This window comes from Citrobacter sp. Ce119 (assembly GCF_030334525.1).
Lineage (GTDB): Bacteria > Pseudomonadota > Gammaproteobacteria > Enterobacterales > Enterobacteriaceae > Citrobacter > Citrobacter europaeus.
Genome location: NZ_JAOWDR010000045.1, coordinates 57,672 through 115,342 on the forward strand (window position 1 = coordinate 57,672; position 57,671 = coordinate 115,342).

The 57,671-nt window shown below is 54.4% G+C and carries 48 protein-coding genes (2 of these 48 cut by a window edge); 19 read left to right on the forward strand and 29 right to left on the reverse strand.

Annotated features, from left to right (window positions below; translation table 11 throughout):
* From hslR to pckA, 3 genes are all read left to right on the forward strand, one after another.
* Positions 1 to 190, forward strand: the end of a protein-coding gene (hslR, locus tag OGV80_RS06890) for a ribosome-associated heat shock protein Hsp15 (protein ID WP_019078146.1). It extends 212 nt beyond the left edge of the window; only the last 190 of its 402 coding nucleotides appear in the window; the start codon falls outside the window, past its left edge; its stop codon occupies positions 188 to 190.
* Positions 191 to 214: 24 nt separating this feature from the next.
* A complete protein-coding gene (gene hslO / locus OGV80_RS06895) occupies positions 215 to 1,093 on the forward strand; it encodes an Hsp33 family molecular chaperone HslO (protein ID WP_016157640.1) in 879 nt (292 codons plus the stop codon).
* Between the two features lie 577 nt (positions 1,094 to 1,670).
* The gene (gene pckA / locus OGV80_RS06900; protein ID WP_043018578.1) at positions 1,671 to 3,293 is read left to right on the forward strand and encodes a phosphoenolpyruvate carboxykinase (ATP); all 1,623 of its coding nucleotides are present in this window, start codon (positions 1,671 to 1,673) and stop codon (positions 3,291 to 3,293) included.
* A gap of 74 nt (positions 3,294 to 3,367) precedes the next feature.
* On the opposite strand, the gene envZ is transcribed toward pckA, so the two are convergent.
* Positions 3,368 to 4,720, reverse strand: a complete 1,353-nt coding sequence (envZ, locus tag OGV80_RS06905) for a two-component system sensor histidine kinase EnvZ (RefSeq protein ID WP_043018579.1) — start codon at positions 4,718 to 4,720, stop codon at positions 3,368 to 3,370.
* On the reverse strand, positions 4,717 to 5,436 hold the full coding sequence (gene ompR / locus OGV80_RS06910; RefSeq protein WP_001157751.1) for an osmolarity response regulator transcription factor OmpR: 720 nt from the start codon (positions 5,434 to 5,436) through the stop codon (positions 4,717 to 4,719). Before ompR ends, envZ begins: the two co-directional genes overlap by 4 nt.
* Before the next feature lie 225 nt (positions 5,437 to 5,661).
* Between ompR and greB the strand changes: the two genes are divergently transcribed.
* From greB to OGV80_RS06940, 6 genes are all read left to right on the forward strand, one after another.
* On the forward strand, positions 5,662 to 6,135 hold the full coding sequence (gene greB, locus OGV80_RS06915) for a transcription elongation factor GreB (RefSeq protein WP_016154802.1): 474 nt from the start codon (positions 5,662 to 5,664) through the stop codon (positions 6,133 to 6,135).
* 98 nt (positions 6,136 to 6,233) lie between these two features.
* Positions 6,234 to 8,567 carry a Tex family protein gene (locus tag OGV80_RS06920; RefSeq protein ID WP_087051945.1) on the forward strand — a complete coding sequence of 778 codons (2,334 nt, stop codon included), beginning with the start codon at positions 6,234 to 6,236 and terminating at the stop codon, positions 8,565 to 8,567.
* A 432-nt stretch (positions 8,568 to 8,999) separates the two neighbouring features.
* Entirely contained in the window at positions 9,000 to 9,227 is a 228-nt protein-coding gene (gene feoA / locus OGV80_RS06925; protein ID WP_003023519.1) for a ferrous iron transporter A, read from the forward strand.
* A gap of 18 nt (positions 9,228 to 9,245) precedes the next feature.
* Positions 9,246 to 11,564, forward strand: a complete 2,319-nt coding sequence (gene feoB, locus OGV80_RS06930; protein ID WP_043018581.1) for a Fe(2+) transporter permease subunit FeoB — start codon at positions 9,246 to 9,248, stop codon at positions 11,562 to 11,564.
* Positions 11,565 to 11,575: 11 nt separating this feature from the next.
* A complete protein-coding gene (gene feoC, locus OGV80_RS06935) occupies positions 11,576 to 11,812 on the forward strand; it encodes a [Fe-S]-dependent transcriptional repressor FeoC (protein ID WP_047408167.1) in 237 nt (78 codons plus the stop codon).
* A gap of 239 nt (positions 11,813 to 12,051) precedes the next feature.
* The gene (locus OGV80_RS06940; RefSeq protein ID WP_087051944.1) at positions 12,052 to 13,014 is read left to right on the forward strand and encodes an Rpn family recombination-promoting nuclease/putative transposase; all 963 of its coding nucleotides are present in this window, start codon (positions 12,052 to 12,054) and stop codon (positions 13,012 to 13,014) included.
* 44 nt (positions 13,015 to 13,058) lie between these two features.
* Here the strand turns inward: OGV80_RS06940 and bioH are convergent, their stop codons facing one another.
* Positions 13,059 to 13,829 carry a pimeloyl-ACP methyl ester esterase BioH gene (bioH, locus tag OGV80_RS06945; protein WP_087051943.1) on the reverse strand — a complete coding sequence of 257 codons (771 nt, stop codon included), beginning with the start codon at positions 13,827 to 13,829 and terminating at the stop codon, positions 13,059 to 13,061.
* A gap of 37 nt (positions 13,830 to 13,866) precedes the next feature.
* Between bioH and gntX the strand changes: the two genes are divergently transcribed.
* From gntX to gntT, 3 genes are all read left to right on the forward strand, one after another.
* Positions 13,867 to 14,550, forward strand: coding sequence for a DNA utilization protein GntX (gene gntX, locus OGV80_RS06950; protein ID WP_043018585.1), 684 nt, complete (start codon positions 13,867 to 13,869; stop codon positions 14,548 to 14,550).
* A 58-nt stretch (positions 14,551 to 14,608) separates the two neighbouring features.
* Positions 14,609 to 15,184 (forward strand): Fe-S biogenesis protein NfuA, encoded by a 576-nt coding sequence (gene nfuA / locus OGV80_RS06955; RefSeq protein ID WP_003023509.1) that lies wholly within the window; start codon positions 14,609 to 14,611, stop codon positions 15,182 to 15,184.
* A 373-nt stretch (positions 15,185 to 15,557) separates the two neighbouring features.
* Entirely contained in the window at positions 15,558 to 16,874 is a 1,317-nt protein-coding gene (gntT, locus tag OGV80_RS06960) for a gluconate transporter (RefSeq protein WP_003023507.1), read from the forward strand.
* 89 nt (positions 16,875 to 16,963) lie between these two features.
* On the opposite strand, the gene malQ is transcribed toward gntT, so the two are convergent.
* Both malQ and malP read right to left on the reverse strand, forming a co-directional pair.
* Positions 16,964 to 19,051: a 4-alpha-glucanotransferase gene (gene malQ / locus OGV80_RS06965; RefSeq protein WP_047408156.1), complete on the reverse strand. Its 2,088-nt coding sequence runs from the start codon at positions 19,049 to 19,051 to the stop codon at positions 16,964 to 16,966.
* Between the two features lie 9 nt (positions 19,052 to 19,060).
* On the reverse strand, positions 19,061 to 21,454 hold the full coding sequence (malP, locus tag OGV80_RS06970) for a maltodextrin phosphorylase (RefSeq protein WP_087050804.1): 2,394 nt from the start codon (positions 21,452 to 21,454) through the stop codon (positions 19,061 to 19,063).
* A gap of 618 nt (positions 21,455 to 22,072) precedes the next feature.
* On the opposite strand from malP, the gene malT reads away from it, so the two are divergent.
* Entirely contained in the window at positions 22,073 to 24,778 is a 2,706-nt protein-coding gene (gene malT / locus OGV80_RS06975; RefSeq protein WP_043018588.1) for an HTH-type transcriptional regulator MalT, read from the forward strand.
* 37 nt (positions 24,779 to 24,815) lie between these two features.
* On the opposite strand, the gene OGV80_RS06980 is transcribed toward malT, so the two are convergent.
* The 3 genes from OGV80_RS06980 to glpE form a co-directional block, all read right to left on the reverse strand.
* On the reverse strand, positions 24,816 to 25,574 hold the full coding sequence (locus tag OGV80_RS06980; protein WP_003023499.1) for a DeoR/GlpR family transcriptional regulator: 759 nt from the start codon (positions 25,572 to 25,574) through the stop codon (positions 24,816 to 24,818).
* 15 nt (positions 25,575 to 25,589) lie between these two features.
* Positions 25,590 to 26,420, reverse strand: a complete 831-nt coding sequence (gene glpG / locus OGV80_RS06985) for a rhomboid family intramembrane serine protease GlpG (protein WP_043018837.1) — start codon at positions 26,418 to 26,420, stop codon at positions 25,590 to 25,592.
* Positions 26,421 to 26,590: 170 nt separating this feature from the next.
* Complete coding sequence (gene glpE / locus OGV80_RS06990) at positions 26,591 to 26,917, reverse strand: thiosulfate sulfurtransferase GlpE (protein ID WP_003827629.1); 327 nt, start codon at positions 26,915 to 26,917, stop codon at positions 26,591 to 26,593.
* A 198-nt stretch (positions 26,918 to 27,115) separates the two neighbouring features.
* Here glpE and glpD point away from each other — a divergent pair, with 198 nt between their 5' ends.
* A complete protein-coding gene (glpD, locus tag OGV80_RS06995) occupies positions 27,116 to 28,624 on the forward strand; it encodes a glycerol-3-phosphate dehydrogenase (RefSeq protein WP_047408149.1) in 1,509 nt (502 codons plus the stop codon).
* A gap of 142 nt (positions 28,625 to 28,766) precedes the next feature.
* Here glpD and glgP read toward each other — a convergent pair whose 3' ends face one another.
* The 6 genes from glgP to asd all read right to left on the reverse strand — a co-directional run bounded on the left by glgP (position 28,767) and on the right by asd (position 39,515).
* The gene (glgP, locus tag OGV80_RS07000; RefSeq protein WP_043018590.1) at positions 28,767 to 31,214 is read right to left on the reverse strand and encodes a glycogen phosphorylase; all 2,448 of its coding nucleotides are present in this window, start codon (positions 31,212 to 31,214) and stop codon (positions 28,767 to 28,769) included.
* A 19-nt stretch (positions 31,215 to 31,233) separates the two neighbouring features.
* Positions 31,234 to 32,667 (reverse strand): glycogen synthase GlgA, encoded by a 1,434-nt coding sequence (gene glgA / locus OGV80_RS07005; protein ID WP_047408145.1) that lies wholly within the window; start codon positions 32,665 to 32,667, stop codon positions 31,234 to 31,236.
* Positions 32,667 to 33,962, reverse strand: coding sequence for a glucose-1-phosphate adenylyltransferase (glgC, locus tag OGV80_RS07010; protein ID WP_286514270.1), 1,296 nt, complete (start codon positions 33,960 to 33,962; stop codon positions 32,667 to 32,669). The genes glgA and glgC overlap by 1 nt, the downstream gene beginning before the upstream one ends.
* Positions 33,963 to 33,975: 13 nt before the next feature.
* Positions 33,976 to 35,952 carry a glycogen debranching protein GlgX gene (gene glgX, locus OGV80_RS07015; RefSeq protein WP_286514272.1) on the reverse strand — a complete coding sequence of 659 codons (1,977 nt, stop codon included), beginning with the start codon at positions 35,950 to 35,952 and terminating at the stop codon, positions 33,976 to 33,978.
* Complete coding sequence (gene glgB, locus OGV80_RS07020) at positions 35,952 to 38,135, reverse strand: 1,4-alpha-glucan branching enzyme (protein WP_087051941.1); 2,184 nt, start codon at positions 38,133 to 38,135, stop codon at positions 35,952 to 35,954. Before glgB ends, glgX begins: the two co-directional genes overlap by 1 nt.
* Positions 38,136 to 38,408: 273 nt before the next feature.
* Positions 38,409 to 39,515: an aspartate-semialdehyde dehydrogenase gene (asd, locus tag OGV80_RS07025; RefSeq protein ID WP_043018595.1), complete on the reverse strand. Its 1,107-nt coding sequence runs from the start codon at positions 39,513 to 39,515 to the stop codon at positions 38,409 to 38,411.
* A gap of 190 nt (positions 39,516 to 39,705) precedes the next feature.
* On the opposite strand from asd, the gene yhgN reads away from it, so the two are divergent.
* Together yhgN and OGV80_RS07035 are read left to right on the forward strand one after the other, a co-directional pair.
* Positions 39,706 to 40,299 carry an NAAT family transporter YhgN gene (gene yhgN, locus OGV80_RS07030; protein ID WP_003023480.1) on the forward strand — a complete coding sequence of 198 codons (594 nt, stop codon included), beginning with the start codon at positions 39,706 to 39,708 and terminating at the stop codon, positions 40,297 to 40,299.
* 456 nt (positions 40,300 to 40,755) lie between these two features.
* Positions 40,756 to 41,202: a hypothetical protein gene (locus tag OGV80_RS07035; RefSeq protein WP_286514276.1), complete on the forward strand. Its 447-nt coding sequence runs from the start codon at positions 40,756 to 40,758 to the stop codon at positions 41,200 to 41,202.
* 94 nt (positions 41,203 to 41,296) lie between these two features.
* Here the strand turns inward: OGV80_RS07035 and gntU are convergent, their stop codons facing one another.
* From gntU to OGV80_RS07060, 5 genes are all read right to left on the reverse strand, one after another.
* A complete protein-coding gene (gene gntU / locus OGV80_RS07040; RefSeq protein ID WP_047408130.1) occupies positions 41,297 to 42,637 on the reverse strand; it encodes a gluconate transporter in 1,341 nt (446 codons plus the stop codon).
* Complete coding sequence (gene gntK / locus OGV80_RS07045; RefSeq protein ID WP_003023475.1) at positions 42,637 to 43,167, reverse strand: gluconokinase; 531 nt, start codon at positions 43,165 to 43,167, stop codon at positions 42,637 to 42,639. The genes gntU and gntK overlap by 1 nt, the downstream gene beginning before the upstream one ends.
* Positions 43,168 to 43,308: 141 nt before the next feature.
* Complete coding sequence (gene gntR / locus OGV80_RS07050; RefSeq protein ID WP_016157654.1) at positions 43,309 to 44,304, reverse strand: gluconate operon transcriptional repressor GntR; 996 nt, start codon at positions 44,302 to 44,304, stop codon at positions 43,309 to 43,311.
* Positions 44,305 to 44,433: 129 nt separating this feature from the next.
* Entirely contained in the window at positions 44,434 to 45,129 is a 696-nt protein-coding gene (yhhW, locus tag OGV80_RS07055) for a quercetin 2,3-dioxygenase (RefSeq protein WP_003023472.1), read from the reverse strand.
* A 123-nt stretch (positions 45,130 to 45,252) separates the two neighbouring features.
* Positions 45,253 to 46,290, reverse strand: a complete 1,038-nt coding sequence (locus tag OGV80_RS07060) for an oxidoreductase (protein WP_149280747.1) — start codon at positions 46,288 to 46,290, stop codon at positions 45,253 to 45,255.
* A gap of 416 nt (positions 46,291 to 46,706) precedes the next feature.
* On the opposite strand from OGV80_RS07060, the gene yhhY reads away from it, so the two are divergent.
* Both yhhY and OGV80_RS07070 read left to right on the forward strand, forming a co-directional pair.
* Positions 46,707 to 47,195, forward strand: a complete 489-nt coding sequence (yhhY, locus tag OGV80_RS07065) for an N-acetyltransferase (protein ID WP_019078130.1) — start codon at positions 46,707 to 46,709, stop codon at positions 47,193 to 47,195.
* Positions 47,196 to 47,241: 46 nt separating this feature from the next.
* The gene (locus tag OGV80_RS07070) at positions 47,242 to 48,126 is read left to right on the forward strand and encodes a hypothetical protein (RefSeq protein ID WP_043018599.1); all 885 of its coding nucleotides are present in this window, start codon (positions 47,242 to 47,244) and stop codon (positions 48,124 to 48,126) included.
* Positions 48,127 to 48,173: 47 nt separating this feature from the next.
* Here the strand turns inward: OGV80_RS07070 and ggt are convergent, their stop codons facing one another.
* On the reverse strand, positions 48,174 to 49,919 hold the full coding sequence (gene ggt / locus OGV80_RS07075; protein ID WP_286514283.1) for a gamma-glutamyltransferase: 1,746 nt from the start codon (positions 49,917 to 49,919) through the stop codon (positions 48,174 to 48,176).
* Positions 49,920 to 50,037: 118 nt separating this feature from the next.
* On the opposite strand from ggt, the gene OGV80_RS07080 reads away from it, so the two are divergent.
* A complete protein-coding gene (locus OGV80_RS07080) occupies positions 50,038 to 50,478 on the forward strand; it encodes a DUF2756 family protein (protein WP_043018601.1) in 441 nt (146 codons plus the stop codon).
* Here OGV80_RS07080 and ugpQ read toward each other — a convergent pair.
* The 9 genes from ugpQ to livM all read right to left on the reverse strand — a co-directional run.
* The gene (ugpQ, locus tag OGV80_RS07085) at positions 50,475 to 51,218 is read right to left on the reverse strand and encodes a glycerophosphodiester phosphodiesterase (protein WP_080626003.1); all 744 of its coding nucleotides are present in this window, start codon (positions 51,216 to 51,218) and stop codon (positions 50,475 to 50,477) included. The two genes, OGV80_RS07080 and ugpQ, sit on opposite strands and share 4 nt — an antisense overlap.
* Positions 51,215 to 52,285, reverse strand: coding sequence for a sn-glycerol-3-phosphate import ATP-binding protein UgpC (locus OGV80_RS07090; protein WP_087051938.1), 1,071 nt, complete (start codon positions 52,283 to 52,285; stop codon positions 51,215 to 51,217). The genes ugpQ and OGV80_RS07090 overlap by 4 nt, the downstream gene beginning before the upstream one ends.
* A gap of 1 nt (position 52,286) precedes the next feature.
* Positions 52,287 to 53,132: a sn-glycerol-3-phosphate ABC transporter permease UgpE gene (gene ugpE, locus OGV80_RS07095; protein ID WP_286514288.1), complete on the reverse strand. Its 846-nt coding sequence runs from the start codon at positions 53,130 to 53,132 to the stop codon at positions 52,287 to 52,289.
* Positions 53,129 to 54,016: a sn-glycerol-3-phosphate ABC transporter permease UgpA gene (gene ugpA, locus OGV80_RS07100; RefSeq protein WP_043018604.1), complete on the reverse strand. Its 888-nt coding sequence runs from the start codon at positions 54,014 to 54,016 to the stop codon at positions 53,129 to 53,131. The genes ugpE and ugpA overlap by 4 nt, the downstream gene beginning before the upstream one ends.
* 102 nt (positions 54,017 to 54,118) lie before the next feature.
* A complete protein-coding gene (ugpB, locus tag OGV80_RS07105; protein WP_043018605.1) occupies positions 54,119 to 55,435 on the reverse strand; it encodes a sn-glycerol-3-phosphate ABC transporter substrate-binding protein UgpB in 1,317 nt (438 codons plus the stop codon).
* Positions 55,436 to 55,683: 248 nt separating this feature from the next.
* Positions 55,684 to 55,965, reverse strand: coding sequence for a hypothetical protein (locus tag OGV80_RS07110; RefSeq protein ID WP_075145532.1), 282 nt, complete (start codon positions 55,963 to 55,965; stop codon positions 55,684 to 55,686).
* Positions 55,966 to 56,066: 101 nt separating this feature from the next.
* Positions 56,067 to 56,780, reverse strand: coding sequence for a high-affinity branched-chain amino acid ABC transporter ATP-binding protein LivF (livF, locus tag OGV80_RS07115; RefSeq protein ID WP_087050797.1), 714 nt, complete (start codon positions 56,778 to 56,780; stop codon positions 56,067 to 56,069).
* Positions 56,781 to 56,797: 17 nt separating this feature from the next.
* Positions 56,798 to 57,565 carry a high-affinity branched-chain amino acid ABC transporter ATP-binding protein LivG gene (gene livG / locus OGV80_RS07120; RefSeq protein ID WP_003827578.1) on the reverse strand — a complete coding sequence of 256 codons (768 nt, stop codon included), beginning with the start codon at positions 57,563 to 57,565 and terminating at the stop codon, positions 56,798 to 56,800.
* Positions 57,562 to 57,671 carry the final stretch of a branched chain amino acid ABC transporter permease LivM gene (livM, locus tag OGV80_RS07125; protein ID WP_043018609.1) on the reverse strand. Its footprint extends 1,168 nt past the window's final position, so only the last 110 of its 1,278 coding nucleotides appear in the window; the start codon falls outside the window, past its right edge — the gene reads right to left on this strand; its stop codon occupies positions 57,562 to 57,564. Before livM ends, livG begins: the two co-directional genes overlap by 4 nt.

Genomic DNA, 57,671 nt, shown 5'->3' on the forward strand with positions numbered 1-57,671 from the left:
TACCGAGCAGCGTCGCCCGGCCACGGAAGCCGTTACGCTGTATGAAGAAACCGCGGAAAGCGTGGAAAAACGCGAAAAAGTGGCGCTGGCGCGTAAACTTAACGCGTTAACCATGCCGCACCCGGACAGGCGACCGGACAAGAAAGAGCGCCGCGACCTGTTACGATTTAAACATGGCGACAGTGAGTGACTGTCACCTGCAAGAGAGATGATTATGCCGCAACATGACCAATTACATCGTTATCTGTTTGAAAACTTTGCCGTGCGCGGCGAGCTGGTGACCGTTTCGGAAACTCTGCAACAGATCCTCGAAAATCATACTTACCCGCAGCCGGTCAAAAACGTGCTGGCTGAACTGCTGGTCGCCACCAGCCTGCTCACCGCCACGCTGAAGTTTGCCGGTGATATCACCGTGCAGCTGCAGGGTGATGGTCCGCTGAGCCTGGCCGTCATTAACGGCAACAACAATCAGCAGATGCGCGGCGTGGCCCGCATGCAGGGTGATATTCCTGAAGGCGCGGATCTGAAAACGCTGGTAGGCAACGGTTACCTGGTGATCACCATTACCCCGGAAGAAGGCGAACGCTATCAGGGCGTGGTCGGTCTGGAAGGTGACACGCTGGCCGCCTGTCTGGAAGATTACTTCATGCGTTCTGAACAGCTGCCGACACGCCTGTTTATCCGTACTGGCGACGTCGATGGCAAACCTGCTGCTGGCGGAATGCTGCTGCAGGTAATGCCGGCGCAAAACGCGCAGGCAGATGATTTCGATCACCTGACCGCCCTGACCGAAACCATTAAAACCGAAGAGCTGTTGACGCTGCCGGCCAACGAAGTGTTGTGGCGCTTGTACCACGAAGAAGAGGTCACCCTCTATGATCCGCAGGACGTTGAGTTCAAATGCACCTGTTCACGCGAACGCTGCGCTGGTGCACTGAAAACGCTGCCGGACGAAGAAGTGGACAGCATTCTGGCGGAAGAAGGCGAGATCGATATGCACTGCGATTATTGCGGTAGCCACTATCTGTTTAACGCCATGGACATTGCTGAGATCCGCAGCAATGCATCCCCGGCAGACCCGCAGGTACATTAAATCACGAGCCCGGTAGTTTGCTCTACCGGGCTAAATTCCGCTTACTCTGCGTAATACTGCATCTTTATCCGTGCGCCGTGAATGACAATATACGCCACGCTCTGAACGCTGAATCCAGTTGCTCATTCGCCCCCGTCTGCCGCAGACCAATAGATCTCATGCTCCAGTAAGTGATTCGTGAACGTTCAACACTATGCATGTCGTCATCCAGCATCACGAGAAAGCCTCATAATCGCATCAACTTCACAATTTTGAGCATTGATGGACCGAATTCAGACCACCGCCACGGGAAGTGAATCGATATTGTTTATGTATGAGTTACGTTATTTTCTTACGTGAATGCGATTACACTCACAAGATTCCCGCCAAAAACACTCTCTATTAACGTTTTAAGAACATTTTCCACAACAAAAAAGGGTTTCCTGCCATAATATCCGCCTCTTTGTGACAGGAGTCGCAGCGCATTCGGTTACCCGTGATTTTCCCGGATGCGTAAATCTATGAGCCTTGTCGCGGTTAGCAATCCCTAAAAAACCTTACTATTCCAGGTAATACATATTGGCTAAGGAGCAGTGAAATGCGTGTGAACACCAGTTTAACCCCGCAAGATCTCAAGGCTTATGGTATCAATGACGTTCAGGATATCGTTTACAATCCAGACTACGACACACTTTTCCAGGAGGAACTTGATCCTTCCCTGCAAGGTTATGAGCGTGGCGTGTTAACGAACCTGGGCGCCGTTGCAGTTGATACCGGTATCTTTACCGGACGTTCGCCAAAGGATAAGTACATTGTCCGTGACGACACCACGCGCGACACGCTCTGGTGGTCAGACAAAGGTAAAGGTAAGAACGACAACAAACCGCTCTCCCAGGAAACCTGGCAGCATCTGAAAGGATTAGTCACCCAGCAGCTTTCAGGCAAGCGTCTGTTTATCATTGATGCTTTCTGCGGCGCTAACGCCGATACCCGCCTTTCCGTACGCTTCATTACCGAAGTTGCCTGGCAGGCGCATTTTGTCAAAAACATGTTCATCCGCCCAAGCGAGGAAGAGCTGGTTGATTTCAAACCTGATTTCATCGTGATGAACGGCGCTAAATGTACCAACCCACAGTGGAAAGAGCAGGGTCTGAACTCCGAAAACTTCGTAGCTTTCAACCTGACTGAGCGTATCCAACTGATTGGCGGAACCTGGTACGGCGGCGAAATGAAGAAAGGTATGTTCTCCGTAATGAACTACCTGCTGCCGCTGAAGGGCATTGCCTCCATGCACTGCTCGGCAAACGTCGGGGAAAAAGGTGATGTGGCGGTCTTCTTTGGCCTGTCCGGCACCGGTAAAACCACGCTGTCCACTGACCCGAAACGCCGCCTGATTGGCGATGACGAACACGGCTGGGATGACGACGGCGTGTTTAACTTCGAGGGTGGTTGCTACGCGAAGACCATCAAACTGTCTAAAGACGCCGAGCCGGAAATCTACAACGCGATCCGTCGTGATGCGCTGCTGGAAAACGTCACCGTGCGCGAAGATGGTTCCATCGATTTCGATGACGGTTCCAAAACTGAAAACACCCGTGTGTCCTACCCGATTTATCACATCGAAAACATCGTTAAGCCGGTGTCGAAAGCGGGCCACGCGACCAAAGTTATCTTCCTGACCGCCGACGCGTTTGGCGTGCTGCCGCCGGTTTCTCGCCTGACGGCAGACCAAACCCAGTACCACTTCCTGTCTGGCTTCACCGCCAAACTGGCCGGTACCGAACGTGGCGTCACCGAACCAACCCCAACCTTCTCTGCCTGCTTCGGCGCAGCATTCCTGTCGCTGCACCCAACGCAGTACGCAGAAGTGCTGGTGAAACGCATGCAGGCGGCAGGTGCGCAGGCATATCTGGTTAACACTGGCTGGAACGGTACCGGCAAGCGTATCTCTATCAAAGATACCCGCGCGATCATCGACGCCATCCTGAACGGTTCGCTGGATGACGCGGAAACGTTCCGTCTGCCGATGTTTGACCTCGCTATCCCTACCGAGCTGCCGGGCGTAGACACTCGCATTCTCGATCCGCGTAATACCTACGCGTCTCCGGAGCAGTGGCAGGAAAAAGCCAATGCACTGGCGAAACTGTTTATCGAGAACTTCGAGAAATACACCGACACCCCTGCGGGTGAAGCGCTGGTTAGCGCCGGACCGAAGCTGTAACGAAAAGTGCCGGATGGCGGTTTCGCCTTATCCGGCCTACAGCAACAAAAAGGGAGGCATTTCGCCTCCCTTTGTTATGCGTCTTTCGTGTTGCCCGGCGCGCGAGTGAAGGGCACCGGAAGCCAGGCGCGAATCGACAACCCTCCTCGCTCGCTGGTACCAATTTCCAGCATACCGTTATGGTTATCGATAATACGCTGCACAATCGCCAGACCCAGCCCTGTGCCGCTGGTACTACGCGCGCTGTCGCCGCGGACAAACGGCTGGAACAGATGCTTACGCTGCTCAGGCTTGATGCCCGGACCATCATCCTCTACCTGGAACCAGGCGCGATGCGTCTCCGTACCGCTGCTGACTTTAATCCAGCCGTTGCCGTAGCGGGCGGCGTTAACCACCATATTGGCAACCGCACGCTTGATCGACAGCGGGTGCATCTTCACCTGAATGCTGCCAGGCAGCAGCGCAGTTTCGATTTCACGTTCATAGCCGCTTTCCGCCGCGACCACTTCGCCTAACACCGAATTCAGATCCGCCATCTCCATCGGCATCTCCTGACCGGTACGCAGGTAGTCGATGAACTGCTCGATAATGGCGTTACACTCTTCGATGTCCTTATTGATGGATTCCGCGAGATAACCGTCCTCTTCGCCCATCATTTCGGTCGCCAGACGAATACGCGTCAGCGGAGTACGTAAATCGTGGCTCACACCCGCCATTAACAGCGTACGGTCATCGGCCAGTTGCTTCACACCTGCGGCCATATGGTTAAAGGCTCGGGTTACGGAGCGCACCTCTGAAGCGCCATACTCACGCAACGGCGGCGGAATGATGCCTTTCCCCACCTGCAGCGCCGCATGCTCCAGATCCACCAACGGTCGGTTCTGGATACGAATAAACAGCCATGCCCCACCGATAGCCAGCAGCATAATCGCCAGCGTATAGCGGAACAGCGGTGAGAAATCGCCCTGGTGGATTTCGGTCAGCGGTACGCGTACCCAGATATTGGGCGACAGCCAGGTTTTCAGCCAGACGACCGGCGAGCTTTTGTTCACCTCAACGCGGACTTCCGTTGGGCCACCCAGTTGCTGCGCCATCTGATGACTTAAGAATTCATAGTGTTGCGCCCAACGCAGTCCGGCCTCTTCAGCGGCCTCGTTGGAATAGAGGGAAATACCCAGCTCACGGTAAATTTCCCGGCGGAATGCGGGCGGCACCACCAGTTGCGTACCGTCCTCCAGCTGCAGTTTATCGGTCATCAGCATACGAACTTCGTAGGCCAGGACCTTATTAAACTGCTGGAGGCTCGGCAGAATCGCGAAGTTCAGCACTACCAGGTAAGTCGTCACCAGGCTGGCAAACAGCAAGGTGACGATGAGCAATAACGTGCGGGCAAACGAACTTCGTGGCGAGAAGCGCATTCGCCTCATGCTTTAGAACCGTCCGGAACAAAGACGTAGCCCAGACCCCATACGGTCTGAATGTAGCGCGGATGCGCCGGATCTTCTTCCACCATACGACGCAGACGGGAGATTTGGACGTCGATAGAACGCTCCATCGCCGAGTATTCACGGCCACGGGCCAGGTTCATCAGCTTGTCGCGGGACAACGGTTCACGCGGGTGACTTACCAGCGCTTTCAGTACCGCGAATTCCCCGCTGGTGAGCGGCATTGGCTCATCTTCGCGGAACATTTCACGCGTACCGAGGTTCAGTTTGAACTTACCAAACGCAATGACCGCTTCTTCCTGAGAAGGCGCGCCCGGCAGTTCGTTCGCCTGACGACGCAGTACAGCGCGAATACGCGCCAGCAGTTCACGCGGGTTAAACGGTTTCGGGATGTAATCGTCAGCGCCGATTTCCAGCCCTACGATACGGTCAACTTCTTCACCCTTCGCGGTGACCATAATGATCGGCATCGGGTTGCTCTGGCTGCGCAGGCGACGGCAAATAGACAGACCATCTTCTCCCGGCAGCATTAGATCCAGCACCATCAGGTGGAAGGACTCACGGGTCAGCAGACGATCCATCTGCTCAGCGTTTGCGACGCTTCGAACCTGGAAGCCCTGCTCGGTCAGATAACGCTCCAGAAGCGCACGCAAGCGCATGTCGTCATCGACCACCAGAATCTTATAGTTCTCTTGCATTGTTATTACTCCCAAAGGTTCGCAACAATTAAGTGTATATTCTTAAGAAAGCTAACGTGAGTCACCAGCGAATTCTGGTATGAATTCCAGGCTAAATTGTTACAAAGCATATTAAACAGCAGCTTAAGTATACAATGTTTCTCGCAATACATTATTTATTCTGTTGATATGCTCACGTAATACCAATTGTGCGCATCATCACAGAGTCGAAGGTAAAACAATAAGATGAAAACGCCCCTGATAACCCGTGAAGGGTATGAAAAACTTAAACAAGAGCTGAATTATCTCTGGCGTGAAGAGCGCCCGGAAGTCACCAAAAAAGTTACCTGGGCCGCAAGTCTGGGTGACCGCAGCGAAAATGCCGACTACCAGTATAATAAAAAGCGCCTGCGTGAGATCGACCGCCGCGTCCGTTATTTGACCAAGTGCATGGAGAATCTGAAAATCGTCGATTACTCCCCCCAGCAGGAGGGCAAAGTCTTCTTTGGCGCATGGGTTGAGATCGAAAATGACGATGGCGACATCCGCAAATTCCGCATTGTCGGCTACGATGAGATATTCGGTCGTAAAGATTACATCTCTATCGACTCGCCGATGGCGCGGGCGCTGCTGAAAAAAGAGGTCGGCGATCTCGCGATAGTAAACACTCCCGGCGGTGAAGCCAGCTGGTACGTGAACGAGATTGAATACGTGAAGTGAGACCGGAACAATCCGAAGCCCCCGTAGATGACTGGCATTTTTGCCAGTCAATCCGTATAACTATCCCCTGATTTTTTATCCTATAGACGAAGCTATCCATGATGAATGATTCTTTCTGCCGCATTATCGCAGGTGAAATTCAGGCTCGTGCTGAACAGGTAGAAGCTGCCGTTCGCCTGCTTGATGAAGGGAACACCGTGCCGTTTATCGCACGTTATCGTAAGGAAATCACCGGCGGTCTGGACGATACGCAACTGCGTAATCTGGAGACCCGTCTGGGATATCTGCGTGAACTGGAAGACCGCCGTCAGGCAATCCTGAAATCTATCGGCGAGCAAGGCAAACTGACCGAGGATCTGGCGAACGCGATCAACGGCACGTTAAGTAAGACCGAACTCGAAGATCTCTATCTGCCGTACAAACCTAAGCGCCGCACCCGTGGGCAGATCGCTATTGAGGCCGGACTGGAGCCACTGGCAGACCTGCTGTGGAACGAACCATCCCACGACCCGGAAACGGAAGCCGCAAAATATCTCAATGCCGAAAACGGCGTGGCGGATACCAAAGCCGCCCTCGACGGCGCCCGCTACATTCTGATGGAGCGCTTCGCCGAAGACGCCGCGCTGCTGGCGAAAGTCCGTGATTATCTGTGGAAAAACGCCCACCTGGTCGCCACCGTGGTCAGCGGTAAAGAAGAGGAAGGCGCTAAGTTCCGCGACTACTTCGATCACCACGAGCCTATCTCCACCGTGCCATCCCACCGTGCCCTGGCCATGTTCCGTGGTCGTAATGAAGGTGTGTTGCAGCTTTCACTGAACGCCGATCCGCAATTCGATGAGCCGCCAAAAGAGAGCCACGGCGAGCAGATTATCCAGGATCACCTGGGACTGCGCCTGAACAATGCACCTGCCGACAGCTGGCGTAAAGGCGTGGTTAGCTGGACGTGGCGCATCAAAGTGCTGATGCACCTTGAAACCGAGCTGATGGGTACCGTGCGCGAACGTGCGGAAGATGAAGCGATCAACGTCTTTGCCCGTAACCTGCATGACCTGCTGATGGCCGCCCCGGCCGGACTGCGCGCCACCATGGGGCTCGATCCTGGTCTGCGTACCGGTGTAAAAGTGGCGGTAGTTGACGGTACCGGCAAGCTGGTCGCGACCGATACCATTTATCCGCATACCGGCCAGGCCGCCAAAGCCGCCGTTGCCGTTGCGGCGTTATGCGAAAAATATAACGTTGAGCTGGTGGCGATTGGTAACGGTACGGCGTCGCGCGAAACCGAGCGTTTCTTCCTCGACGTACAGAAGCAATTCCCGCAAGTGACGGCACAGAAAGTGATCGTCAGTGAAGCTGGGGCATCGGTTTACTCTGCTTCCGAGCTGGCGGCGTTGGAGTTCCCGGACCTCGACGTTTCGCTACGCGGTGCGGTGTCTATCGCCCGTCGTCTGCAGGATCCGCTGGCTGAGCTGGTGAAAATCGATCCGAAATCTATCGGTGTGGGCCAGTATCAGCACGACGTTAGCCAGACGCAGCTGGCGCGTAAGCTGGATGCGGTAGTGGAAGACTGTGTGAACGCCGTCGGCGTCGATCTGAATACCGCCTCCGTACCACTGCTGACCCGCGTTGCCGGCCTGACGCGCATGATGGCGCAAAACATCGTCGCCTGGCGCGATGAGAACGGTCAGTTCCAGAACCGTCAGCAACTGCTAAAAGTCAGCCGTCTGGGGCCTAAAGCCTTTGAACAGTGCGCGGGCTTCCTGCGTATCAACCACGGCGATAACCCGCTGGATGCCTCTACCGTTCACCCGGAAGCTTATCCGATTGTGGAACGCATTCTGGCCGCCACCGAGCAATCGCTGCGCGATCTGATGGGCAACAGCAGCGAACTGCGCAATCTGAAAGCCGCCGATTTTACCGACGAACGCTTCGGGGTGCCGACCGTCACCGACATCATCAAAGAGCTGGAAAAACCGGGCCGTGACCCACGTCCTGAATTTAAAACCGCGCAGTTTGCTGATGGCGTCGAAACCATGAACGATCTGCTGCCGGGAATGATTCTGGAAGGGGCTGTCACCAACGTCACCAATTTCGGCGCGTTTGTTGATATTGGCGTGCATCAGGATGGTCTGGTGCATATCTCTTCGCTGTCGAATAAGTTCGTCGAAGATCCACACACCGTGGTGAAAGCGGGCGACATTGTGAAGGTGAAAGTGCTGGAAGTGGACCTGCAGCGTAAGCGTATCGCGCTGACCATGCGTCTGGACGAGCAGCCGGGTGAAACCAATGCGCGTCGCGGCGGCGGGAATAACGATCGCACTCAGAGCAATCGCCCGGCGCCGAAAGCCGCGAAACCGCGTGGTCGTGACGCCCAGCCTGCGGGCAACAGCGCCATGATGGATGCGCTGGCGGCGGCAATGGGTAAAAAGCGCTAAGTTTAAACCGTGTGCCGGATGGTGGAGTAAACACCCTCTCCGGCCTGGTTGTCGCCATTAATTTGTAGGCCGGATAAGACACATGAGCGTCGCCATCCGGCATATTTAATCTATTTCCCGCTTTGCTCCACAATATATTTATCACTTCATTAACAGATGAAACCTTAATTAAACATTAAGAGCCTCACTAATTACTTCCGTGAATCCTTCATGCCCAACCAGAATAAATATTGAGGAATATCAAAATTGGCTCAAATTATTATCCAATTGTACATTCCGTCACATTTATTCTATTGATGATAGAAACCATTCTCATTATCATTGATTTGTTGATTATTTACTCTTTCCTTACGTTGGCTAATCATCTGGTCTCATGCCGCCCTTTCGCCCCATGAGTTAATCATCCAGTTAGCGAGATATAAGTAGGTCCCTATGCAATTCACTCCTGACAGTGCGTGGAAAATTACCGGTTTTGCCCGTGAAATCAGCCCAGCTTATCGTCAGAAACTGTTGTCACTTGGCATGCTACCCGGCTCATCCTTCAACGTGGTACGCGTCGCCCCGCTCGGCGATCCTATCCATATCGAAACGCGTCGCGTAAGTCTGGTATTGCGTAAAAAGGATTTGGCGTTATTAGAAGTGGAAGCGGTTTCCTGTTAATACAGTGAGTCTATAAAAATGAAAAAACTAACCATTGGTTTAATTGGTAATCCTAATTCCGGCAAGACAACTTTATTCAACCAGCTCACCGGCGCGCGCCAGCGTGTAGGCAACTGGGCTGGCGTTACCGTTGAGCGTAAAGAAGGTCATTTCGCCACAACGGACCATCAGGTCACGCTGGTCGATTTACCCGGCACCTATTCCCTGACGACAATCTCATCGCAAACTTCTCTCGATGAGCAGATTGCCTGCCACTATATTTTAAGCGGCGACGCGGATCTCTTGATCAACGTGGTCGATGCTTCAAACCTTGAGCGCAACCTCTACCTGACGTTGCAACTGCTTGAGTTGGGCATCCCCTGCATCGTCGCACTGAACATGCTGGATATCGCTGAGAAGCAGCAAATCCGTATCGATATCGACGCCCTCTCCGCTCGTCTTGGCTGCCCGGTGGTTCCGCTGGTTTCCACCCGCGCTCGCGGCATTGAAGCGCTGAAGCTGGCGATCGATCGCTATAAAGAAAACGACACCGTCGAGCTGGTCCATTATGCCCAGCCGCTGCTGCAAGAAGCGGATTCCCTGGCCGACGCGATGACCAAAGATATGCCGCTTAAACAGCGTCGCTGGCTGGGCCTGCAGATGCTGGAAGGCGATATCTACAGCCGTGCTTACGCCGGTGATGCCGCGCAAAACCTTGATGCCGCCATTGCGCGCCTGAGCGAGACAATGGACGATCCGGCGCTGCATATCGCCGATGCGCGTTATCAGTGCATTGCCGCTATCTGTGATACCGTCAGTAACACCCTGACGGCAGAGCCAAGCCGTTTCACCACCGCTGTAGATAAAATCGTCCTTAACCGCTTCCTTGGTCTGCCGATTTTCCTGTTCGTGATGTACCTGATGTTCCTGCTCGCCATCAACATTGGCGGCGCGCTGCAGCCCTTGTTTGACGTCGGCTCCGTGGCGCTCTTTATCCATGGTATTCAGTGGATTGGCTACACGCTGCACTTCCCGGACTGGCTTACCATCTTCCTGGCCCAGGGCCTTGGCGGCGGGATTAACACCGTGCTGCCGCTGGTACCGCAAATCGGCATGATGTACCTGTTCCTCTCCTTCCTTGAAGACTCCGGCTACATGGCGCGCGCCGCGTTTGTGATGGACCGACTGATGCAAGCGCTGGGACTGCCGGGCAAATCGTTTGTCCCACTGATCGTCGGCTTTGGCTGTAACGTACCGTCTGTAATGGGCGCACGTACGCTGGATGCCCCGCGTGAGCGTTTGATGACCATCATGATGGCGCCGTTTATGTCCTGTGGCGCACGTCTGGCGATTTTCGCCGTCTTCGCCGCAGCGTTCTTTGGTCAGAATGGCGCGCTGGCGGTCTTCTCACTGTACGTGCTGGGTATCGTTATGGCGGTGTTGACCGGTCTGATGCTCAAACACACCATCATGCGTGGTGAAGCAACGCCGTTCGTGATGGAGCTGCCGGTGTACCACGTGCCGCACATTAAGAGTCTGATCATTCAGACCTGGCAACGCCTGAAAGGCTTCGTTCTGCGCGCGGGTAAAGTCATCATCATCGTCAGCATTTTCCTCAGCGCGTTTAACAGCTTCTCGCTGAGCGGAAAAATCGTCGACAACATCAACGACTCTGCTCTGGCCTCCGTTAGCCGCGTTATTACCCCTGTCTTTAAGCCGATTGGCGTTCACGAAGATAACTGGCAGGCAACCGTAGGTCTGTTTACCGGCGCGATGGCGAAAGAAGTGGTTGTCGGTACGCTGAACACGCTCTATACCGCAGAAAACATTCAGGAAGAAGAGTTCAATCCGGCAGATTTCCACCTCGGTGACGAACTGCTCGGCGCGGTGGATGAAACCTGGCAAAGCCTGAAAGACACCTTCAGCCTGAGCGTGCTGGCTAACCCTATCGAAGCCAGCAAGGGCGACGGTGAAATGGCGACAGGCGCAATGGGCGTGATGGGCGAGAAATTTGGCAGCGCCGCCGCCGCGTACAGCTACCTGATCTTTGTTCTGCTGTATGTACCGTGCATTTCAGTGATGGGCGCAATCGCACGTGAATCCAGCCGTGGCTGGATGAGCTTCTCGATTCTGTGGGGTCTGAACATCGCCTACTCTCTGTCGACGCTGTTTTATCAGACGGTCAGCTACAAAGAACACCCGACCTACAGTCTGGTGTGCATTTTAGCCGTCATCCTGTTTAACATCGTGTTGCTGGGCCTGCTGCGTCGAGCTCGCAGCCGCGTGGACCTCGCGCTGCTGGCAACCAACAGGACGGCAAGTTCCTGTTGTTCAAGCACCACTGGCGATTGCCACTAAGGTTATCGACGATGGCATCGCTTATTCAGGTTCGTGATTTATTGGCTTTGCGGGGGCGCATGGAGGCGACACAAATTAGCCACACGCTGCATACCCCGCAGCCCATGATTGACGCCATGCTGAATCAGTTAGAAAAGATGGGCAAAGCGATGCGGATTCAGGAAGATGCCGACGGGTGTCTCTCCGGAAGCTGCAAAAATTGTCCGCAAGGTAAAGCCTGCCTGCGCGAGTGGTGGGCTTTACGCTAGTTCGATGCCGGATGGCGCTACGCTTATCCGGCCTACAAATAACTGCAAACGTTCAGGCCGGATATAGCGTTTAAGCTAATATCCGGCTTTTTGCGTAATGGATTCCACAAAGACCTCTCTGTTTTCAGCAAAACAGATCTATCCTCCAGCCTGCCGCGCATCGTTATCAACTCGTGGATGATTACTGCCGACCAGAGAAGTAGAGTCCCGTCATCTTGTTTCTCAGGTGACGGATCGCCATGAATACTGACACGACAGCTACACCGCATGACGCGATTTTCAAAACGTTCTTAAACAACCCTGCAACCGCACGCGACTTTATTCAGCTTCATCTTCCAGCCTCTTTGCAAAAACTTTGCGATCTTAAAACGCTGCAACTGGAATCCGGCAGTTTTATTGAGGACGATTTGCGCGCCTACTATTCCGATGTGCTGTGGTCGTTAAAAACGCGCGAAGGCGATGGCTATATTTACACCATTATTGAGCATCAGAGCACCGCCGATAGCCATATGGCATTTCGGCTGATGCGTTATGCCATTGCGGTAATGCACCGCCATTTAGCGGCAGGCCATAAGAAACTCCCGCTGGTGATCCCCATGCTTTTTTATCATGGCTCAGCAAGCCCATACCCCTACTCACTTTGTTGGCTGGACGAGTTTGATGACCCTGAATCCGCCAGACAACTTTATAGTACCGCGTTTCCACTGATCGATATCACCGTCATGCCCGATGACGAGATCATGCAGCATCGTCGGATGGCGCTGCTGGAACTCATCCAAAAACATATTCGTAAACGCGATTTGATGGGGCTGGTAGAAAAGCTGGCCATCCTGCTTGTTAAAGGACACGCTAATGACAACCAGTTGAAAGCCCTGTTTAATTATTTACTGCAGGCCGGGGACAGCGCACATTTTGGCGAGTTCCTATATGAAGTCGCCGAACGTTTACCCCAACATAAGGAAAAGCTGATGACTATCGCCGAAAGATTACGACAAGAAGGGCACTTTAATGGTCTTCAGGAAGGTCATAGGAAAGGGCTACAAGAGGGGTTAGAGGAAGGGTTACAAACAGGTCTGCAACAAGGCAAACGAGAGGAAGCTTTACGAATTGCATCAACCATGCAGGCTGATGGTATAGACCCGCTGACCATCTTCAGAATTACCGGTCTGACCGCTGAGGATCTGGCTGCGCGCAGTCATTAATCTCAAGCCCGGCAAGCGTGGCTGTGCCGGGCAACGCAACGAATTTATAGCCGCTGCTTCAACGCCACCAGCGCTGCGCAGAACTCAGCAGGATGCGAGATAAATGGCGCATGCGCCGCCTTAGCAAACACCAATGACTCGCTCTGGGGCCACAGGGCATCCAGCATCGGGATAACTTTGCGCGGAACCAGCCCGTCAAGATAACCATACATCCGCAGGAAAGGCATAACCACCGAGCACAGCGGCTCACGCAGATCGACTGTTTTCAGGATCTCCAGCCCGCCATTAAGCACCTCGACTTCCGGCATGGGTAAAGCCAGCACCGTTTTCTTCAACGCTCGCGCATCCTGACGCGCGGTTTCCGTACCCATCGTTTGCAATGCCAGAAAACGCTCCACCGTACGCTGAAAATCTTCGCTCAACTGCTGCTGGAAGCCTGCCAGCACTTCTGGCTTGATACCCGGCCACTCGTCTCGCGCGCTAAAGCAAGGGGAAGACGCCACGGTCACCAGCGCCTGAACACGGCCAGGATGCGTTAACGCCACCTGGCTTGCAACCAGCCCGCCCAGACTCCAGCCGAGCCAGATAGCGTTCTCCGGCGCCTGTTTTAATACCCGCTCAGCCATCTCTTCCAGCGACATTGCACCAAAACCCTGGCTGCGGCCAAATCCCGGTAAGTCGACAAGATGCAGCGTGAAATGCGAGCTCAGTTCCTCACTTATGCAATTCCAGACTTGCGCATTCAGTCCCCATCCGTGCAGCAGCACAAGATGGCAATTTCCCGAACCCTGGGTCTGCCACCAGATGTCATTCATCAGTTATTGTTCTCTTTTAGCCTGAAAGGATGCTTCTATGCTAACAGTACCGGGATTGTGCTGGCTATGCCGAATGCCCCTGACGTTGGGGCATTGGGGGATTTGCTCTGTTTGCACGCGGGCAACGCGTCAGCGCGGCAGCCTGTGCCCTCAATGTGGCCTCCCTGCCGCTCATACCGTCATTCCCTGCGGGCGATGCCTGCAAAAACCACCACCGTGGCAGCGACTGGTCACGGTCAGCGACTACATTCCACCGTTGAGCGGGCTTATCCACCAGCTCAAGTTTTCGCGACGCAGCGAAATGGCCTGCGCCCTGTCACGTTTACTGTTGCTGGAGGTATTACAGGCCCGGCGCGCCAGCGGCCTTCCTCTGCCGGACAGGCTGGTCAGCGTTCCGCTCTGGCAACGCCGACACTGGCGCAGAGGATTTAATCAGAGCGATTTATTGTGCCGCCCTCTGGCGCGCTGGCTGGGCTGCGACTGGAACAGCCAGGCCATCACGCGGGTTCGGGCGACGGCCACGCAGCACCATCTCAGCGCCCGATTACGTAAACGTAACCTGAAAAACGCCTTTCGCCTTGAATTGCCGGTGCGGGGACTCCATATGGTTATTGTGGATGATGTCGTCACTACCGGAAGTACCGTCGCGGAAATCGCGCAGCTGCTTTTACGCAACGGCGCGGCGACTGTCCAGGTATGGTGCCTGTGTCGAACCTTGTAGAGCCTCGATGATGGGCGTATTATAACCAAGTAAAATAGTCAACTATTAGGCCATTACTATGATCCATATTTCCGATGCTGCACAAGCGCACTTTGCCAAACTGCTGGCAAATCAGGAAGAAGGGACACAAATCCGCGTATTTGTGATTAATCCCGGCACGCCTAACGCTGAATGCGGCGTTTCTTATTGTCCGCCGGACGCCGTGGAAGCAACCGACACCGCCATTAAATTTGACCTGCTGACCGCATATGTTGATGAACTGAGCGCACCGTATTTGGAAGATGCAGAAATCGATTTCGTGACCGACCAGTTAGGCTCTCAACTGACTCTGAAAGCGCCAAACGCCAAAATGCGTAAAGTTGCCGATGATGCGCCGCTGATGGAACGCGTGGAGTACATGCTGCAATCGCAGATCAACCCTCAGTTGGCTGGCCACGGCGGTCGCGTCTCTCTGATGGAAATCACCGATGAAGGCTACGCCATTCTGCAGTTTGGCGGCGGCTGTAACGGCTGTTCAATGGTAGATGTCACGCTGAAAGAAGGTATCGAGAAACAGCTGCTGGCTGAATTCCCTGAACTGAAAGGCGTTCGCGATTTAACCGAACACCAGCGCGGCGAGCACTCTTACTACTAACGCCCAAACCTGTAGACTTTCTATAGCCCGATAAGACGCCCCGCGTCGCCATCGGGCATTAACGCCGGATGGCAGTGTAATCGCGGTCTCCGGCGTCCCCCTCTGTCCTGGCATCTATCCTGCAACAATCCCCCTCATAATTTGACCAGCCTCTCATAATTTAAATTTTGCCTGCCCAGGTGATTTTCAAGCGCCACATGTTACCCGTATCATTCGTATCAGCACCTAATACACACATAATAGCCAGCTAAACTGATTAGTTTTGAAGGCAACCAGCATTGGTGCTGAGAATACTCTGTTCCCGGTCGGGACAATCGGAATTTGTCATCTAAACACTGACGTTACCCATAACAAAGTAAAGGCCAGGTAAATCATGCCATTAGTCATCGTTGCTATCGGTGTAATCTTGTTACTCCTCCTGATGATCCGTTTCAAAATGAACGGTTTCATCGCTCTCGTCCTGGTGGCGCTTGCTGTCGGATTGATGCAAGGGATGCCACTGGATAAAGTCATCGGTTCGATTAAAGCCGGCGTCGGCGGAACCCTTGGCAGCCTCGCCCTGATTATGGGTTTTGGCGCCATGCTGGGCAAAATGCTGGCGGACTGCGGCGGCGCACAGCGCATCGCAACCACCCTGATTGCTAAATTCGGCAAAAAACATATCCAGTGGGCGGTGGTATTAACTGGCTTCACCGTCGGTTTTGCCCTGTTCTACGAAGTCGGCTTCGTGCTGATGCTGCCGCTGGTGTTCACCATCGCCGCTGCTGCCAATATCCCGCTGCTGTACGTTGGCGTACCGATGGCTGCTGCGCTGTCCGTAACACATGGCTTCCTGCCGCCACACCCGGGTCCAACCGCTATTGCCACCATTTTCCACGCAGATATGGGTAAAACCCTGCTGTTTGGTACAATTCTGGCAATCCCAACCGTTATTCTCGCCGGTCCGGTGTACGCTCGTTTCCTGAAAGGCATCGATAAGCCAATCCCGGAAGGTTTGTACAGCGCGAAAACCTTTACTGAAGAAGAGATGCCTGGCTTTGGTGTCAGCGTCTGGACCTCTCTGGTACCGGTTATCCTGATGGCAATGCGCGCCGTGGCGGAGATGATTCTGCCAAAAGGTCATGCTTTCCTGACGGTTGCAGAGTTCCTCGGCGACCCGGTCATGGCAACGCTTATCGCAGTGCTGATTGCGATGTTCACTTTTGGTCTGAACCGTGGACGTTCGATGGATCAGATTAACGACACGCTGGTGTCCTCAATCAAAATCATCGCAATGATGCTGTTGATCATCGGTGGTGGCGGTGCCTTCAAACAGGTCCTGGTTGATAGCGGCGTGGACAAATACATCGCTTCAATGATGCACGGCTCTAACGTGTCTCCACTGCTGATGGCATGGTCTATCGCGGCGGTACTGCGTATCGCACTGGGTTCCGCGACCGTTGCTGCGATTACAGCAGGTGGGATTGTGGCGCCGCTGATTGCAACGACCGGCGTAAGCCCAGAGCTGATGGTTATTGCGGTTGGTTCCGGTTCCGTCATTTTCTCCCACGTGAACGATCCAGGCTTCTGGCTGTTCAAGGAGTACTTCAACCTGACCATCGGTGAGACCATCAAGTCATGGTCAATGCTGGAAACCATTATCTCCGTCTGCGGTCTGGTAGGGTGTCTGCTGCTGGGTATGGTGGTTTAAACGAGACGGCTCGTAGGCCGAATAAGGCAAAGCTGCCATCCGGCCTACGATCTAGCACCATAAATAAGCTGGGGAAATCCCCGGCTTTTTTACTTCTTCTTCGCGGCCGCTTTGCGGCGCTTATCCAAATCCTTAATCAGCTTATTCACGCCCTCATCGGCAAACATCTGTTCCAGCGTGGCGGTGAGCTTACGCCGCCAGTTTTTGTACTGGTCGCTGGTCCCCGGAATGTTGACCGGCTCAGCCATATCCAGCCAGTCTTCCGGTTGCAGGCCCAGCAACGCACTATTGCTGTCAGCGATGTAGCGTTGCATACCGCGATTAAGAATCGGCGTCATCGACATCAGGGACGCCTTGTGACCAGCACGTTTTGGCAGGCAACCGTATTTGTGCAGCGCGTCCAGCAGCCCCTGTTTCGCCAGTTCTCTGTCCTGATACAACCCACGCAGCACGACTTCATCCGGGTACAGACCCAGCGCCTTACCGAGCGTCAGATCGCCGCTATCCCAATAACCTTTAAGCGTAGGAAGGTCATGCGTCGCCGCGACTGCCATTGATTGTTCCGGGTACGCTTTCGGCGCACGGAAGTTCTTCTCATGGTCATTCTCAAAATAAAGTACTTTGTAGGAATAGACACCACTGTCACGCAGCTTGCTGACGATCTCCACCGGCACGGTACCCAGATCTTCACCAATCACCATGCAGTGATGACGTTTACTTTCCAGCGCCAGAATGGAAAGCAGATCATCTACCGGATAATGCACGTAGGCACCGTGATCGGCTGTTTCTCCGTAAGGGATCCACCACAGACGCAGCATCGACATAACATGGTCGATGCGCAGCGCGCCACAGTTCTGCATATTGGCGCGCAGCAATTCGATAAACGGTTCGTAAGCGCGTGCCGTGATGATGTGCGGATCCATCGGCGGCAGTCCCCAGTTTTGTCCGAGCGGACCGAGAATGTCCGGCGGTGCGCCCACCGAGGCTTTCAGGCAGTACAGCTCGCGGTCGCACCAGGTTTCCGCCCCACCTTCGGCCACGCCAACCGCCAGGTCGCGATACAGTCCAATCGGCATCGCAAAGCCCTGGCTGGTTTTCCAGCAGTCAGCAAACTGGCTATACGCCAGCCACTGCAACCACAGGTAGAAATCCACATCATCACGATGTGTTTCGCAGAAGCGTTTTACCTCTGGCGAGTCCACCGACTGGAATGCCTGCGGCCACACCGGCCAGCCCCAGCGCAATGCGTCCTCTTTCACCTGATTGGCATGCAACGCGTCAAAGGCCGCCTGCCAGTAGAGGCTATCCCCTTCCTGAGTCACAAACTGGCGGAATGCCGCCATCTGCTCATCATCGCGCGCAGAGAAGCTTTTCCACGCCATACGTAGCGCCGTCATCTTCAGTGCGGTAACGGCAGAATAATCAACCCACTCAGCATCGCGCGCGCGTTGCAAAGCTTGCTGCGTCGCAGGTTTCTGCCACCAGGCCTGTGCCTCTTTACTCAGGTGGAAATCATCGACTGCGTTAACATCAATATAAATAACGTTCAGCCAACGACGTGACGATGGACTATACGGGCTGGCGCTCTCCGGGTTCGCCGGATACAGTGCGTGAATCGGATTAAGCCCGATAAACGCGCCCCCGCGTTGCGCCACATCCACCAACATGGTGCGGAGATCGCCAAAATCGCCGATCCCCCAGTTTTTTTCCGAGCGCAGGGTGTAGAGCTGAACGCATGCGCCCCACAGCTTCTGCCCGGCAAGCAGCGCCTGTGGCTCATAGCAGCGTTTCGGCGCGACGATGATGCGGCAATGGGTGCGCAGCTCGCCCTGGGTCAGAGTCAGCGTGTGATACCCCTCCGGCAGCCTGGCTGGAAGGTTAAAAGATTTACCGCCGACGGCATGCCCTTTGTGCTGCACGCCCTCTTCGGTAGTCAGCAGCCAGTTAAACTCCCCGCTTCCCTCAACCGCCAGCGGCATTTTCTTACCAGCGGTATAAACCATGACATTCGGCACCGGCGTCACCGCCACCTGAACGGCGGCGGAGGTGCGATGCATGGCGTCAAGCAAACGCCGCTTGGTTTCGGCGCCAATAGACTGCGGTTTACCGTGGGCATTAATGTAATTGGGGCTGATCCCCGCCGCCAGCGCGGCATTATCCAGACGTTTGCTTTCCATCGCGATCCCTTAACGTTTCGCCTGCCAGATACGAGCCTGATAATCGCGGATGGAGCGATCCGAACTGAACATGCCGCAACGCGCGGTATTCAGAATCGCCGCCCGGGTCCAGGCTTCCTGGTCACGATACAACACGTCAACCTGCTTCTGAGCTTCAACGTAGGCCGCGAAGTCCGCCATCACCAGATACGGGTCACCGCCCTGCTTGCCAATACTGTGCAACATCTGGTCGAAGGCATGTTTGTCGCCATCGCTGTATTTCCCGCTTTCCAGCTCTTTCAGGACAGCATCCAGCACTTTGTCTTTCTTACGCCATTTCACCGGATCGTAGCCTTTGGCTTTGAGCGCCTTCACCTCTTCCACGGTATGACCAAAGATGAAGATATTCTCGTCACCCACCTTCTCGGCGATTTCGACGTTTGCGCCATCCAGCGTACCGACGGTTAACGCACCGTTCAGCGCCAGCTTCATGTTACCGGTGCCGGAAGCCTCTTTCCCTGCGGTTGAGATCTGCTCAGAGATATCCGCCGCCGGGATCAGCATTTCCGCCGCCGAGACACAATAATCCGGCAGGAAGACGACCTTCAGTTTGTCACCCACTTGCGGGTCGTTATTGATGGTTTGCGCAACCTTGTTGATGGCGAAGATGATATTTTTCGCCAGGTAGTAACCCGGCGCGGCTTTTGCGCCAAACAGGAATACGCGCGGCACGCGATCGGCCTGCGGGTTCTCACGAATTTCTTTGTACAACGCCAGAATGTGCAGCAGGTTGAGGTGCTGACGCTTGTACTCATGTAGACGTTTAATCTGAATATCAAAAATCGCGTTGGTCGTTATCTCAATACCGGTACGCGCTTTAATAAACTTCACCAGTCGCTCTTTGTTCGCCAGCTTGATGTCACGATACTGCTGACGGAACTTCGCATCGTCAGCGTATTTTTCCAGGTTAATCAACTGGTCGAGGTCGTTGGCCCACTCTTTTTTCAGCGATTTATCCAGCAGAGCGGCAAGCGCCGGGTTGCACTGCTTAATCCAGCGACGTGGGGTAATCCCGTTGGTGACGTTATGGAATTTATTCGGCCAGAGCTGGTGATATTCCGGGAACAAATCTTTCACCACCAGATCGGAGTGCAGCGCCGCCACGCCGTTAACCGCAAAACCGCTGACCACACACATGTTAGCCATGCGCACCTGTTTGTTGTGCACCACCGCCAGTTTCGCCCAGACTTCAGCATCACCCGGCCAGGTTTTATCGACCAACGTCTTAAAGCGGTCGTTAATCTCTTTGATGATTTGCATATGGCGCGGCAGAAGCGCTTTCACCAGCTTCTCGTCCCAGCACTCTAACGCTTCCGGCATCAGGGTATGGTTGGTGTAAGCAAAGGTTTTACTGGTAATGGCCCACGCATCGTCCCAGCTCATTTGGTGCTCATCAATCAGCACGCGCAGCAGCTCTGGGATCGCGATGGTCGGGTGGGTATCATTAAGCTGAATCACTTCGTAATCAGCCAGCTCATGCAGTTTACGCCCTGCCAGATGATGACGACGCAGAATGTCGGCTACGGAGCAGGCGCACTGGAAATACTGCTGCATCAGGCGCAGCTTTTTACCCGCGGTGTGGTTGTCGTTCGGGTACAGCACTTTGGTCAGTTTTTCGGCGTCGATGCCCTGCTGCTCTGCCCGCAGGAAATCGCCGTCATTAAATTTGGTCAGGTTAAACGGATGCGCGTGGCTGGCCTGCCACAGACGCAGCGGCTGGGCCACGCTGTTGCGATAGCCAAGAACCGGCAGATCCCAGGCCTGACCAGTGATGATAAATCCTGGTTCCCAGTGCCCTTCTTTGGTGACTTTGCCGCCAATTCCAACCTGCACATCCAGCGCCTCGTTGTGGCGGAACCACGGATAGCTGCCGCGATGCCAGTCGTCCGGGGCTTCCATCTGTTGCCCATCGGCAAACGACTGACGGAACAGGCCGTACTGGTAGTTGAGACCGTAGCCCGTCGCCGACTGGCCGACCGTCGCCATCGAATCAAGGAAGCAGGCCGCCAGACGCCCCAACCCACCGTTACCTAACGCCGGATCGATCTCTTCTTCCAGCAGGTCGGTCAGGTTGACGCCATGCGCTTTCAGCTCATCGCTCACCGCCTGAAACCAACCGAGATTAAGTAAGTTGTTACCGGTCAGACGACCAATCAAAAACTCCATCGAGATGTAGTTAACGTGACGCTGATTTTTTGCCGGTTTTGCCGCAGGCTGGGCGCTGAGTAACTCAGCCAACGCCCCACTCACTGCTTGCCACCACTGGCGCGACGTCATTTCTTGAGCCGACAGTAAACCGAAGCGCTGCCACTGACGTGTCAGGGCAGCCTGAAATTGATCTTTGTTGAAAGTAGGCTGTGACATAGGGGTTCCAGATCCTTAGGTAATAAAACAACGTTATCGCTAGTTTGCCTGGCTCGTTGTTGACATTCCTCATCCTGGCACGGATTAGGCAGGGAGGAGGAGCGGGGATGAGCATAAAAATGTGATCGCTGCCACTTAAAGGTAGCGTAATCGCCCGTAAATTCGCGTAATCCCGCAAAACACCCAACGGACGACGCATTAATAGCAAGGGATAAATCGACAATATCAAATAGTGGGGTGACGGTGGGGAAACAATGTGTAAACAGAGAAATAGTTTCTAACCTGAAATACCTGGGCCAGATAAGATAATTCACATGAAACTTTTAAGTCGGCCACAAGATTCGGTGCTTTACATTAACTCACTGAGTAGCCTTATAAAAAATGAGGCATTTTTCGGCGCAGTCAAAATAACGACGGATCCCGTCGCCACGCCTGTTGCGACTCTTTAAACCAATTAATGTAATAGATGTATAGATTTGTGACATAGTGCAAAATCAGACACACAAAAAGTCCGCTTAGCTTGCATAAAACTCTAATCTGGCCGACCTTATATCCATTAATTACGAAGCGCAAAAAAAATCACTCTTCCCCATTTTCACACAGTGAAGTGACTAACTTATGTTGATTCCGTCTAAATTAAGTCGTCCGGTTCGACTCGACCATACGGTGGTTCGTGAGCGCCTGTTGGCTAAACTTTCCGGCGCGAACAATTTCAGGCTCGCCCTGATAACAAGTCCTGCTGGGTATGGAAAAACGACGCTGGTTTCACAATGGGCGGCGGGGAAGAACGACTTAGGCTGGTACTCTCTGGATGAAGGCGATAATCAGCAAGAACGTTTTGCGAGCTATCTGATCGCCGCCATCCAGCAGGCAACCGGTGGACATTGCACCACCAGCGAAGCGATGGTGCAAAAGCGCCAATACGCCAGCCTGACGTCACTGTTTGCCCAGCTATTTATCGAACTGGCCGAGTGGCACCGCCCGCTCTACCTGGTGGTGGATGATTATCATCTGATCTCTAATCCGGCTATTCACGAAGCGATGCGGTTTTTCCTGCGTCACCAGCCTGAGAACCTTACGCTGGTCGTGCTGTCGCGCAACCTGCCGCAGTTGGGCATTGCTAACCTGCGGGTACGCGATCAACTACTGGAGATAGGCAGCCAACAGTTAGCCTTTAACCATCAGGAAGCCAAACAATTTTTCGACCGACGTTTGTCCTCCCCCATTGAAGCGGCTGAAAGCAGCCGGATGTGTGATGACGTTGCTGGCTGGGCCACAGCGTTACAACTGATTGCCCTTTCCGCCCGCCAGAACAATAACTCTGCTCACCAGTCGGCACGTCGCCTCGCCGGGATCAACGCCAGCCATTTATCTGATTACCTGGTTGATGAAGTGCTGGACAGCGTCGACCTCGGCACCCGTCACTTCCTGCTGAAAAGCGCCATTCTGCGCTCCATGAACGATGCGCTGATCGTCCGCGTTACCGGGGAAGAAAACGGCCAGATGCGGCTGGAGGAGATTGAGCGCCAAGGCTTATTCCTGCAGCGTATGGATGACGTTGGCGAGTGGTTCAGTTATCACCCGCTGTTTGGCAGCTTTTTACGCCAGCGCTGTCAGTGGGAGCTGGCGAGCGAACTGCCCGAAATACACCGCGCTGCCGCGGAAAGCTGGATGGCGCAAGGTTTCCCCAGCGAAGCTATCCACCACGCGCTGGCGGCAGGCGACGCCCATATGCTCCGCGACATCCTGCTTAATCATGCGTGGGGACTGTTTAACCACAGCGAGCTGACGCTGCTGGAAGAGTCGCTGAAAGCTCTGCCGTGGGAAAGCCTGCTGGAAAACCCGCGTCTGGTTCTGCTCCAGGCCTGGCTGATGCAAAGCCAGCACCGCTACGGAGAGGTTAACACTCTGCTGGCGCGCGCTGAGCAGGAAATAAAAGGCGACATGGAACCAACGCTGCACGCCGAATTCAACGCCCTGCGGGCGCAGGTAGCGATTAACGACGGAAACCCTGACGAAGCCGAGCGTCTGGCGAAACTGGCGCTGGATGAGTTACCCATCGCCTGGTTCTATAGCCGTATCGTCGCCACCTCGGTGCACGGCGAAGTCCTGCACTGTAAGGGCGATCTCACGCGCTCTCTGGCGTTGATGCAGCAAACCGAGCAAATGGCCCGCCATCATGACGTCTGGCATTACGCGCTGTGGAGCCTTATCCAGCAAAGCGAGATTTTGTTTGCCCAGGGCTTTTTACAGGCCGCCTGGGAGACTCAGGAAAAAGCGTTTCAACTGATCAAAGAGCAGCATCTGGAACAACTGCCGATGCACGAGTTCCTGGTACGCATTCGCGCGCAGCTACTGTGGGCATGGGCGCGTCTGGACGAGTCCGAAGCGTCTGCCCGCTCGGGTATTGAACTGCTTTCCACTTTCCAGCCGCAGCAACAGCTACAGTGCCTGGCATTGCTGATTCAGTGTTCGCTGGCGCGGGGCGATCTGGACAATGCGCGTAGCCTGCTTAACCGTCTGGAAAACCTGCTGGGCAACGGCCACTATCACAGCGACTGGATCTCAAACGCCGATAAGGTGCGGGTGATTTACTGGCAAATGGTAGGCGACAAAAACTCGGCCGCCAACTGGCTGCGCCACACGCCGAAACCGGAATTCGCCAATAACCACTTCCTGCAAAGCCAGTGGCGCAACATCGCCCGCGCGCAGATCCTGCTCGGCGAGTTTGAACCGGCTGAAATTGTGCTGGAAGAGTTGAATGAAAATGCGCGCAATCTGCGTCTGATGAGCGATCTGAACCGTAACCTGCTGCTGCTTAATCAGTTGTACTGGCAGGCAGGGCGCAAAAATGACGCCCAGCGCGTATTACTCGATGCGCTGCAGCTGGCGAACCGCACCGGGTTTATCAGTCACTTTGTTATTGAAGGCGAGGCCATGGCGCAACAACTGCGCCAGCTGATTCAGCTCAATACCTTACCGGAGCTCGATCAACACCGCGCCCAGCGCATTTTGCGCGAGATTAACCAGCACCACCGCCATAAATTCGCCCACTTCGATGAAGGATTCGTTGAGCGTCTGCTTACTCATCCGGAAGTGCCGGAGCTTATCCGCACCAGTCCGCTGACCCAGCGCGAATGGCAGGTTCTGGGACTGATTTATTCGGGCTACAGCAACGAGCAGATCGCCGGAGAGCTGGCCGTCGCGGCAACGACCATCAAGACGCACATCCGCAATTTGTACCAAAAACTTGGCGTCGCACATCGTCAGGATGCGGTGCAACATGCGCAGAAGCTGCTGAAGATGATGGGATATGGGGTTTAGTTAATGCCTGATGCGCTACGCTTATCAGGCAATTATCTCAGCACAGCTCTAACTGAATATGATGGTCCGCGATAACCTGCATCACGCCAGCGGGCGGCAGCGTGTCGGTATACACCGCATCCACCATGCTGATACTGCCCATATTCACCATCGCGTTACGCCCAAATTTCGAGTGATCCACCACCAGCATCACATGCCGTGAATTCTCAATAATCGCGCGTTTGGTGCGAACTTCGTGATAATCAAACTCCAGCAGAGAACCATCGCTGTCGATGCCGCTGATCCCTAAGATGCCGAAGTCCAGTCGGAACTGAGAAATGAAGTCGAGGGTCGCTTCGCCCATAATACCGCCGTCGCGGCTACGCAGTTCGCCACCGGCGAGGATTATGCGGAAATCCTCTTTCGCCATCAGCGTATTCGCCACATTGAGGTTGTTGGTCACGATACGTAAATTGCTGTGATTGAGCAGCGCGTGAGCCACCGCTTCCGGCGTAGTGCCGATATCAATAAACAGCGTAGAGCCATTCGGGATCTGCGTGGCAACTTTGCGTGCAATGCGCTCTTTTTCCGCCGTCTGCGTCGCTTTACGGTCATGCCACGGGGTGTTGACCGAGCTGGATGGCAGCGCCGCGCCGCCGTGATGGCGCAAAATCATGTTCTGATCGGCCAGATCGTTAAGATCGCGGCGAATCGTCTGCGGGCTAACGGAGAAATGCTCCACCAGCTCCTCAGTACTGACGTATCCCTGTTTTTTTACCAGTTCAATGATCGCGTCATGTCGTTGTGTTTGCTTCATTATGGTTCCCTGAAATTACGTTCGTTTTCGCACATGAATAGTATCGGCAAACGCCATTGCCAGACCCACGGCCAGCCCGGCGATATGTGCGCCATTCGCCATCGACATGCCAAACAGATCAAACCAGCCGGCAACAATCCAGATCAAAGCAAAAATAATCAAACCACGCTGCAGGAAAATACCGCTCTGCGGATCGCGCTCGCCGCGCAACCACACATAGCCCATCAGCGCATATACCACGCCAGACAGTCCACCAAACCACGGACCGCTAAATTTCTGCTGAACATAACCGCTCAGCAGGGCGCTGATCACGGTAATGACTATCAGTTTTCCGCTGCCCAAACGCTTTTCAACCGCACCGCCGAGATACCACCACCACAGCAGGTTGAACAGAATATGCATCAGCGAGAAGTGCATAAAAGCGTGGGTAAAATAACGCCAGAATTCAAATTTCAGCGTAGGGTCAAACGGCCATGCCAGCCAGAGCATCACCGCCTGGTCGCCCAGCACGTTCATGGCGATAAACACCACCACACATGCGGCCATCACCGCCCACGTTACCGGGCCTGCGCGTTCGCGCAATGTGGCCAGGAACGGATAACGTTGGTAGCGCAGACCGCTATCGGTCTGGCCTGACTGCCAGCTTGCCGCGAGGTAACGCGGGTCGCCCGGATTCTCCAGAAATCGCGCCAGTTCAGCACGCACGCGCTCGGCCTGGGACTCATCCGCCAGCCAGACATCCGTTTGCTGATGTTGTTGAATCGTCAGGATAACGCCCTGTGTCGCCATATAATCAACAAATGCCTGCGCCACGCGGGGGTTAGCAAAAGAGGTAATCATCAACATGGTTGCTGTCGCTTCATCCACACAAAAGAGGACAGTATATATACCCTTCTTACTTCGAGCTGCATCTTTGTTGGCTTTCCTCGCTCACTCCGGTCACGTACTGTTCGTACGCTCCCGGAGATTCGCTGCGTCGCCGTCGCGATGCAACTCGAATTAATTTGGGTATAGCCTTACGAACCGTATGCCACTTCTGCCGGAAAATGTCGATGCCAGGCGTCGAAGCCGCCATCAACGCTGTAAACCGCGTCATAGCCTTGTTGAAGAAGATATTGCGCCGCACCTTTACTGCTGTTGCCGTGATAACACATCACCAATACGGCGGTGTCGAAATCATGCTCGCGCATAAACGACCCCAGCGTGTCGTTCGTCAGATGAAACGCCTGCGGGGCATGACCCATCGCATAGCTTTGCGGATCGCGGATATCCACCAACACCGCGCTCCCCTGATGCAGCTTCTGATGCGCTTCTTCGACATTAATACATTCAAACTGATCCATTGCTCTCTCTTCTTTATATGGCAGGTGACGCTTTTCGGACATGTTACTTCTTAGTGTACGTCCCGACGGCAGTTAAACGCCATAATGTTATATGTATCACTGTAAATTGTTTATCCGATGTTACCAATGGCGCGAATCTTTGCTATTATGCTCGATAACGAACATTAATGAGCTATAACGAAAGTGCGAGAGGCTAGCATGGAAACCAAAGATCTGATTGTGATAGGTGGAGGCATCAACGGTGCCGGTATCGCGGCAGATGCCGCTGGACGCGGTTTATCCGTGCTGATGCTGGAAGCGCAGGATTTAGCCTGCGCAACCTCCTCCGCTAGCTCCAAACTCATTCACGGTGGCCTGCGCTACCTGGAGCATTACGAATTTCGCCTGGTGAGCGAAGCGCTGGCCGAACGTGAAGTGCTGTTGAAAATGGCACCGCATATCGCCTTTCCTATGCGCTTTCGTCTACCCCATCGCCCGCACCTGCGCCCGGCCTGGATGATCCGCATTGGTCTGTTTATGTACGATCATCTGGGCAAACGCACCAGTTTGCCGAGTTCTACCGGTTTGCGTTTTGGCGCAGACTCCGTACTGAAACCTGAGATTGTGCGCGGTTTCGAATATTCTGACTGCTGGGTAGACGATGCGCGACTGGTTTTGGCAAACGCCCAAATGGTCGTACGCAAAGGCGGGGAAGTATTAACCCGCACGCGTGCCACCTCTGCTCGCCGTGAAAACGGTTTGTGGATTGTTGAAGCTGAAGATATTGATACTGGCAAAAAGCACACCTGGCAGGCACGTGGGCTGGTCAACGCCACCGGCCCGTGGGTGAAAGAGTTCTTCGACGACGGCATGCATCTGCCATCGCCGTACGGCATTCGCCTGATTAAAGGCAGCCACATTGTGGTTCCGCGCGTACATACCCAGAAGCAGGCTTATATTCTGCAAAACGAAGATAAACGCATTGTGTTTGTTATCCCATGGATGGACGAATTCTCGATCATCGGGACGACCGACGTTGAATACAAAGGCGACCCGAAAGCGGTGAAAATTGATGAGAGCGAAATCAATTACCTGCTGAAGGTCTACAACGCGCACTTTAAGAAACAGCTTGGCCGTGACGATATCGTCTGGACCTACTCGGGCGTGCGTCCGCTGTGCGATGACGAGTCCGACTCGCCGCAGGCTATCACCCGTGATTACACGCTGGATATCCACGACGAAAATGGCAAAGCGCCGCTGCTGTCGGTCTTTGGCGGTAAGCTGACGACCTACCGTAAGCTGGCTGAACACGCGATGGAAAAACTGGCGTCGTACTATCAGGGCATTGGTCCGGCGTGGACGAAAGAGTGCATTCTGCCAGGTGGTGACATTGGCGGCGATCGCGAAGATTACGCGGCCAAACTGCGCCGTCGCTACCCGTTCCTGACCGAGTCGCTGGCACGCCATTATTCCCGCACCTACGGCAGCAACACCGAATGGATTATCGGCGAAGCCACCTCGCTTGCCGAGTTAGGTGAAGACTTCGGCCATGAGTTCTATGAGGCCGAGCTGAAATATCTGGTCGATCACGAATGGGTTCGTCGCGCGGAAGATGCGCTGTGGCGTCGCACGAAAGAGGGTATGTGGCTGAACGCTGAGCAGCAGTCGCGCATGACCCAGTGGCTGACGGAGTATATTGAGAAGCACCAGCTGTCGCTGGCGTCGTAAGCAAGTACACGAACGTAGGCCGGGCAAGCGAAGCGCCCCCGGCAACGAGCGCCCTGTAGGCCCGGTAAGCGTCAGCGCCACCGGGCTTTTTGCCGGATGGCGGCTAGCGCCTTATCCGGCCTACAGTTAACCCTATCCCTTGTTACAACCGCACCGAATCAATATGCCAGATGTTTTCGGCGTACTCTTTAATCGTCCTGTCCGACGAGAAGTAGCCCATGTTGGCGATATTAATCATCGACTTGGTGGTCCACTCTTCCGGGTGACGATACAGTTCATCAACCTTATCCTGGCAGTCAACGTAGCTGCGATAATCCGCCAGAACCTGATAGTGGTCGCCAAAGTTGATCAGCGAGTCCACCAGGTCACGATAGCGTCCCGGCTCCTCAGGGCTGAATACACCGCTGCCGATCTGCGTCAGCACCTGGTGTAGCTCTTCATCTTTCTCGTAATACTCACGCGGCTTGTAACCCTGGCTGCGTAAAGCCTCGACCTCTTCCGCCGTATTACCAAAGATAAAGATATTCTCTGCGCCCACGTGCTCCAGCATCTCTACGTTGGCGCCGTCCAGCGTCCCGATGGTCAGCGCGCCGTTGAGGGCAAATTTCATATTACTGGTACCAGAGGCTTCGGTCCCGGCCAGAGAAATCTGCTCAGACAGGTCGGCAGCAGGAATAATCACCTGCGCCAGGCTGACGCTGTAGTTGGGGATAAACACCACTTTCAGCTTGTCGCCAATTTGCGGATCGTTGTTGATCACCTTCGCGACGTCGTTGATCAGGTGAATGATGTGCTTCGCCATATAATAGGCCGAAGCCGCTTTACCGGCGAAGATATTCACACGCGGCACCCACTCGGCGTCAGGATCGGCCTTAATGCGGTTGTAGCGGGTGATTACATGCAGCACGTTCATCAACTGGCGTTTGTATTCGTGAATACGCTTGATCTGCACATCAAACAGCGATTTCGGGTTCACCACCACGTTAAGCTGCTGGGCAATGAGCGTGGCCAGACGCTTTTTATTCTCGAGCTTCGCACGGCGCACCGCCTGATTTACCAGCGGATAATCGCAATGCTGCTCAAGCTCGCTGAGCTGGCTGAGATCGGTTCGCCAGGTGCGGCCAATATTCTCATCCAGCACTTCAGAGAGCGACGGGTTAGCCAGCGCCAGCCAGCGGCGCGGCGTCACGCCGTTGGTGACGTTGCAAAAACGAGTCGGGAAAATCTTCGCAAAATCAGCAAACAGCGACTGCACCATCAGGTTGGAGTGCAGCTCGGAAACACCGTTAACCTTGTGGCTCACTACCACCGCCAGCCATGCCATACGTACGCGGCGACCGTTAGATTCATCGATAATCGACGTCCGCCCCAGCAGGCTGGTATCGTTCGGGTACTGTTCCTGCAAGGTCTTAAGGAAGTAGTCGTTGATCTCGAAAATAATTTGCAGATGGCGCGGCAGAATTTTGCCCAGCATATCGACGGGCCAGGTCTCCAGCGCTTCGCTCATCAAGGTGTGGTTGGTGTACGAGAAGACCTGGCAACAGACCTCAAACGCATCGTCCCAACTGAACTTGTGCTCATCGATCAGCAGGCGCATCAGCTCAGGGATCGACAGCACCGGATGGGTGTCGTTGAGGTGAATGGCGATTTTATCCGCCAGGTTGTCGTAGGTTTTGTGCAGCTGGTAATGACGGCTCAGGATGTCCTGCACCGTGGAGGAGACCAGGAAATACTCCTGGCGCAAACGCAGTTCGCGTCCCGAATAGGTGGAGTCGTCCGGGTACAGTACGCGGGAGACGTTCTCGGAGTGGTTTTTATCTTCCACCGCCGCAAAGTAGTCGCCCTGGTTAAATTTACCGAGATTGATCTCGCTACTGGCCTGGGCATTCCACAGGCGCAGCGTGTTGGTGGCGTCAGTGTCGTAACCAGGGATAATCTGGTCGTAAGCAACCGCGAGGATCTCTTCGGTTTCTATCCAGCGCGTTTTCTTGCCTTCCTGCTGAATACGCCCGCCAAAGCGCACTTTGTAGCGCGTATTGTGGCGTTTGAATTCCCACGGGTTACCGTATTCCAGCCAGTAGTCCGGCGACTCTTTCTGTCGGCCATCAACAATGTTCTGCTTGAACATGCCGTAGTCATAACGAATACCGTAGCCGCGTCCCGGCAGGCCCAGCGTTGCCAGTGAGTCGAGGAAACAGGCCGCCAGGCGCCCGAGACCGCCGTTGCCAAGACCCGGGTCGTTTTCTTCGTCGATCAGATCTTCAAGATCCAACCCCATACCTTCCAGCGCATTTTTGACATCGTCATAAATACCCAACGATAACAGTGCATTGGAAAGCGTGCGGCCAATCAAAAACTCCATGGACAGGTAATAGACCTGGCGAGTTTCCTGAGATAATTGCGCACGGTTAGAACGCAGCCAGCGCTCCACGAGACGATCGCGCACCGCGAACAACGTGGCGTTCAGCCACTCATGTTTATTGGCAATGACCGGGTCCTTACCAATCGTAAACATCAGCTTATAGGCGATAGAATGCTTAAGTGCCTCTACGCTGAGTGTGGGCGATGCATAAGTAAATGGAGCATTCATATAGGTGATTCCTGGATATCTATTTCAAGCGATAGTAAAGCTCACGGTATGACTTCGCCGCGACTTGCCAGCTAAAATCCATGGTCATGGCCTGACGTTGTACAAACCGCCACAGCGAAGGCCGGGACCACAATACGAAAGCACGCCGGATCGCACGTAGCAGCGACCAGGCATTACTATCTTCAAATACAAACCCACTGGCGATACCGTCCGCCAGGTTTTCCAGCGAACTGTCAGAGACCGTATCAGCCAGCCCACCGGTGCGCCGCACCAGCGGCAGCGTACCGTACTTCAGTCCATACAACTGCGTTAAGCCACACGGCTCGAAACGGCTGGGAACCAATATGACATCGGCCCCCCCCATAATGCGGTGCGAGAAGGCTTCGTGGTAACCAATCTGCACGCCCACTTGCCCTGGATGTTCCGCCGCCGCGGCGAGGAAACCTTCCTGTAAAACCGGATCGCCCGCGCCAAGCAATGCCAGCTGCCCACCCTGCTCTAATAACCCCGGCAGCGCTTCCAGCACCAGATCCAGCCCTTTCTGACTGGTCAGGCGGCTGACGACTGCAAACAGCGGCACTTTATCGTTAACCTTAAGTCCCATCGCTATCTGTAGCTGACGTTTGTTCTCCGCCTTCTCCTCCAGCGTGTCGCGCGTATATCGCGATGCCAACAGCAGATCGGTTTCCGGGCTCCAGATTTTTTCATCAACGCCGTTCAGCACGCCGGAAAGACGTCCTTCACGATGACGTTGCTGCAACAGACCTTCCATGCCGTAGGCGAATTGCGGCTCGGTAATTTCCCGCGCGTAGGTCGGGCTGACTGCCGTAATGTGGTCGGCGTAGTACAATCCGGCCTTCAGGAACGAAATCTGTCCGTTAAACTCCAGTCCGTGCACATTAAAGAACGACCATGGCAATTGGATGTCATCCATATGCTTTGCATAAAACATGCCTTGATACGCCAGGTTGTGTACGGTAAACACCGATTTCGCCGGATGGCCGCGCGCTGCCAGATACGCCGGGGCCAGTCCGGCATGCCAGTCGTGCGCATGCACCACATCCGGGCGCCAGAATGGGTCAAAGCCGCAGGCCATTTCACAGCCGACCCAACCCAGCAGCGCAAAACGCAGTACGTTATCCGTATAGGCAAACAGGTTAGTGTCGTGATACGGGCTACCGGGACGGTCATAGAGATGCGGCGCGTCAATCAGGTAAATACCCACGCCGTTGAAATGCCCGAAAAGCAGCGTGATACGTCCGGCGAAGGTATCCCGACGCGTCACGACCTGCGCATCGGGAATGCCGCGACGAATATCAGGAAACGCCGGGAGCAACACGCGGGCATCCACGCCGTCCGCTATTTGCGCTGCGGGTAACGCCCCAATAACATCCGCCAGTCCCCCGGTTTTTAACAGGGGGAACATCTCTGAACAAACGTGTAAAACCTGCATTATCGCTCCTGTTTGATCTGCAGTTTGCGCAGCATTTCACGCGTGACCAGCACAATACCTTCCTCTGAACGGTAGAAACGACGTGCATCTTCTTCCGCGTTTTCACCAATTATCATGCCTTCAGGAATAACGCAGGCACGGTCGATAATGCAACGACGTAAGCGGCACGAACGTCCCACCCACACTTCAGGTAACAACACTGCCGAATCAATGTTACAGAATGAATTCACCCGCACTCGCGGGAACAAAACGGACTGCACCACCACCGAACCAGAAATAATACAGCCGCCGGAAACCAGCGAGTTCAGCGTCATACCGTGGCTACCGGAACGGTCCTGCACAAATTTCGCCGGTGGCAGAGACTCCATATGCGTACGGATTGGCCAGTTCTGGTCGTACATATCCAGTTCAGGGGTCACCGAAGCCAGATCGAGGTTCGCTTTCCAGTAGGCTTCCAGCGTTCCCACATCGCGCCAGTACGGCTCGGATTCCGGGTCAGACTGCACGCAGGACAGCGGGAATGGATGTGCATACGCCATGCCAGCTTCAGTGATTTTCGGGATAATGTCTTTGCCGAAATCGTGACTGGAGTTTTCATCGAGGTCATCTTCCGCCAGCAATTCATACAGGTAGTCGGCGTTAAAAATGTAGATCCCCATACTGGCAAGGGATTTGGTCGGATCGCCTGGCATAGCTGGCGGGTTGGCAGGTTTTTCAACGAACTCGATAATTTTATCGGTGTCGTCCACGTCCATCACGCCAAACGCGCTGGCCTCTTCAATAGGCACTGGCATACAGGCCACGGTGCAACGCGCGCCTTTCTCGACGTGGTCGATCAACATGCGTGAGTAGTCCTGCTTGTAAATATGATCGCCCGCGAGGATCACCACATATTCCGCTTTATAGCGTCGAATGATGTCCAGGTTTTGGGTCACCGCATCCGCCGTGCCGCGATACCAGTTTTCACCCTGCATTCTCTGCTGGGCAGGCAGCAAATCGACAAACTCATTCATCTCTTCGCTAAAGAATGACCAGCCGCGCTGAATGTGCTGCACAAGCGTGTGGGACTGGTACTGGGTGATCACGCCAATGCGACGGATCCCGGAGTTAATACAGTTGGATAAAGCAAAATCGATAATGCGGAACTTTCCACCAAAGTGCACGGCGGGTTTGGCACGTTTGTTGGTTAAATCTTTCAGGCGGGTGCCGCGGCCACCGGCCAGGATCAGGGCAACAGATTTTAATGGCAGCTGGCGCGCCAACATTACACGATCGTTCTTCTCTAAACTCACCATGACTAACTCCTTTTTATCTTCTCTGGAACACACACAGTCCGTGCGCAGGTCCCTGCCAGACAGCCGTAAGCACCGGATTATCCTCTCCGGCAAATGGGGGAATGGCGTGCCATTCCCCTTCAGGTAAAACGATATCTGTCACCTCAAGCGTGGCGTTTATTGCAATCAGGAAACGGTCTGAAAGCAGAATTTGCATCTGCCTCGGGCCGTTTTGCCACTCATCCGCACTTAAGGGTTGTGCGTACTTATTCAGCCAACGCACATTGCCGTCGCCCTCTTCCCACCAGCAATCACCTGTTAATGCAAGTATTTGTCGGCGCAGATGAATCAGCGCGGCGGTAAATGTGGTTAGCCCACTGTTTGCCTGCTGCCAGTCCAGCCAGGTTAAGGCGTTATCCTGGCAGTAAGCGTTATTGTTGCCGTGCTGGCTATGACCATGCTCATCGCCCGCCAACAACATCGGCGTCCCCTGTGAGAGCAACAGCGTGGTTAACAGCGCATGAATGCTGTCGCGCCGCCGCTCAATCAGGTCCAGCGTGCCGCCTAATCCTTCTTTACCATGATTGTCGCTGTAGTTATTGCTAGTGCCGTCGCGATTTTCCTCACCATTCGCTTCATTGTGCTTATTTGTGAAGCAAACACAGTCGCGTAGCGTAAAACCGTCGTGCGCGGTCACCAGATTGACCGTAGCGCTGGGTTTGCGGCCCTGGCGTTTAAACACGTCGCTGGATGCGGCAAAACGGCCGGCAAACTCGCCCAACGAGAGGTTACGCTGGAGCCAGAAGCGTCGCGTCGCATCACGGAAATGATCATTCCACTCGGCAAACGGCGGGGGGAAATTCCCCACCTGATACCCGCCTTCACCAATATCCCACGGTTCCGCAATCAGCTTAACGCGTGAGAGCAGCGGACAGTTTTGGATCGCGGTAAACAGCGGCGCATCCTGACGAAACGTAGGTGTACGCCCCATGACGGAAGCCAAATCAAAACGAAAACCATCCACATGACAGGTTTCAACCCAGTAGCGCAGGCATTCGCATGCGTATTCCACAACGCCTGGATGGCTCAGGTTGAGGGTGTTCCCACAACCGGTCCAGTTGTAGTAATCACCATCGTCCCTGATCCAATAATAGCTACGGTTATCAATTCCGCGCAGCGAGAAGACAGGCCCTTCGAGATCCAGCTCGGCGCTGTGGTTCAAAACGATGTCGAGAATGACCTCGATTCCCGCTTTGTGCAGCGCTTTTACCGCATCGCGAAACTCATCAAGCGCACTCTCCGGTGAGCAGGCATAAGCCGGATGCAACGCGAACATCGCCACCGGGTTGTAGCCCCAGTAGTTCGACAGGCCCAGCCGCTGAAGCCGCGGTTCGCTGGCAAAATGCGCCACCGGAAGCAGCTCCAGGGCGGTAATGCCGAGGCGCTTGAAATAGTCGATCATCACCGGGTGGCCCAGCGCCTTGTAGGTTCCGCGAATCTCTTCCGGCAGGTCAGGATGCAAATACGTCAGCCCTTTAACATGCGCTTCGTAAATCACGGTATTGCCCCACGGCGTGCGCGGCGGGGCGTCATCCTCCCAGTCATAACGGTCGGACACCACAACGCCCTTCAGCGCAATGGCGGCGTTATCATGATTATCCGGTTCATTTAACCCGCCGTGCAGCAGCGGGTTATCTTTTAACTCGCCATCCACCCGACGCGCGCAAGGGTCAAGCAGCAGCTTCGCCGGATTAAACCGGTGGCCCTGCTGCGGCTGCCATGGACCATGTACACGATAACCATAGCGCAGACCTGGACGGGCGTTGGCCAGATAGCCGTGCCAGACATCGCCGCTACGCCCCGGCAGGTCATAGCGGAGTTCGCAGCCTTGCTCATCGAATACGCATAATTCAACGCGTTCAGCGTGGGCCGAGAAGAGTGTGAAATTGACGCCATGGCCGTCATACGTTGCACCATGGGGGGTGGCGTTGCCGGTTGCCAGTTGCGTCATTACCCCTCCCGAACCAGCCAGACCGTTGCCAGCGGCGGCAACGTGAGGCTCAGTGAGTTCTGACGACCATGACTGGCGATTTCATCGCTGTGCACCGCGCCGCCGTTGCCGGTATTACTGCCGTGGTAATGCGTCGAGTCGGTATTGAGGATCTCGCGCCATTTGCCCGGCTGGTTGATACCGAAGCGATAGCCGTGGCGAGGCACTGGCGTAAAGTTGCTGATAACGATGATTTCATTACCAACTTTGTCACGACGAACGAAAGCCAGCACCGAACGTTCTTTGTCATCCACCACCAGCCATTCAAAGCCATAGGCATCAAAGTCGAGCTCGTGCAGCGCTTTGTGGTGGCGATAGGTAAGGTTCAGATCGCGTACCAGACGCTGTACGCCGTGGTGCCAGTTATCACCGCCCTCCAGCAGATGCCAGTCGAGGCTGGCGTCATGGTTCCACTCACGCCCCTGAGCGAACTCATTGCCCATAAACAGCAGTTTCTTGCCCGGGAAGGCCCACATCCAGCCGTAATAGGCGCGCAGGTTGGCGAACTTCTGCCATGCGTCTCCCGGCATGCGGTCGAGAATGGATTTTTTACCGTGTACCACTTCATCGTGCGACAGCGGCAGGACGAAGTTTTCGGTGTAGTTGTACAGCATGCCGAAGGTCAGCTTGTCGTGATGGTACTGACGATGAATCGGATCCAGCTTCATGTAGTCCAGCGTGTCGTGCATCCAGCCGAGGTTCCACTTATACCAGAACCCTAAACCGCCCATGTCCTGCGGCCTTGAGACGCCGGCAAAGTCGGTGGACTCTTCCGCCATGCTCACCGCACCTGGCACCTGCTCGCCAAGAATTCGGTTGGTATTGCGTAAAAACTCAATAGCTTCGAGGTTTTCACGACCGCCAAATTCGTTCGGGACCCATTCCCCTTCTTTACGACTGTAGTCGCGATAAATCATCGACGCCACGGCATCCACGCGTAGCGCATCGATACCAAAGCGTTCAATCCAGTACAGGGCGTTGCCCACCAGGTAGTTGCTGACTTCACGGCGACCGTAGTTGTAGATCAGCGTGTTCCAGTCCTGGTGATACCCTTCTCGCGGGTCGCTGTGCTCATACAGGTTGGTGCCATCAAACTCTGCCAGACCAAAGTCGTCCGACGGGAAATGGCCCGGCACCCAGTCGAGAATGACGTTCAGTCCGGCCTGATGCGCGGCATTCACAAAATAGCGGAAATCATCACGCGTCCCAAAGCGACGGGTCGGCGCATACATGCCGGTAGGCTGGTAGCCCCAGCTACCGTCGAACGGATGCTCGTTAATCGGCAACAGTTCGAGATGAGTAAAGCCCATCCACTTGGCGTAAGGCACCAGTTGATCCGCCAGCTCACGGTAGCTCAGCCAGAAGTTGTTATCGGTATGACGACGCCATGAACCCAGGTGCACTTCATAGATAGAGATCGGCGCATCAAACTGGTTGGCTTTTTTGCGCTCCTCGCTTTGCACCACTTTTTCCGGCAGGCCGCAGATAAGCGACGCGGTTTCCGGGCGCATTTGCGCTTCGAAGGCGTAAGGATCCGCTTTGATTCGCAGCTTACCGTTCGCATCGATCATCTCGTATTTATACAGCTGCCCCTGTTGCGCACCGGGGATAAACAGCTCCCAGATACCGCTTTCTTTGCGCAGGCGCATCGGGTGGCGACGGCCATCCCAGTAGTTGAACTGCCCAACCACTGACACACGTTGAGCGTTAGGCGCCCAGACGGAGAAGCGCGTACCTGTTACGCCATCCATGGTATCCGCATGCGCGCCCAGCGTTTCGTAAGGTCGCAGGTGCGTACCTTCAGATAACAGCCAGGCATCCATATCCTGGATCAGCGGGCCAAAACGATAAGGGTCATCAATCAGATTCTGTTGTCCATGCCAGACAACGGCCAACTGATAGCGAAAGAAATTTTTACGGCGGGGAAGTACAGCACAGAAAAAACCGCGAGAGTCGAGGCAATCCAGCTTGCCGACTTTACGTCCGGTTTTGGGTTCGATCACCCACACTTCGGTGGCGTCAGGTAATAGGGCGCGGACTTCAAGTCCAGCATCAGTTTGGTGCATACCGAGTACGGAAAAAGGATCCGCAAAATGGCCTGCAATTAGCGCATTAATCACGTCTCTATCGATACGAACGGACATGGTTGTCATCCTGTTTTATGGTGTCACCCCTTCCAACTGATTTTCGACATCAGGTAGTGACACTTTTTTTGACCTGAACGGCGCAGCACAATTGTGCATCCTCTCTGCGTCGTCCCACCTTCAGGCAACAACTTAATACCTCCGGTACTAAGTCACCCTTAAAGAATAGCCAATGCTTTATCTTACTCCTGGTAAAAAATGAAACATCTGCGCTTACTCCTGTATTACGCAAAAAAAGGGGTGATTCCTCACCCCTTGATCGTTAACAAACTATTACGCCAATTGGCGCAGCATACGGCGCAATGGCTCCGCAGCCCCCCACAGCAACTGGTCGCCTACGGTAAAGGCTGACAGGAACTCCGGTCCCATATTCAGCTTACGCAGACGGCCTACTGGCGTGGTCAGCGTGCCGGTAACGGCCGCCGGGGTTAACTCACGCATAGTGATATCCCGATCGTTTGGCACGACTTTGGCCCACGGATTGTGCGCCGCCAGCAGTTCTTCCACGGTCGGAATAGACACATCTTTTTTCAGTTTAATGGTGAACGCCTGGCTGTGGCAGCGCAGCGCGCCGACGCGCACGCACAGACCATCGACCGGGATCACAGAAGACGTATCAAGAATTTTGTTGGTTTCGGCCTGTCCCTTCCACTCTTCACGGCTCTGACCGTTATCAAGCTGTTTGTCGATCCACGGAATCAGGCTACCGGCCAGCGGTACGCCAAAGTTATCAACCGGCAGTTCACCGCTGCGGGACAGGGCCGTCACTTTGCGTTCGATATCGAGAATAGCAGAGGAAGGGGTCGCCAGTTCATCGGCCACATGGCCATACAGATGACCCATCTGGGACAACAGTTCGCGCATATGACGCGCGCCGCCGCCGGAAGCCGCCTGATAGGTCGCCACGGAAACCCAGTCAACCAGGTCATTGGCAAACAGGCCACCAAGGGACATCAGCATCAGGCTAACGGTACAGTTTCCGCCGACAAAGGTCTTAATTCCTTTATTCAGGCCGTCAGTAATGACATCCTGGTTAACCGGATCGAGAATGATGATGGCATCGTCTTTCATACGCAGCGAAGAGGCCGCGTCAATCCAGTAACCCTGCCAACCGCTTTCACGAAGCTTTGGATAGATTTCGTTGGTATAATCGCCGCCCTGACAGGTCACGATGATATCGAGCGCCTTCAGCGCGTCCAGATCAAAAGCGTCCTGAAGCGTGCCGGTCGCGGTTCCACCGAATGTCGGTGCCGCCTGCCCGAGCTGGGAAGTAGAAAAGAAAACAGGGCGAATGGCGTCGAAGTCACGCTCCTCAACCATGCGTTGCATGAGTACAGAGCCGACCATACCGCGCCAGCCGATAAAACCAACATTTTTCATAGCGTTTTTTCCTGCAGAGATGTGTGCTGTGTATGCTAACCAGTATCCTACTGGCCTATCCTTCACCATACAAAAAGCAGCCAAAGTCGCAAGTGAAATTAATCAATGATAGCGAAGCCATCAGTAATGCGACTTATCCCGCTGCGCAAGCAAGCAGAAAGTCCGCGGTAATTATCAGGGAATTTGAGTTATGAATGAAATCATTTCAGCGGCAGTTTTATTGATCCTGATTATGGATCCGCTCGGAAATCTGCCCATTTTCATGTCCGTATTGAAACATACCGAACCAAAACGCCGTCGCGCGATTATGATTCGCGAGCTGTTCATTGCGCTGTTGGTGATGCTGATATTCCTGTTTGCGGGCGAGAAAATTCTGGCATTTCTGAACCTGCGCGCGGAGACCGTGTCGATCTCCGGGGGCATTATTTTATTCCTGATCGCCATCAAGATGATTTTCCCCAGCGCCACCGGGAATAGCACCGGACTTCCGGCAGGCGAAGAGCCGTTTATCGTGCCGCTGGCGATTCCGCTGGTCGCCGGTCCGACAATCCTGGCGTCATTAATGCTGTTGTCACATCAGTACCCAAATCAGATGGGGCATCTGGTGATTGCGCTGCTGATCGCCTGGGGCGGGACGTTCGTGATTTTGCTGCAGTCTTCGCTGTTTTTACGCCTGCTGGGCGAGAAAGGGGTTAACGCGCTGGAGCGCCTGATGGGATTGATTCTGGTGATGATGGCAACCCAGATGTTCCTCGACGGCGTGCGGATGTGGATGAAGGGGTAACGCACTCACTTTACGCCGGGTGGCGGCTTCGCCTTACCCGGCCTACGGTGTTGATATGTTGCTCGTTTGTAGGCCCGGTAAGCGCTAGCGCCACCGGGCAATCAGCGCCGTGAATGTGTTTATGAGAAACACCTCAATCATTTAAGTCTCTGAAAAAGCGTATTTTCATTTCTGCGAAGCGCCTTCCGGAATGCCCCCTTGTCAGCATCGCGGATTAGCATTATCTTCTCGCTGCACCTGCAAAATCAGGTGCCGGGATTGGTCCCCTGATTACCTCATTCGCGATAAAATCACTTTTGTCGTGCGACCAGTTACACCTCTATGGTGGGCTGGACGGTGGCGTCGTAAGACGCGCCGGTATCCAATGAGGCCGGTAGGACCAACTCCGTTCAGCCCGCCACCAAAAGGTTGGTCCCTTAAGGTGGCGGTAAAATTTGACTCATTGGAGGCTGCCCTATGGCAACGACCCCTCTCTTTTCACACTCTTTATTTACCCTGCCCTTTAGCCATGCCACGGACTTCACCGAGCTGGCGGATAACTGTGAGCGTTTTGTCGAAGGGCTTGTTGAATGTCATGACCCTGTTGAAAAACTGGCGATTTGTGCGCGCCTGTCGGCCTGTCTGGCACTACTGCAACCAACCTTAACGGAGCCTGTACCGCAGCATCTACAGGCCAGCCTGACGGTAGAAACCTTACCGACCTGCTCTCCCCTCTTTGAACCCGAACCAGATCAGATGGGGCGTTACTGCCAGCTTTTGACGCATTTACTGATGAGTAAAACGCTGTCTGACGAGATGGAACGCGTGGCGGGTGATTTACTGCAGGATTTAGTGGGCTATTTCGCCGATACGCTAAAAGCGCCGCGTTGGTTGAAAACCGAGGATGGTGTGATGGTGCTGTAAAAAAGCCGGGTAGCGCTTGCGCTTACCCGGCCTACGGTGTGGATATGTGCTCAATTCCAGGCCCGGTAAGCGCAAGCGCCACCGGGCAATACCATCAGCTCAACAGCTGGAAGGCAATCATACCGACAATCGCACCGACCGTGCCGAGGATGGTTTCCATCATCGTCCAGGTCTTCAGGGTTTGCGCTTCGGTCGCGCCGGTAAATTTACCGAACAACCAGAAGCCCGCGTCGTTAACGTGACTGACGACGATAGAGCCACCCGCGATACAGATAGACAGCGCTGCCATCTGGGCCCCGGAGTAGTTCAGTTGCTCAATCACCGGCATCACCAGACCGACCGCCGTTAAGCAGGCCACGGTCGCGGAACCCTGAATGATACGCACCGCCGCCGCCAGCACGAAGCAGGTGATGGCAATCGGCAGGCCCATGCCGGTTAATGCTTCACCCAGTGCCGGACCCACGCCGGAATCCACCAGTACCTGTTTGAACACACCGCCCGCACCAATCACCAGCAGAATAATTCCCGCCGGCTGCAGCGCATGCCCGCAGATCTCCATCACGCGGTCTTTTGGCATGCCCTGGCGAATCGCCAGACCGTAAATCGCCACCAGACACGCCACCAGAATCGCGGTAAACGGGTGACCGATAAACTCGAACCATTCGTAGGTTGAAGAACCGACCGGCACAAAGCGTGCGGCGATAGTTTTCAGGCCAACCAGCACCAGCGGCAGCAGGATAAGCGATAAACTGAAGCCAAAGGATGGCATTTTGCCTTCACCCAGATGCGGCTCGGTAATGTCTTCCGGTACGTGCAGCTCAACATAACGGCTGATGAAGTTACCCCACAGCGGCCCGGCGATAATCATGCCCGGAATCGCGGCGCACAGACCAATCAGGATCATCCAGCCAAAGTCGGCGTGCATCTGAGAGGCCAGCAGCATTGGCGCAGGCCCCGGCAGCAGGAACGCTGCGGCAGCCGCCACGCCCGCAAACAGCGGAATGACCAGCTTTACAAGGTTAGTACCGGTGTGGCGCGCCATTGAGAACGCCACGCTAATCAGCAGCACAATTGCCACCTCAAAGAACAGCGGCAGCGCGCAAATCAGACCGGCCAGGCCAATCGCGTAATGCGCGCGGCTGTGACCGAAAGATTTCAGCATTTTGACGGCAATCTGATCGACCGCGCCCGTCTCATGCAAAATCTTGCCGAACATCGCCCCCAGCGCCACAACAATCGCCAGAAAACCGAGCGTGCCTCCCATCCCTTTTTCCATGGTCGCAGCGATTTTATCGAGCGGCATACCGGAAAAGAGACCTGCACCAATGGATACCACCATCAAAGCAACGAAAGCGTGCATACGCGCCTTCATCACTAAAAACAGCAGTAATAAAACGGACCCTACTGCTGTTAAAACAAGCGTTAATGTACTCACTACTTACTGCCCTGGTTAATAACCTCAATGGTGCTGGCGACCACACCGTCCAGTGGTTGATCGATATCGACCACCAGTACATCGTTTTCATTGGCACCCGGTTCTTCCAGCGCTTCAAACTGGGTCACCAGCATCTGCGTTTTGAAGAAGTGGCCTTTACGCGCCTTCAGGCGGCTTTCGATAACGTCAAAATCCCCTTTCAGATAGATGAAAGAGAGGTTTGGATTACCGTCGCGCAGCTGGTCGCGGTAGACTTTTTTCAGGGCGGAACAGACGATCAGCGAAACTTTATTGGTCCGCTGCATCGCGAAGGCGGCGTCATTCAGCGCCTGTAACCACGGTTTACGGTCGTCATCGTTAAGTGGCTCACCGGAAGCCATTTTCATGATGTTGCTGCGCGGATGGAGAAAATCGCCATCAAGAAACGCGGCCTGCAGTTGATGCGCCACTTCGCTGGCGACAGCAGATTTACCGCTGCCCGATACGCCCATCAGAACGTAAACGTGGTGATCATGATTAGTCGTGCTCAAAGCGTTGCCCCCACTGGTACAAGAATCAGGAAATTGTTACGGGTAACTGTTATCGGTAACATTGTCCAGCCGGATAAATAGAGAAGCAATATCCATTCGTGCTCGAAGTGTATAAGTGTGAGCTACTTCAAAGTTGTTGGCTTAAATAGATCCGCCCGGTGACAAGGTGAAACCTAAATCTAACATTTTAGGTGTGACTGCTTCACCACGAATGCGCGCCAGCAGGCGCTCTGCGCCAATGCTGCCCATTCGCTCACGCGGCGTGAGCACGCTCGCCAGACGCGGCTCCATCACCTGTCCGATGTCGTGACCGTGGAATCCGGCAATCGCCATATCATCAGGGATTTTCAGCCCTAAACGCTGACATTCGAAAGCCGCCCCTACCGCCAGGTCATCGTTGGTACAGAAGACGCCATCAAGCTGCGGGTATTCACGTCGCGCCTGACGAATGAGTTCAATACCGGATGAGTAGGAAGAAGACTGCTCCACCATCACGCTATACGGCACCAGGTCAGCATCGCGCATTGCCTGCTCGTAGCCTCTCTGTTTGATGATAGTACGTTCATCAAGACGTGCGCCAAGATAGGCAACATGACGGTGCCCACGGGCGATAATAGCGGCGGTCATCTGGCGCGCGGCCTCGAAGTTGTCGAAGCCGACGGCAATATCCAGACACGGTGACTGGCTGTCCATCAGTTCAACCACCGGGATACCCGCAACCTCAATCATTTTCAGCGTACGGGGCGTATGGCTACGTTCGGTGAGGATTAGGCCATCAATATTCCACGACAGCATCGACTCCAGGCGCTCTTGTTCCATCTCAGGCTTATAGCCGTAGTGCGCGAGCATAGTTTGATAACCATGGGCGTCGGTGACGGCCTCAATGCCGCGTAGCACTTCAGCAAAAACCTGGTTAGTAAGAGAGGGTAAAAGCACGCCGATCGCGCGGCTGGTGGCGTTAGAAAGGATATCAGGAGCGCGATTGGGAATATAACCCAGCTCATCAAGTGCAGCGGCAATTTTGCCCCGCAGCGCCACGGAGACCTGCTCCGGGTTACGCAAAAAGCGACTGACCGTCATTTTGGTCACGCCCACGCGGTCGGCTACATCCTGAAGTACGGGTCTTTTCTTTTTCATCGTCCTGAAGCGTTAAAAAGGGATAGATTCCCCCAGTTTACCACGGACGCATGGAATTAATGACAAACGATGAAAAGCCGGATGGCAACGCTTTCGCGTCTTATCCGGCCTACAAAGGGTTACAGCACGTTAGACTGGCGGCAGGTCAAACAGTAACACTTCACTATCGCTGTCGGCATGAATCGAAATTGCCTGTTCATCCCAGATGGCCAGACCGTCGCTGGTGGTCGCTTTGGTGCCGTTAATGGTGACATTGCCTTTTACCACCTGGATCCAGACGCGGCGTTCAGCGGCAATCTGATGCACCGACTGCTCATCTTTGACCAGCGCCCAACGGTACAGCTCCATATCCTGGTAAACTTTCAGCGAACCATCACGGGCATCCGGCGACAGCACCAATTGTTTACCCTGGGCGGCATCGAAACGGCGCTGTTCATAGCGCGGCGTAATACCGTTTTCCTGCGGCATGATCCAGATCTGATACAGATGCAGTTTCTCAGTATTGCTCGGGTTATACTCCGAGTGACGGATCCCCGTCCCGGCGCTCATAATCTGAAACTCACCGGCCGGAACCTGCTCTTTGTTGCCCATGCTGTCCTGATGCTCCACTGCACCTTCCAGCACATAGGTCAGGATTTCCATGTCTTTATGGGGGTGAGTGCCAAAGCCCTGGCCTGCGTCGATTACATCATCGTTAATCACGCGCAGTGCCGAGAACCCCATAAAGTTCGGGTCATAGTAGTTGGCAAAAGAGAAGGTATGCCAGGAATCGAGCCAGCCATGATTAGCGTGGCCACGGTCATTAGCTTTGCGTAAATAGATCATTGTGTTCACCCCCAGATGTTTTCGATGGAGTAAGTGTGGACTCAATCCGTCTGGAATCATAGAGGGTGAAAATTGACTCCTCTGTTCAAAAAATATGAACAAGCCCAGAGGAGTCTGTGCAGGCTATTTGGCGAGGGTTATCGTGGCAGGCATTGCCTGTTCAAAGGCGCGTTCGAGGATTTCCAGGTTGGTAAGAACTTCAGATTCCTTGACGTAATTAGGCGTACCGGCCGTCAGCGTCTGGTACAGCGCATCATAGACGCGACCGTAGTCTCCCACTTCCGGCTTCACCTCTTCTTTCACCGTGATGCCGTCATCGTTGACATATTCCAGCATTCCAATGGAATCATCGGCAGCGAAACCTGGCTCACCTGGCATGATATTAGCCTTCAGGCTGGTTTCCTGCTGGTCGATGCCGTACTTCACAAACGAGCCTTTGGTGCCATGGACGATAAACTTCGGATAGTCGATTTTCACCAGATGACTGGTTTTAACAATGGCTTTCAGGTCGCCGTAAAACAGCTGCGCTTCAAAGGTATCGTCCGGGTTCGCTTTGTTGCGTAGGCTGCGGATGTCATAGGCCACATGATCGGGGCGTCCGAACAGCGAGATAATCTGATCCATGGTGTGTACGCCCAGACCATAAAACGCGCCGTCCTGCGGCAGCCCCGGCTTGGTTTCTGCTTCGGGACGGTAGTAATCGAAATGGCTTTCAACTTCAACAATCTTGCCGAGCTTGCCGCTCTCAATCGCTTTTTTAGCGGTGAGGAAACAGGAGTCAAAACGACGATTCTGATACGGCGTAACGGTCAGTCCTTTGCTTTGCGCTAGCTCAAACAACTCTTTTGCTTGCGCAAGCGTTGGGGTGAAGGGTTTCTCAACCAGCACATTTTTACCCGCTTCCAGCGCGCGTTTGGCGTATTCAAAATGGCTGTCAGCATGGGTACAGACGATCACCAGCTTCACCTGCGGATCGTTTAAGATCTCGTCGAGGTCACTGGTGAAGTGAATATGGGAATACTGCGGCGCCTGCTCTTCCGGCTTGGCGTTGCGGCGGAAAATGTGCGCAACGTGCCAGCTATTTTTGCGATTGAGGACGTACGGCAAATGGTAGCGAGTGGTGCTTTTACCAAAACCAATAAATGCGCAGTGTAAGGTCATGAGACGATCCTTTTGAAAGTGATTGTCTACACCATAGCGCAAAGCGGCTGGAGACTGAATGTTGGATTCTTTGCCGGATGGCGGCGGAGCCTTATCCGGCCTACAAAACCCAGGTCTCAGCTGTAGGCCGGATAAGCGCAAGCGCCATCCGGCATCATCCCGGGGACAAAATGACAAGTAAGCCAGGCAGAAACAAAACCAAAAAAAAAGCCAGCGCAAGGCTGGCTAAAGTAATACTGGAAGCAATGTGAGCAATGTCGTGCTTTCAGGTTCTCCGTAGGGGTTCCCCTGAACGCAGAGCAATAATAATCATTCTCATTCGCACTTGTCTACTTCTTTTTGCAAAAAAATGCAGTTGACGGGATTTTCTTTCTCAGCGAGTGTAAATACACAATTAACCCTGCAGGAGATAAGGAATGAGTGAAATAGTGATACGCCACGCTGAACCAAAAGATTACGACGCAATTCGTCAGATCCACGCTCAGCCGGAGGTGTACCACAACACGCTACAGGTTCCTCATCCTTCCCTCGAGATGTGGCAGGCGCGGCTAACCGAGCAAGCCGGGGTTAAACAACTGGTTGCCTGCATTGACGATATCGTCGTGGGGCATCTCTGTATTGAGGTTGCGCAGCGCCCACGCCGCAGCCACGTGGCCGATTTTGGTATCTGCGTGGATGCCCGGTGGCACAATCGCGGCGTTGCCAGCGCGCTGATCCGCACGATGATCGACATGTGCGACAACTGGCTGCGCGTCGAGCGTATTGAGCTAACGGTATTTGTTGATAATGAGCCTGCCGTGGCGGTGTATAAGAAATACGGCTTTGAAATCGAAGGCACCGGTAAGAAATACGGCCTGCGCAACGGTGAGTATGTTGATGCCTACTTTATGGCACGCGTGAAATAAATTTAAGGGCGAGTCGTATCGCCCTGCTTATTGAAAGGACGCAATAGTGAAAAAGTACCTTCCCCTGGTGTTGCTGGCAACGCTCTCCCCTGCTTTTGCCACTACCGTACAAAATCTCGATTCCGTACCCAGCGCCATTCAACACCCGGAAGGCAAACAGATTTTCGCTGAGCAAATGGCGGGAGCAACACCCGCGAAAGGATTTGGCGAGCTTCCGCAGGGATTATCCGAGGACCAGTGGATTGCCTGGGTTGCGCCAAATGAGGATCCTGACAACCTGATCCTCACGGGTGCCAAAGCCTGGGGCAAAGACGGCAAATATATTGGCGTCGCTTGTTTCGCTGACAATCAGGCGGATGCCGGGCAGGCAAAGAAATACGCGGATAACACCTGTCCTGAAAACTACAGCAACGGGCGCGCTAATAAATTATATCTCGGCGTTTTTTCCTGGCAGAACCAACGGCTAACGCCGATTGCACGTTCGGAAAAACCGTTAAACCAACTCTCGGAGTGGAATAAAGCCGCCGAAAAAGAGAGCGATGATGAGTCCGTCAGACCGCTGGCTTATTATACAAAACTGGATCTGGCACCGTACCGGATCGCCCCCGATACCCTGGCGTTCGGGGTGCGTGGTGGATACTCTGATGCGTATTCCGGCGGCGGCGCATTTTACGAAGTGCTGGAGCTCTATACGATCAAAGACAACAGGATAATCAACGTGTATTCCGACCTTGTTTATCAATATACGGACATCGCCGGAGACTGGAATAAAGACGGCACAAGGCAGCACGACATCAGCGAAAGCAAGTACATTCTCAAAATGCGCTCGGCAAAGACGCACGGATTTTATGATTTAGAACGCGTTAACCTGCAGGATAAAAGCAGCCAAATATTCCGCTGGTCTGAGTCACTGCAGGGATATGCGCCATAACCAACCAGTCAGGCCTACACCACTTAGAACGCTGTAGGCCATTATTCTTAGTATCCCGCCGTTAAATCATCCACGGAACGCGGGTCAGACGCGCCATACAGTGCGCCATCCGGTCCAACCATAATGCTCTGCGTGCTGCCCATCGCCTCTTTCAGCGCGACTTTCTGTCCTTTTTGCTCCAGCAGCTTGATTGTATCCGGGCTAAAGCCCTTCTCGATGCGCAGTTCATCCGGTAACCACTGATGATGGAAGCGCGGCGCGTTGGTCGCTTCGGCGACGTTCATCCCGAAATCAATGCTGTTGACTACCATTTGCAGCACGGTTGTGATAATTCGACTCCCGCCAGGGCTGCCGGTAACCAGCCAGGTTTTCCCGTCTTTTACCACGATAGTCGGTGACATCGACGACAGCGGGCGCTTTTTCGGCCCAACCGCGTTAGCATCGCCGCCCACCAGTCCATAAACGTTTGGCACGCCCGGCTTAGCGGAGAAATCATCCATTTCATTATTGAGCAGGATACCGGTGTTACCCGCCACGATGCCGGTCCCGAAGGTGGTATTCAGGGTATAGGTCACCGCCACGGCATTGCCGTCTTTATCCACCACCGAGAAGTGAGTGGTCTGGTTGCTTTCATACGGGGCGAGCTTGCCTGGTTTGATCTGGCTGGAAGGCTTAGCCTTGTTGATATCAATTTGATCCGCAAGCGTTTTAGCATAGGCTTTGTTGGTCAGTGCCTGCCACGGCACTTTCACAAAATCCGGGTCGCCCAGATACTCTGAACGGTCGGCGTAAGCATATTTCTCCGCTTCAGCCATGACCTGCATGGCGTCGGCGCTGCCAAACCCGTACTTCTTCATGTCGAAGTTTTCGAGAATATTGAGGATCTGCACGATGTGAATACCGCCAGAGGACGGCGGCGGCATGGAGAAGACCTGATACCCGCGATAGTCACCGCTAATCGGCGTACGCTCCACGGCTTTATAGCTGGCTAAATCCTCTTTGGTCATCAGCCCGCCGTTCTTCTGCATTTCCCCGGCAATCTGATCGGCAATAGCCCCTTTATAAAACGCGTCCGGACCGTTCTCGGCAATCATCTCGAGGCTTTTCGCCAGATTCTTTTGCACCAGCTTGTCGCCCTTTTTCAGCGGCTCGCCGTCTTTCCAGAAAATGGCTTTGCTGTTCTCGTGATTAGGGAGCACTTCGCTGCCATAGGTTTTCAGATCGTCGGCCAGCGCATCGTTAACCACAAAGCCTTCTTCCGCCAGCTTCATTGCCGGGCGCACCACTTTGTTCAGCGGCATCGTGCCGTATTTCTCCAGCGCCAGCGAGAAACCCGCCACGGTACCCGGCGTACCGGATGCCAGATGCGACGTCAGCGACTTTTTCGCATCGGCGTTGCCCTGCTCATCGAGGAACATGTCACGGGTCGCGCCAGCAGGCGCCATTTCACGAAAATCGATCGCGGTGGTGTTACCGTCTTTAGTACGCAGCAGCATAAAACCACCACCGCCCAGATTGCCCGCCTGAGGATGCGTTACCGCCAGCGCGTAGCCAACGGCCACGGCGGCATCGACGGCATTCCCCCCCTGTTTCAGAATGTCCACCCCAACCTGGGTGGCCAGCGCATCCACGGAGGCCACCATCCCCTGTTGCGCGCGCACAGGATGGAACACATCTTCCTCAACACCGTAGGATACCGGCGGTGGCGCAGTCGGCGCGGCAGCAACGCTAAAACAACTTCCTGAGAGCAGAGCAGCAATGGCTACCCGGCGTAAAAACGTCGGTTTTATCATCGTTATTCTCCAGATGTATGGGGGTCGGCCCCCAATAAGCCTGGTGCATAACTCTGAAATAATCATCGTAACGGCGAGAAAGGAGTAAACTTAAACGATCCCCGAGAGGAGAAAAGCGATGAAACGACTCTTACTTTTAGCCATGCTGTTGCCGTTTGCAGGCTTTGCACAGCCTATCAACACCATGAATAACCCGAATCAACCGGGTTATCAGATCCCGAGTCAGCAGCGTATGCAGACGCAAATGCAATCGCAGCAGATTCAACAGAAAGGGATGCTCAACCAGCAGTTGCAAACGCAGACGCGTATGCAGCAACAGCATATGGAAAACCAAATCAACACCAACTCCCAGCGAGTCCTTCAGTCTCAGCCTGGCGAGCTGAATTCCGGTCAGCAGCAGATGCTTTCCAACAGCAACGGTGGGATGTTGAGTGGAACCCGTAACCCGGACAGCTCGCTGAATAAGCAACATATGCTGTCAGAGAAAAAGAACGGCGACATGCTGAAGCCCTCCAGCACGCCGCAGCCTAACGTTCCGTTAAAAACGATTGGACCTTAACAGGGCTGGAAATCCGGACCAATCGTATCAATAGCATCGGTACAGATACAGTCCACTCCCCAGCGTAGCAGTTCCGCCGCGCGCTGGGGTCGGTTGACGGTATACACCAGTATCCGTAGCCCCGCGTCGCGTAGCGCATCCACGCGAGCTTCATCCAGCAGCTTGTGATTAAGATGAATAGAGACGCAGCCAAGCCGCGTTGTCAGCTCACGCCAGTCTTCGCGCCATTCATCCAGCAGCAAACCTCTCGGCAGTTCAGGCGCCGCCTGCTGCGCCGCTTCAAGCGCATCAATTTCAAAGGATGACAACAGTGGTGGCGTCATTTCCGCCCACAGTTCCCGCGCGGCCAGCGCAACGACTTTGCCGGTTAAGGTTCCGGTGCCGGTTGTGGGTTTAATTTCAATATTCGCCATCATACCGTGCTGACGGCAGCGCTCGGCCACTTGCGAGAGCAGCGGCAGCGGTTCACCTTTAAACTCACCGCTAAACCAGCCGCCGGCGTCCACGCGCAATAAATCTTGCCAGTTCAGCTCGCCTGCCACGCCCCAGCCGTTACTGGTTCGCTCCAGGTTGTCGTCATGCAGCAAGAAGATCTCACCGTCTTTCGACAATTTAGCGTCAAACTCGATCATGGTATGCCCGTATCGCGCCCCCACGTCGATCGCCGCCAGGGTGTTTTCCGGTGCCAGCTTACCGCCGCCACGATGGGCGACAATATGGGGGTAAGGCCAGTAACTCATACGCGTTGTCCTGTTTCGCCATCAAAAAGATGCAGATGATTTTCTGGCAGATGCAGCCACAGCGTGCTGCCTGCCGTCGGGCGATGCTGATGCGCCAGTCGCACCACCAGCTTTTGCTCACCCCAACGTCCATGTGCCAGGTTATCCGCTCCCAGCATTTCCAGCGTGTCGACAACCAGCGGCACGCCGCCTTCGGCCTGCGAGCTTAGCGCAATATGCTCCGGGCGGATACCCAGCGTCATATTACGCCCACCAGACACTCTGGTGCTTCTGCCGATCGGCAACGTCATACCGTCGTCAAGCTCAAAATGGGTACCCGCGGCGCTGATGCGCCCGTCCAGCAGGTTCATCGCCGGGCTGCCGATAAAACTCGCCACAAAGCGGCTGGCTGGTTTTTCATACACCTCAACCGGCGTACCTACCTGCTCGGCAATGCCTTTGTTCATCACCATCACCCGCTGGGCGAGCGTCATCGCTTCAACCTGATCGTGCGTCACGTACAGCGAAGTGGTTTTCAGGCGGCGATGCAGATGTTGTAACTCGAGACGCATCTGTACGCGCAGCTTGGCATCGAGATTGGAAAGCGGTTCATCAAACAGGAATACCGCCGGGTCGCGGACAATCGCCCGCCCCATCGCCACGCGCTGGCGCTGTCCGCCGGAAAGCTCGCGCGGACGACGCTTGAGCAGTTCACCCAGCTCAAGAATACGCGCCGCCTCTTTCACCCGTTCGGCAATATGCTCCTTACCCATCCCGCGGATTTTCAGCCCCCAGGCCATGTTTTCTTCCACGCTCATATGCGGGTAGAGCGCGTAGTTCTGAAAGACCATCGCAATGCCGCGATCCTTCGGCTCCATCTCGGTAACGCGCTTATTATCAATCCAGATATCGCCGCCGCTCACCCGCTCAAGCCCGGCCACCATCCGCAGTAGCGTAGATTTGCCGCAGCCAGATGGCCCGACCATGACGATAAATTCCCCGTCCGCGACGTCCAGCGTCAGCGGTTTAATCACCTGGGTTTTGCCGTCCCAGCTTTTGGTTACTGCCTGTAGTTTGAGTCCTGCCATTTTATTTCTCACTGTCCACTAAACCACGTACAAACGCGCGCTGCATGGCTAACACGATGATTACCGGAGGGATAAGCGTTAGCAGCATGGCTGCCATTACCTGATTCCATTGGGTGGTACCTTCACCGGTGGCAATCATGCCTTTGATACCCGCCACCGCAGTGCCCAAATTGACGTCGGTAATAATTAACAACGGCCACAGATACTGGTTCCAGCCGTAGATAAAGGTGATAACGAACAGCGCCGCCAGGTTGGTTTTTGACAGCGGTAGTACGATATCGCGGAAAAAACGCATCGGTGACGCACCGTCAATACGCGCCGCCTCAACCAGTTCATCCGGCAGGGTCATAAAGAACTGCCGAAACAAGAAGGTCGCAGTAGCCGATGCCATCAACGGCAGCGTCAGACCCGCATAGCTGTCGAGCATTTTCAGGTTGGCAATAACCTCCACCGTCGGGAAAATACGCACCTCAACCGGCAGCATCAGGGTGATAAAAATCATCCAGAAGAACAGGTTGCGCAGCGGAAAACGGAACCAGACGATGGCGAATGCGGAGAGCATAGAAACGGTGATTTTGCCTACCGTAATACTGAACGCCATAATGAAACTGTTGAGCATCATCAGCCAGAACGGCGCGCTATTGACGCCCACGCCGTTGACCCAGATGTATTTCGTGTTTTCCAGTAGCTGTGTGCCGGGCACCAGCGTCATCGGCGTTTCAAACACCGCTTTGTTGTCCAGCGTCGCCGCGACAAACGCAACGTACAGCGGAAACAGGATCACCATGATCCCCATAATCAACATGGCATGGCTGAATATTGTCAGCCCACGACGGTTCTCAATCATTGGTAACGCACCTTACTTTCCACATAGCGGAACTGCACCACCGTCAAAATAATGACCAGGAACATCAGCACCACCGATTGCGCGGCCGAAGCGGAGAGATCCAGCCCAACAAACCCTTCGCGATAGATCTTATAAATCAACGTAGTGGTCGCCTGTACCGGGCCACCCGCCGTGGCGGCATCGATCACCGGGAAAGTATCAAAGAAGGCATAAACCAGATTCACCACCAGCAGAAAGAAGCTGACCGGGGCTATCAGCGGCAACGCCAGCTTAAAGAAGCGGCGAACCGGCCCTGCGCCATCAATCGCGGCGGCCTCAATCAGCGACCGCGGAATAGACTGCAGTGCGGCAAAGAAGAACAGGAAGTTGTAACTAATCTGCTTCCAGACCGACGCAAACACCACCAGGAACATCGCCTGACCGCTGTTTTGCGCATGGTTCCAGTCATAGCCAAACTCACCGAGAAAATGGGTAATCAGTCCGCGTCCTGGGTTAAACAGGAAGATCCACAATACGGCGGCGACGGCGGGCGCGACGGCATAAGGCAACAGCATCAGCGTCTGGTAAAAACGACTGCCACGCACCACGTAATTCACCAGCGCCGCAAAAAACAACGACACCAGCAGACCGCTTACCGTGACGAACGTACTGAACTTAATGGTGGTCCAGAACGAATCAAGGTAGTACGGGTCATGAAACAGCGCGACAAAGTTCTCCAGTCCGACAAACTGGCTGGAAAGACCAAACGGATCAACGGATTGCAACGAATACCACAGCGCTTCACCGGCGGGCCAGATAAAGAAAATAACGGTGATAACCAGCTGCGGAGCCACCAGCAAATAGGGAAGCCAACGCGAGCGGAATACCGGACGGGATGAAGACATGTAGACTTTTCCTGGAAGGTGCCGGATGGCGGTGCAGGCACCTTATCCGGCCTACAAACGCTGTAGGCCTGATAAGCGCAGCGCCATCAGGCACTTATACACTTAAGACTTGGTCGATTGCTCAAAACGACGCAGTAACTGATTGCCACGTTCAACGGCGGTATCCAACGCCTGCTGCGGGGTTTTCTTCCCGGTCCAGACGCTTTCCAGCTCTTCATCCACGATAGTGCGGATCTGCGGCATGTTGCCCAGACGCAGCCCTTTGGTGAACGGCAACGGCGGCTTGTTCAGCATCTGGCGAGTGGCGATATCAGCCCCTGGGTTCTTATCATAGAAGCCCTGCTCGCGGGTCAGGTCGTAGGCAGCAGTGGTGATGGGCAGATAGCCGGTCTTCTGGTGCCATTCGGCAGCAATTTCAGGCTTCGCCAGGAAGTTGAGGAACTGCGCCACGCCTTCGTAAGTTGCTTTGTCTTTACCCTGCATAACCCACAGGCTGGCCCCACCGATAATCGCATTCTGCGGTGCGCCCTTCACGTCGGCATCGTACGGCATCATTCCGACGCCATAGTTGAATTTAGCGTAGTGACGGATGTCAGCCAGAGAACCAGAAGAGGCGGTGGTAATGGCACAATCCCCGTTATAGAACTTCTCGGTGGACTCATCTTTACGCCCAAAGTAGCTGAAATCCCCTTTTTTGTTCAGCTCTTCCAGCAGGGCGATATGTTTCACCTGTTCCGGTTTATTGAACTCCAGCACCGCGTCAGTACCGTCAAAACCGTTGTTTTTGGTTGCTACCGGCAGACCGTTCCAGGCGCTGAAGTTTTCAATCTGAATCCATCCCTGCCAGCCGCTGGCGTAACCGCACTTCATTCCTGCGGCTTTCAGCTTCGCGGTGTATTCCGCCAGATCCTGCCAGGTTTTCGGCGGCTGCTCCGGGTCTAAACCGGCTTTTTTGAAGGCATCTTTGTTGTAGTACAGCACCGGAGTGGAGCTGTTAAACGGCTGGGAGAGCAAGTGCCCACTTTTAGAGTCGGTGTAGTAACCGGAAACGGTCGGTACGAACTGAGACTCATCGAAGTTAATGCCGGCCTCTTTGAAGACTTCATAGACCGGTTTAATGGCTTTCGAGGCCATCATTGTTGCCGTACCCACTTCATAAACCTGCAACAGCGCAGGCGCGTTTCCGGTACGGAAGGCGGCAATACCTGCGCTCAGGCTTTGCTCGTAGTTGCCTTTGTACTGCGGAACAATTTTGTAGTCGGGATTGGCGGCATTAAAACGTTGCGCCAGTGAGTCAACTTCTTTACCCAGTTCGCCTTCCATTGAGTGCCAGAACGGGATAGTGGTGACCGCCAGTGCCTGACCTGCAAATGCCAGGCTAAGTGCCAGTCCTAAAGCTGTATGTCGTAACGATATCATCGGTTATCTCTCTTGTTGTGCCGGATGCGCGATATCACGCGTTTTATGCTCGCGGGGGTAACATGACATGCTCGAATGACAGAAAAATAACTTTTTTATTACAAAAAAAAGATAGTAAGGCGACAAACAGATGGCAAGGCGGTGAAAGCGTAGTGACAGGAAAATGCGGGGTGGTGCACAACAAAGCCGGGTAGCGCTATGTCTTACCCGACCAGGATGCTGTTATCTGTTACTGCCAGCAAGGAACATTAATCTTTACGCCAGCGTCGTTCATATTCATTCTGTAAACGCTGCTGTTCACGCCGCTCGCGTTCGCGCTGGATATCCGATTTCTCATCTTCCCAGCCCGGACATACTGAGCTGGTGAAGACTTCGCAGGGCGAGTTGGACTGCGCTAACGGGTTGTCCGGTTTCTCTTCCCAGATTGATGGGTCGCGCGGGTCGAACGCTGGCGGCGCTGAGGCCAGGGTATTTAATGAAAGCGTCAAAAACAAACTACCAATCATCATGCAGGTACCTGAACGAATCATCCTTTCTCCATGTTCATTTTTATTATTGATAACTATTCTCAATAATAACATAGAGCAATAAAAAGGGGCCACAGCGGGCCCCTTGTCTATTCAGAGAATGGTTAACCGCCCAGATACGCGCTGCGCACCGCTTCGTTAGCCAGTAACGCATCACCGGTGTCTTCCAGCACCACATGACCGTTTTCCAGCACGTAGCCGCGATCGGCGAGCTTCAGTGCCTGGTTAGCGTTCTGTTCAACGAGGAAGATGGTCATCCCCTGCTCGCGCAACTGCTCGATGGTGTTAAAAATCTGCTGGATGATAATCGGTGCCAGACCCAGCGACGGTTCATCAAGCAGTAGCAGCCTCGGCTGGCTCATCAGCGCACGACCTATCGCCAGCATCTGTTGTTCACCGCCGGACATCGTTCCCGCACGCTGAATTCGACGCTCATGCAGGCGAGGAAACAGGTCATACACCCATTTGATGCGTTCCTGAAACTGGTCCTTTTCGGCAAAGAAGCCGCCCATCGCCAGGTTCTCTTCGACCGTCATGCGGGAAAACACGCGACGCCCTTCCGGAACAATCGCGACCGCTTCGCGCATGATTTTCGCCGTCTGCCAGTCGGTAATGTCTTTACCATCAAAGACAATTCGCCCGCTGGTCGCACGCGGATCGCCGCATAACGTACCGAGCAGCGTGGTTTTTCCCGCGCCGTTGGCGCCAATCAGGGTAACGATTTCACCCTGGTTGATATACAAGCTGACATCGTGCAGCGCCTGTATCTTGCCGTAGTGGGCGCTGACTTTGTCGAACGATAACATCACGTTATCCATATTATGCCTCGCCCCCATTATGCTTCTCCTAAATAGGCGCGGATAACATCCGGGTTATTACGAATCTGTTCCGGCGTCCCGTTCGCCAGCGGCGTGCCCTGGTTCACCACGTAAATACGGTCGGAAATCCCCATCACCAGCTTCATATCGTGCTCAATCAACAAAATGGTGGTGTTGTGATGGTTACGCAGTTCAGCAATCAGCTCGTCCAGCTCTTTGGTCTCTTTCGGGTTGAGGCCAGCGGCGGGTTCGTCGAGCATCAGGATTTCCGGCTGGGTCACCATGCAGCGGGCAATCTCCAGACGGCGCTGATCGCCGTAGGCCAGGTTACTGGCCTGCCGGTTGGCATGCTCCAGCAAACCAATACGCGCAAGCCAGGTGGCGGCGCGATCCAACGCTTCACTCTGCGCGCGACGGAACGACGGAGTTTTCAACAGGCCGGAGAAGACGCCGGTTTTCAGCTGCTGATGTTGCGCCACCAGCAGGTTTTCAATCACCGTCATTTCGCGAAACAGGCGCACGTGCTGGAAAGTACGCACCACGCCCATACGCGCGATTTGCTGACCCGGCAGCCCTTCCAGGTGCTGGTCGCGCAGCTTAATCGTGCCGCCGGTCGGCTTATAAAAACCGGTCAGACAGTTAAAGACCGTGGTTTTCCCCGCGCCGTTTGGCCCGATTAACGAGACGATTTCCTGCGGACGCAGTTCCAGCTCAACGTTGTTTACCGCCAGCAGACCGCCGAAGCGCATCATCAGGCCGTTAACGGATAATAATGGCTGACTCATGCCTGCTCTCCTTTCGCTTCCCCGTTTTTCAGCTTCAACTGCGGACGGGTCATCGGCAACAAGCCCTGCGGACGCCAGATCATCATCAGTACCATTAAACCACCCA

Bases quoted from the DNA above. Each gene is read 5' to 3' on its own strand.
- glpG (WP_043018837.1), bottom strand. From the start codon at position 26,420: ATGTTGATGATTACCTCTTTTGCTAACCCCCGCGTGGCGCAGGCATTT.
- yhgN (WP_003023480.1), top strand. From the start codon at position 39,706: ATGAATGAAATCATTTCAGCGGCAGTTTTATTGATCCTGATTATGGAT.
- malT (WP_043018588.1), top strand. From the start codon at position 22,073: ATGTTGATTCCGTCTAAATTAAGTCGTCCGGTTCGACTCGACCATACG.
- yhhW (WP_003023472.1), bottom strand. From the start codon at position 45,129: ATGATCTATTTACGCAAAGCTAATGACCGTGGCCACGCTAATCATGGC.
- OGV80_RS07090 (WP_087051938.1), bottom strand. From the start codon at position 52,285: ATGGCAGGACTCAAACTACAGGCAGTAACCAAAAGCTGGGACGGCAAA.
- asd (WP_043018595.1), bottom strand. From the start codon at position 39,515: ATGAAAAATGTTGGTTTTATCGGCTGGCGCGGTATGGTCGGCTCTGTA.
- envZ (WP_043018579.1), bottom strand. From the start codon at position 4,720: ATGAGGCGAATGCGCTTCTCGCCACGAAGTTCGTTTGCCCGCACGTTA.
- feoA (WP_003023519.1), top strand. From the start codon at position 9,000: ATGCAATTCACTCCTGACAGTGCGTGGAAAATTACCGGTTTTGCCCGT.
- glgC (WP_286514270.1), bottom strand. From the start codon at position 33,962: ATGGTGAGTTTAGAGAAGAACGATCGTGTAATGTTGGCGCGCCAGCTG.
- OGV80_RS07035 (WP_286514276.1), top strand. From the start codon at position 40,756: ATGGCAACGACCCCTCTCTTTTCACACTCTTTATTTACCCTGCCCTTT.
- livF (WP_087050797.1), bottom strand. From the start codon at position 56,780: ATGGATAACGTGATGTTATCGTTCGACAAAGTCAGCGCCCACTACGGC.
- glpD (WP_047408149.1), top strand. From the start codon at position 27,116: ATGGAAACCAAAGATCTGATTGTGATAGGTGGAGGCATCAACGGTGCC.
- glgB (WP_087051941.1), bottom strand. From the start codon at position 38,135: ATGTCCGTTCGTATCGATAGAGACGTGATTAATGCGCTAATTGCAGGC.
- ugpQ (WP_080626003.1), bottom strand. From the start codon at position 51,218: ATGAGTTACTGGCCTTACCCCCATATTGTCGCCCATCGTGGCGGCGGT.
- yhhY (WP_019078130.1), top strand. From the start codon at position 46,707: ATGAGTGAAATAGTGATACGCCACGCTGAACCAAAAGATTACGACGCA.
- glgA (WP_047408145.1), bottom strand. From the start codon at position 32,667: ATGCAGGTTTTACACGTTTGTTCAGAGATGTTCCCCCTGTTAAAAACC.
- ugpE (WP_286514288.1), bottom strand. From the start codon at position 53,132: ATGATTGAGAACCGTCGTGGGCTGACAATATTCAGCCATGCCATGTTG.
- gntX (WP_043018585.1), top strand. From the start codon at position 13,867: ATGCTAACAGTACCGGGATTGTGCTGGCTATGCCGAATGCCCCTGACG.
- ggt (WP_286514283.1), bottom strand. From the start codon at position 49,919: ATGATAAAACCGACGTTTTTACGCCGGGTAGCCATTGCTGCTCTGCTC.
- livG (WP_003827578.1), bottom strand. From the start codon at position 57,565: ATGAGTCAGCCATTATTATCCGTTAACGGCCTGATGATGCGCTTCGGC.
- glpE (WP_003827629.1), bottom strand. From the start codon at position 26,917: ATGGATCAGTTTGAATGTATTAATGTCGAAGAAGCGCATCAGAAGCTG.
- ugpB (WP_043018605.1), bottom strand. From the start codon at position 55,435: ATGATATCGTTACGACATACAGCTTTAGGACTGGCACTTAGCCTGGCA.
- OGV80_RS06980 (WP_003023499.1), bottom strand. From the start codon at position 25,574: ATGAAGCAAACACAACGACATGACGCGATCATTGAACTGGTAAAAAAA.
- gntR (WP_016157654.1), bottom strand. From the start codon at position 44,304: ATGAAAAAGAAAAGACCCGTACTTCAGGATGTAGCCGACCGCGTGGGC.
- ugpA (WP_043018604.1), bottom strand. From the start codon at position 54,016: ATGTCTTCATCCCGTCCGGTATTCCGCTCGCGTTGGCTTCCCTATTTG.
- malQ (WP_047408156.1), bottom strand. From the start codon at position 19,051: ATGGAAAGCAAACGTCTGGATAATGCCGCGCTGGCGGCGGGGATCAGC.
- bioH (WP_087051943.1), bottom strand. From the start codon at position 13,829: ATGAATGACATCTGGTGGCAGACCCAGGGTTCGGGAAATTGCCATCTT.
- OGV80_RS07080 (WP_043018601.1), top strand. From the start codon at position 50,038: ATGAAACGACTCTTACTTTTAGCCATGCTGTTGCCGTTTGCAGGCTTT.
- hslO (WP_016157640.1), top strand. From the start codon at position 215: ATGCCGCAACATGACCAATTACATCGTTATCTGTTTGAAAACTTTGCC.
- OGV80_RS07110 (WP_075145532.1), bottom strand. From the start codon at position 55,965: ATGATTCGTTCAGGTACCTGCATGATGATTGGTAGTTTGTTTTTGACG.
- glgP (WP_043018590.1), bottom strand. From the start codon at position 31,214: ATGAATGCTCCATTTACTTATGCATCGCCCACACTCAGCGTAGAGGCA.
- greB (WP_016154802.1), top strand. From the start codon at position 5,662: ATGAAAACGCCCCTGATAACCCGTGAAGGGTATGAAAAACTTAAACAA.
- feoC (WP_047408167.1), top strand. From the start codon at position 11,576: ATGGCATCGCTTATTCAGGTTCGTGATTTATTGGCTTTGCGGGGGCGC.
- pckA (WP_043018578.1), top strand. From the start codon at position 1,671: ATGCGTGTGAACACCAGTTTAACCCCGCAAGATCTCAAGGCTTATGGT.
- nfuA (WP_003023509.1), top strand. From the start codon at position 14,609: ATGATCCATATTTCCGATGCTGCACAAGCGCACTTTGCCAAACTGCTG.
- ompR (WP_001157751.1), bottom strand. From the start codon at position 5,436: ATGCAAGAGAACTATAAGATTCTGGTGGTCGATGACGACATGCGCTTG.
- malP (WP_087050804.1), bottom strand. From the start codon at position 21,454: ATGTCACAGCCTACTTTCAACAAAGATCAATTTCAGGCTGCCCTGACA.
- gntT (WP_003023507.1), top strand. From the start codon at position 15,558: ATGCCATTAGTCATCGTTGCTATCGGTGTAATCTTGTTACTCCTCCTG.
- OGV80_RS07060 (WP_149280747.1), bottom strand. From the start codon at position 46,290: ATGACCTTACACTGCGCATTTATTGGTTTTGGTAAAAGCACCACTCGC.
- OGV80_RS06920 (WP_087051945.1), top strand. From the start codon at position 6,234: ATGATGAATGATTCTTTCTGCCGCATTATCGCAGGTGAAATTCAGGCT.
- glgX (WP_286514272.1), bottom strand. From the start codon at position 35,952: ATGACGCAACTGGCAACCGGCAACGCCACCCCCCATGGTGCAACGTAT.
- OGV80_RS06940 (WP_087051944.1), top strand. From the start codon at position 12,052: ATGAATACTGACACGACAGCTACACCGCATGACGCGATTTTCAAAACG.
- feoB (WP_043018581.1), top strand. From the start codon at position 9,246: ATGAAAAAACTAACCATTGGTTTAATTGGTAATCCTAATTCCGGCAAG.